Consider the following 55,951-nt stretch of genomic DNA (forward strand, 5'->3'; position numbering starts at 1 on the left):
GGAGGAGACCGGCAGGAATTCGGTGACCCCTTCGACGATGCCGAGAACGGCTGCCTGGCCGATGCCGATGGTGCTCAATGGGTCCGTCCCTGAGGCTGGTTGGGTGTGACGCTGGTCAAGCGTTGGCTGGACCACCGCGTGGGCTGGGGCTGAGACGTGCGCGGTCGGTGGCGGAGACCGGCCGTGTTCCGCGCGCGCGACGACTGTATCGTCTACAGATCAGTAGACGAACTTGGGGTGGGCTTGGTTCCGGCCCAACGAAAGGATGCCGCGGCGGTTTCGTTCACCATCCGTGGTCGCTCAGCCGGCCCACTCGGTACCCCCGGCTCTCGCATGTTTCGAGAATGCGGGGCACGGCGCCCAGGGTTGCCCGCCAGGCCCCGGGTGCGGAGGTGCAGTCGGAGTCGTGGAGCAGGATGGTGCCACCTCCGGCCAGGTCCGCGGCGACTGTGCGGTGCACGGACTCGGGCGTGGCACGGGCGGTCCAGTCCTCGCCCCAGCAGGTCCACAACACCGGGGTGAGGCCGAGTCGGCGGGCCGCGAAATGGGCTGCGGTCGACATGACGCCGTAAGGGGGTCGGAAGAGGGCCGGTTGCTCTCCGGTGATTCCGGCGATGGTGTCGCGGGCGCGCGCGAGGTCGTCCAGGGTGGCGCGCGGGCCGCGCAGCAGCAGCGGACGGTGCAGCCAGCCGTGGACGCCGATCTCGTGGCCGGCGGCACTCATCTCTCGGACGAGGCCGGGCGAGCGCTGCGCCTGTGTGCCCAGCAGGAAGAAGGTGGCGTGTACTTCGTGCTGGGCCAGGAGCCGCAGGAAGCGCGGGGTGGACCGGGGGTCGGGTCCGTCATCGAAGGTCAGGGCGACGGAGCCGGGGTTCCCCCGTCCCGACAGGCGGGGCAGGTACCGGTTGCGCAGCGGCCCGAACGTGGCGGCTACGGGCGCGGCATGGGCGAGGGTGAGCAGCGGCAGGGCGGCCAGGCCCGCTGTGCGCAGCATGCGGGAGGTCCTCACGAGTGGTGCTCCTCGGACGCGCTGTGGTGGCTGTGCGCCCGGGGGAGGTCGTCCAGGTCGAAGCCGTGACCGACGGTCCTCACCAGGCTCGGGCGGCTGGGCGTCGTCATCACCCCTGCGCCGACGGCGCATCCCCACACGGCGCATGCGACCGCCATCGTCGCGCCGAGCCGCTGCGGCGCCCGGCGGCCGCGCACGGGCGGTCGTGGCCGGGGGAGCGGCCGCTGGTGCAGCCTGGCGATTTCCGCAGCCGGTCCCCGGTCGCCGGCCTGCGCGAACAGGGCGCGGGCGGTCGCGCGCTGTTGCGGCCCGAGCGGCCCGCCGATCAGGTCGTGGAGCACGGCCTTGAGGTGTTCCGGCTGCTGGATCCACACGGCGAGTCCCGCTTCGTGCAGGGCGGCGGCGTTGGTCAGTCCGTGGCCGGGTATGCAGCGGTAGCTCGCGACCGGCAGACCTGCGGCGAACGCCTCCAGAGAGGTGAGGCCGCCCGCGTTCTGCACGAGGACGTCGGCGGCGTGCATGAGGGTGGGCATCTCGTCGGTCCAGCCGTAGGCGTGCGCGATGCCGTCGGCGCGTAGGCGGGCGACCAGCGTGTCGTTGCGCCCGCAGGCGACCACGGGCAGGACCGCACCGCAGTCGCGCAGTTCCCGGGCCACCTGTCGGACGGGGCCGACCCCCCACGATCCCGCGACCAGCAACGCGAGGGGAGTGTCCTGCGGCAGGCCGAACCTGGCGCGCGCCCGATGGCGTTCCTCGTCGGTACGGGGACGGAAGCGCGGGTCGACGACCGGCCCGCTCACCTTCACCGTCCGGGCACCGACCGCGCGGGCCTGGGCGGCGGGCACGGCATGTGCGGCCAGGTGCACGTCGACACCGTCCGCGACCCACAGGGGGTGCACCGAGAAGTCCGTCAGATAGGTCACGACGGGAACGGCCAGTCGACCCTCCCGGCGCAGATTGCCCAGTACCTGACTGGCTCCCGGGTAGGTGGAGACGATCGCGCCGGTGTCCGCGGGCAGCGCGCGGAGCACCGGCGCCTCGGCTGCACGCAGCAGCGCTCGCGCCACCGGGCCGACCCCGCCGGCGCGTTCGCTGCCGGAGTAGATCCGCTGGTAAGCCCACGGGGCGCGGACGAGCATCCGGTGGTAGCCCGCCTTGATGGGGCGCCCGAGCCCGGCGGGTAGCAGGTCCAGCAGGTCGTAGCGATCGACGGCGAAGCCATCCGCCGTCAGCCGGCGAGCCAGTTCGGCCGCGGCGCCGTCGTGACCGGCCCCCACGCTCGCGGAGAAGATCGCGACGCGGTCGGACGGTGCCGGGGCTGCCCGCCCGGCGGTTATGACCCCTGGGTGGGCGGGTCTGGGAAGCGCAGGTGCTGCGTGCGGCATGCCAAGTTCCTTCGCCATCAAAGAAGCAGCGAACCTCTACAACATGTAGTTGTTCGGGGTCGGGAGACCGGAGCATACCTCCTACAACTAGTAGGAGGTATGGCGGTAGCCTGTGCGGGATGAAGAAGCAGGGAGGCGGACTGTGAGCAAGCCCCGGGAGCCGGAAGCCCAGGACGGAACCGGCCGGCGGGCGCGCGGTGCACTCGAGAGCGACGTGCTGGCCGTCCTCTGGTCGAGCGACGAGCCACTGAGCGCCCGGCAGGTCCGGGAGCGTCTGCCCGGCGGCCTGGCCTACACCACCGTCTTGACCATCCTCTCCCGCCTCCACGAGAAGGGCATGCTCGTCCGGCACCGGGAGGGCCGGGGGTACGCGTACGCCCCGGCCCGGGACGAGGCGTCTCACACCGCGCGCCGGATGCGTACGCTGTTGGAGGCCGGGTCCGACCGTGAGGCGGTACTCATCCGCTTCGTGTCGGAACTGTCCGAGCAGGACGAAGAACTGCTGCAGCACCTGTTGTCCGGACACGACCCGCGCGCGGGTGGCGAGAGTTCCGGCGAAGGGGCATGAGCCGATGCTGATCAGCGTCTACGTTCCGCTCGTCGTCACCCTCCTGCTCGCGTGGCTCGCCCCTCGCCTGGCCCGTCGCCTGGCACCACGCCCCGCGGCCTGGGCGCTGGCCTGTGCGGCCCTCGTCTCGGCCGCCGCGGGAACGGGATCACTGGCACTGCTGGCCCTCACCGGTATCGCGCAGATCCCTTCCGTCGCGGCGGAGGGCCACTGGTCCGTGCCCGCCCTGCGCGCCGAAGACCCCGTTTACCTCACCGTCGCTTTCGCCAGCGGGCTTCTCCTGGCCCTGAGCCTCCTCTCGTGGAGCGCGGCCGCACTGCGCCAGTTCCGTCACGCCCTCCGCGCCCGACGGGAGTGCGATCGACTGCCCGGCGACACCGAGTTGGCCGTGCTGGACGACGACGCCCCCCTGGCGTTCGCGCTGGCCGGCGCCCCCGGCCGGATCGTGGTGTCCCGAGGCATGCTGCGGTGCCTCGCCGACGACGAACGCGTGGCCCTGCTGGCGCACGAGCGGGCCCATCTCCGGGCAAGGCACCACCGCTTCCAGGCCCTCTGGCAGCTCACGGCGGCCCTCAATCCACTGCTGCGGCCCCTTTCCGAGGCGGGAGCCTTCGTCCTGGAACGCTGGGCCGACGAGGAGGCGGCAGCACAGGTCGGCGACCGGACGGTGGTCGCTCGGGCGGTCGGGCGCGCTGCGCTGGCGACGAGCGGCATGCCGCGTCCCGCCGGTCTGGCGGCGACGGGCGGCGCGGTCCCCCAACGGGTACGCGCCCTGCTGGCTCCGCCTCCAACGGGACGGAACCGGCCCCTCGTGGCGGGCGCGCTGCTCCTGGCCCTGGGCTGTGCCAGCCTGGTCAACGCCGCGTCCGACAGCGATGAGCTCCTGGACAGAGCCCAGCGCGCGCAGTGCGTGGCACACGCCGGCGCGGGCCTCGCGCATCCGTGTCGCCGGGCCCATCAACCTACTGAATAGGCGGGAGGCGGGAGGCGGGAGGCGGACGGCCGGAGCTCCGGCCGCTCAGGGCCGCCGCACCCGGCCGACCGGGCCGAGGCGGCTGGGGTCTGTCGCCACGGCATTGCCGTCGAGCGCGTCCCTCGGTCGAAGAACCATAGCGGCCCGGCATGGCACCGTCGACAAACTTGTAGACGTAGCGGCGCTGTGTCATTGTGCCGCTCATGACGACAGCTCAACTCCGGCAGCACGGCCCGCACGTGCCCGCCCGGCAGACGATGAACAAGGTCCCGCAGGTCACCGCACTGTTCTGGATCATCAAGGTGCTGACCACCGGCATGGGTGAGACAGCCTCCGACTTCCTCGCCCACGTGATGGACCCGATGATCGCGGTCGCACTCGGGGCGGTGGGCTTGGTGATATCCCTGGCCGTGCAATTCCGGCTCGACCGGTACGTGGCCTGGGTCTACTGGACGACCGTCGTCATGGTCAGCGTCTTCGGCACGATGGCGGCCGACGTGCTGCACGTCGGCCTCGGCGTCCCGTACACCGAGGCCACACCCGTCTTCGTGCTGGCCCTCGCGGTGATCTTCGGGGCTTGGTACGCGACCGAACGCACGCTGTCGGTGCACAGCATCAACACCCGGCGCCGCGAGGCGTTCTACTGGGCGACCGTGCTCGCGACCTTCGCGCTCGGCACCGCCGCCGGTGACCTGACGGCCACCAACTTCGGCCTCGGCTACCTCGCCTCCGGCTTCGTCTTCACGGCGTTGATCGCCCTCCCGGCCCTGGCCCACGCCCGGCTCGGTCTGGGCGCGGTGGCTGCGTTCTGGTCCGCGTACGTCCTCACCCGCCCGTTGGGTGCCTCCTTCGCCGACTGGATGGCCGTCTCGCACTCCCGCGGCGGCCTGGACCTCGGCCTCGGTCCGGTCACCCTCGGCTGGACCCTGGTCATCCTCGCCCTCGTCGCCTACCTCGCGACCACCCGCCGCGACATCGACGCCTGACCACCGCGCTGTCCAGCACCGACTGTTCACCGTCGGCTTCCGCGACACCTCCGGCAAGTGAGGGCGGGGTTCTGTCCGGAATCCCGCCCTCACTTGTGTGCGGAGCCTCGTCAGCAGCGCGCACAGCCCACCAGGGAGCCGCGCGGCGAGCCGACCTGGACAACGCCGCCCCGGGCCCATCAGAGATGCAGCACCTCTGACTACTGACGAATGAGAGGCTCACGAGCTTCGAGCTCTGGACACGGCGTGCGCCCGTGCGGTCCGGCGGCGCCGCGCACGGCTGAGGAGGTGGCGGGCCTCGGAGCTCTGGAATCAGGGACGGTCTCCGGTTGTGATCAGCGGGTGGGCGGTGGGCTTGTCGATCCAGATGGCCACTGTGTGGATGGAGCTCGGCGGGGCGGCTCTCGACGGGACGTGTCATAGCGGCTGGCGATGCCGGGGCGGCCCTTCAGTCTGTCGACGGCGCACACAACACGGTGTGGCGGTCGCGGCAAGGGTCGGCATCGTGGTTGGTGGGCCGGCGGCCCCTCGGACCCTTCTCCTTCTCACGGAGCCCGGCGGGCGCCGGGAAGCCCAAGCACCCCCGCGAGTCGAGGAATCGTTCCTCTGATCGTCCGTCCGACTGAAGGGGCGTACCTGTTCATCGACCCTGGACAGTTGATGGAGTGGCGCGCTCCGCCGCCGGTCCGAATACCAACCACGCTGCTCCGAAAGGCACCACCGTGAATCGCATCGCTGCCCTCGTCCTGGGAACCGCCGCGCTCCTCGGCGCCCTCGCCACACCCGCCTCCGCCGCGGACGGCACCCTCTCCGTCTCCGCCACTGTCGCCGCGGTCAGCGCCACCGCCGGCAACACGGTCGTCGGCGTTCAGAACCTCCTCAGCAAGCTCACCGTCGGCCTCTAGCCGACCATGTCCGGGACCGGCCTCGGGGCCGCTCCCACACTGTGCCCTGCGGGTGACCGCCTGGCTTACGGTGCGGTCAGCGCCCCCGAGGTCGTCCGGGCGAGACCGGCGACGACAGCAGCCGGTTCGCCACAGCTGGAGGGATGACGGGCGTACGCCGGCGCGGCCCAGACCACGAGGGCCTCCGGCAAACGCCGCCACGCCGGACGCCGGTTCGTCAAGAGCAACCGGCTCAACCATATCGGCCACCTATGGGCCTTCGCCTCCCTCAGCGGTTCAACCGGCGCGGATGCCCACTACCGGCGCCGCCGGGCAGGAGAGGACTACGAGGACTGCGCGAGATGCCGGGGCCACTACCGGCTGCCAGGTGCAGCCGGGATGCGTGATCGACACGGCGGAACGACCGGGCTGACGGAGCGGGACGTGCTACCAAGCAGGAAGTGGGCCTCGTGACCGGAGCACGCTGCGACCGCCTGGTGGATGCGAACGCTGACCGGCCACGAGAGCACCGATGAGTTTCATCCGCGCGGCGAGTCGTACCAGCGTTGCCTACAGCACAGGAGGAGCAAGTGACTCAGCTACTGCGGGTCCAGAACTTCAACGTCTCAAGTGACGGGATCGGTGCCGGCGAGGAGCAGACCCTCGAAAAACCGTTCGGGCACGTCGATCCCGCGAAGCTGTTCGCCTGGGCCGGTGCCACGGCGAGCTGGCCCATGCGCACCGCTCCTGGAGGGAGCCGGGGCCTGGACGATTACCTCACGCGCGACTATGCCCACAACATCGGTGCCGAGATCATGGGCCGTAACAAGTTCGGGCCCCAGCGCGGGCCCTGGCACGACCTTGCATGGCAGGGCTGGTGGGGTGACGAGCCCCCGTTCCACACTCCGGTGTTCGTACTGACGCACCACAAGCGTCCTTCGCTCACGCTGTCCGACACCACGTTCCACTTCGTCGACGGCGACCCCGCGACTGTCTTGGAGCAGGCCCGGGCGGCGGCGCAGGGTAAGGACGTCCGGCTCGGCGGCGGCGTGACCACGATCAGGGAATTTCTTGACGCAGACCTCGTCGACACCATGCATGTGGCTGTCTCACCGATGAAGCTCGGCTCCGGACTACGACTGTGGGAATCACCCGACGAGCTGCTCGACCGGTTCCATCTGGAGGTCGTGCCCAGCCCGAGCGGGGTGAAGCACCACCTGTTCTGGAGGAAGTAACCGGTCCTCAACGCCGGCCCCGAGGCTGTTTCGCTTCCAGGGGCCGGCCCTGGGGCAGCCCGTCGAGCCGAGCCGCAGGCCGTCACCCGGCCCTGGCCAGTTGACGTGGTCGAGCTGATCAAGGCCGAAGCCGAAGCGGGGGCACCTTATGCCCGGTCTCGGGACGTCACCCCGAGACCCGCACCACGGAGGCTCAGCCCAGGACCTGGCCGCCCTCGACCAGCTTGGCGGCGTCGAACGCCTCCCAGTTCGGGGCGGTGATCTCGAAGGTGGCCTGGTCCTCGTGGACGCCCAGCTTGGGCTTGCGATGCACGTGCTCCTGGTTCCGGCTGGTGGTAAGGGTGGCGCGGTGAGCGGTCGGATACCTCGATGGTCACGGCGGCTTTCCCGCGACAGCAGGCCGCGCCTGTCCTGCGGTCTACGGGTGGATGTCGGGAACCGCCGCGTGCGGCCGGTTGGGTCCGGACGTAACCCGACGGGATTCAAGATCGTTGGCTGGGTATGAACAACACCAAGCGCGTACTTGCCGCCCTCGCCCTCGCAGGGGCCGCCCTGTCGCTCACGGGAACCGCCATGGCCAGTCAGGGTGACGGCCGGGGCGACATCGGAAGCGTCGCACGGGACGAGTCGTTCAACTTCAACTCGCAGAACTTCGGCGACTCGGTCAACAACGGGATCGGAAATGTGATCAACACGGTCGCCGATCTCCAAGGAGCCGGTGACCAAGGCCTTTTCTAGTTCCTTTCTTCGGACCCTGACCACACTCGCCCTGGTACCCAGCCGGGGCGAAGCCATGTCGCAGTGCTCCGCCGTGGGTACCGTCTGCCGGGCCGCAGCGCCCGGTACGGCTGCGGGCGGCGCGAGGGGGCCGACTCGGGCGGGCGGGTGCACCTACAGACCCGCCGCGGCCCCGTGTTCCAGGGCGCGTTTCCCGATCTAGTCGTGTCGGCGGAGCAGTTTCCCTACGGACAGGGTCCTCGATGGCGAGCCGTTCGTGAGGGGCCTGGGGACCGGCGCCCTCTGTCTACGGCGTTCGACGTGTTGCAGCGGGACGGGACGGGCCCCGCTCCGCTTGTCGCGTCCGCGGGTCAGCACCATTCGTCGGCGAGGCGGGGGACGACTTTCCGGCAGTAGTGGCAGGTGATCCCGGCATCCGTGTCCTCGGTCGAGCCGGAACAGGTGGGGCAGTCTCCGCGTTCGAGGACCGGACCACGTTCGGCTGCGCAGGCGGGGCAGAGGTGTGCGAGGGCGTCGGGTGCGGCCGGGTAGCCCGGCAGGACCTCGGCCGCCAGCCGCAGGGCCCAGCCTGCTTCAGTGATCAGGCCCTCGAAGTGGGCATTCTCCGGCTCCTTGGGCTCCAGGCAAAGGGCGAGGCAGTTCTCACGGTCGCAGGTCACGGCTTTGCGGATCATAGGGCCTCCTGATTCTCGGCGTGGTTGACCTGGTCCGTGCGGGTGCCCCGGGCGTCGGTGTTCCATGCGCTCGGGGAGCCGTGAGTGCTGGGTGTCGTGGGTGTCGCAGATTCTTCAGCGGTCGGCGACGAGAGCCTTGGCCGGCTTGCGGGGCCCTCATCCGGGCTGGGTGTGCAAGAGCGTGTCGTTCTCCCGGTACCGGTCCGTGTCGTTCGGCGGCCAGATGATGTCTCGTGCGGCACGGCTTCTCCTCAGGCTCTCGGCCTCTACACCGTGCCCAGTGGATGCCGAGCGCGGCGAGCTGGGCCGGGCCCTGCCGGTCGCGGCGTTGGCAGCACGCGAGCCGGGGGACGAGCTGCATCGTGAGGCTCTGGGGGCAGGTGCCCGGCACCGGGAACCCGGGAGCGGCCGCTCCCCCCGCGCCTGGAATCGTCCCGGGATGGTCCACCGACTCGAATGCCCGGTCACCTGGCGCACCCACCGCATTCCCAGCGCAGGCCCCCCGGCGAAGCGGAGGAGCCGACTCCCGCTGACGTCCGTGGGCTTCGAGCCCTCGGGCGAGCTGCTCGCGCACCTGTCGGGGCTCTGCGAGGGCGCGAGGGCCGAGACCGCCGCACGGGCCCTGGGCGCAGCCCAGGAAATGGTCGGCGACCACGTCCGGCACAACGTGTACTGCATCGACGTCCCCGCCAACGTACTGGACGCTTTCGACTCGTAGAGGCGCATCGCCGATGCGCTCGCCGCCGACACCACGCGCCCGTGCACGCTTGCGTCGTAAGGGAACCACTGGCGCACCTGAACCGGGCCGGGTCGTGCAGGCCGATGTGTGTCGTAGGGGTCAGGGCAGCTCGACCAGCAGCCCGTGGCCGACGATCGCGACGGAGCCGCCGACCTCCACCTTGTGCACGGCCTCCCCGCGGCCGTGTGCGCTGACGGTCATTTCGCTGGGCCGGCCCGTGAAGCGGCCCTGCCGGATCCGGGTCGGCTCTCCGTCGCCGATGCGGCCATGGCGGCGCAGGTACGCGGCGGCGCAGGCCGCGCCGCTGCCCGTGGCGGTGTCCTCCAGGAGGCCGTCGTTGGTCCAGTGCCGCCCTTCCATGGCGGTGGCGTCGAGGAGGTACGCGAACCCGGCCCCGAGCCGGGCCAGCGGAGCGTCGAGCGGGACGGCGACGCGGGCGCGCGCCAGTGCGTCCCCGCTCACGGGCAGCACCAGGTAGCGCAGGCCGGTCGACACCGTCTCCGGGGGCAGATCCGGGTCCAAGTCGTGGAGTTCGAGGGAGAACCAGGAGGCGATCTCGGCGGCCGCCGGGTCCGTACCGTACGGGCGGCCGGCGAACTCGGCGGGTCCCAGGTGCAAGGTGCTCTCGTACTGTCGTGTCCCGCTACGGCGGGTGGCGACCTCCACGGTGCGGGCCCTCAGCCGCAAGGTCCATGTGGTCTCGTCCCCCGTGGCGCCGGGGTCGTCCTCCAGGGCGCGCAGCACGCTCGCTGCGCCGATGAGGGGATGACCCGCGAAGTCGAGCTCCCCGGCGAGGTCGAAGACCCGCGCCCGGTGGGTGCGCGGCCGCGAGGGGTCCCGCGTCAGGAACACCGATTCGAAGTGCCGCAGTTCCCGGGTGATGGCCAGCATCTGGGTGGCGGTGAGGCCTTCGGCTTCGGGGAAGACGGCGAGGCTGTTCCCGCTGTAGGGGCGGCCTGTGAAGACGTCGACGTGGGTGTAGCGCACGATGTTCTCCTCAATGGGGGCAGGGGCGGTGGGCCGGGGGGAGCGGGGGAGCGGAGGTTCAGGGTTGTACGGCCGCAGGGGCGTGGCGCCGTCCCTCCGGGTCCGGCAGTTCACCTGCCGTCCGCAGCGGCGAGAAGAGGAGGGGAATCACCGCGAGGAGTTCGCCCAGCGCCCCGGCCCACAGGGCGGTCCGGGCCCCGAACTGCTCTCCCAGCAGCCCTCCGAGGAGCGCGCCCACCGGCATTGACCCCCACACCACGAAGCGGAAGGTGGCGGTCATCCGGCCCAGGAGCGGCTCGGGGCACAGCCGCTGACGGTAGGCCACCGAGGAGACCTTGAAGGTCATGAAGGCGGTCCAGCCGAGCCCCTGGAGCACGACGGCGACCGCGAACCGCCAGTCCGCCCGGTAGAAGGGCAGCGCGAGCAGCCACAGCAGGGCGCTGACCACCATCGACGCGCACATGGCGGGCCCCTGGCCGAACGCCGCGACGATCCGCCGGGTGAGCAGGCTCCCGATCAGCCCGCCGACGGCTTCCGCGGTGAACACCGCACCGCACAGCATCGGGGACAGCCCGAGGTCACCGGCGAGCAGCACCAGGATCATGGACGCGCCGATGGTTCCGCACAGGTTGGACATGGCGGCGGCGAAGGAGAGGGCACGCAGCGCACGGTTCTGGAAGACGAAGCGCAGCCCTTCGGCGATCTCGGCGCGCAGCGTCGTCACCGGCCGCGGCCCGAACGGCCCCCCGAGGGGCCCGACGCGCGAGACGAGCAGCGCCGAGACGGCAAAGCTGAGGGCGTCGGCGGCGAGGGCGACGGGCGCGGTCAGGGCCCCTACCAGTGCTCCGGCCAGGCCGGGGCCGCCGACCTGCGTGATGTTGCGGGTGGCCTCCAGCCGGACGTTGGCCTGCACCAGCCCCGGGCCGCCGACCAGCCGCGGGAGTGCGCTCTGTGCGGCCACGTCGAAGAAGACCGTGCACACCGACATCCCGAGCGCCACGGCGTAGAGCTGAAAGAGGGTCAGCGCTCCCAGCCAGGCCGTGAAGGGGATCGAGAGGAGCAGGGCGGCGCGGCCGAGGTCGCCCGCGACCAGCACGGGCCGCAGGGGCAGCCGGTCCACCCAGGCACCGGCGGGCAGGCCGATGAACAGAAAGGCCAGGTACTCGCAGACGACGAGCAGGCCGGTCTCGAAGGGTGTGGCGTCGAGGGCAGCGATCGCCACCAGGGGGAGACCGAGCAGGGTGATGGCGGAACCGGACTGGCTCACGGTGTCAGCGATCCACAGCGGGCGGAAGCCGGCGCCGATGACCGGACGGCCGCGTCGGGGGCGGACGGTGGCGCCGGAGCGGGGGTGCGTCATGAGTACGAAGATCACCGGCCATGCCCGGGGCGGCCATTGTTTTAGTCTGGGCCGAAAGGTGGCAGGCCGACGGGCGGGGTCGCGGGGTCGCGGGGTCGCGGGGTCGCGGGCTCGTGGGCTCGTGGGCTCGTGGGTCCGCGGGCGGCCGGAGGGGGCGGGGCATGGGTGAGGTTCGGTTCGGCGTACGGGACGTCGCGGGCGTCAGGTTCGCGATATCGCCGCTCTGGGAGACCGTGACCAGTTTCTCCGCCGCCTCGGACCCGGGGCGCTACGCCGTCCATCTGCCCTGGCTCCGATCGGTACGGACGCTGCGGGAGGACCGGGCCCTGGCCGCGTACACCGCACCGCTGCGGGCTCTGGCCGCCGCCGATCCGCTACGAGCGGATCTCCCGGACTTCCTCACGCCCCCGCCACGCTGCCCGCTGGCCGAATTCGAGGAGGAACTCGCGATCCTGCTGGCCGCCCCGGCCGAGGAGCCGGGAGTGGCCCTGCCGGAGCTGGCGGACGCCCTGCGCGCCTGGTGGGAGGCGGCGGTCCGGCCGTTCTGGCCGCGGATCCGAGCGGTCCTCGAGGCGGACATCGCGTATCGCACCCGGCAACTGGCCGAGGACGGCATCCAGGAGGTGCTCGCCCGCCTCCATCCCACGCTGCGCTGGACGGGGGACCGCCTGGTTTTCCCCGACCTGCCCGCCGAGTCCCTCGACCTCAACGGAACGGGGATCACCCTGGCCCCCAGCGCCTTCGCGGTCCGCTGCCGGCTGCTGACCGGCCCCGGCCCGACGCCGCCGGCCGCCGTCTACCCGTCGAGGGCGGTCGGCACCCTGTGGGAGCGGCATGGCGCGTCCGGCGAAGGGCTGGCCCGTCTGCTGGGCCGCAGCCGGGCCAGGCTGCTCGCGTTCACGAGTTCGCCCGCGACCACGACCCAGCTGGCGGCCCGTACGGGGCTCAGTCTGGGCGCGGTCTCCCAGCACCTCGCGGTGCTGCGCGAGGCCGGTCTGGTCACGAGCCACCGCTACCGGCGCGAGGTGCACTACGCCACGAGCGAGCTCGGCAACGCGCTGCTGGAACGGGCGTAGGCCTCCGCCGTGGCGGCGGTCACCGGGGCCCAGTAGCGTTCCGGGAGGGTGTCGAAGCCGGACCCCCCGACACCACGGGTGCGATGCGCCTGCGGGGTGCCGTGGCCACGCTGGCTACGCGACGCGACGCGACGCGACGGCTGCCGGACGGCGTGCCGTGGCCGCAGTCGGTCGAGTCGGCAGCGCATGCTCACGTCTGCCACGTCTGCCTCGACGGCACGGCACGGCAGTGCCGCAGGAGCGCGGTCCTGGGCTTTCAGCCGTGCCCGCCGGTCGCGGTTCGGTCGGCACCCGTGAGGAGCGTCCGCATGGTCGTGGCCATGGCGTGCCGGGCCTCATCGGGGCTCAGGCCGCAGGAGCGCCAGTGGTACCAGGCACTCCACGTGGTCACCGCGTCCAAGCCGTTGAGCAGGTCGCTGCGGGCGGGTTCGGGAAGCGGGTCGAGTTCCTGGCTGAAGATCTGGGTGAGCCGCAGCCGGGCGAAGTCCAGCATTCGCCGGACCGCCTCCTGGACCGGGGCGGACGGGTTCTCCAGTCGCAAGATGGCCAGCCGGGCCGGGGTGAGGCCCTCCAGGATGCGGGCGCGCTGCTCGGCCACGGCCGCGACCCGCACCTCCCGCGATCCGTCGGCCGGGATGGGCCGGACCTGGGCGAGCAGCTGTTCCAGGCGTCGGTTGACGGCGACCTCGGCGAGCTGCGTCATGTCCGTGAAGTGGTGGAAGACCAGCCTGCGGGAGACGCCGGCGCGCTCGGCGACCTTCTCGGCGGGGAAGTGCGCCTGGTTCTCGTCGAGCAGCGACAGCATCGCATCGGCGATCTTCTCGCGGGTCTGGCGTCCGCGTTCCGTCCGTCCGTCCGGGGTGGGCGCGGCGGCTCCGCTCTGCTTCACGTCTACTCCTTCGCCCTCTCGTTGACATGGTTGCACCACGAGTGCAAGTGTACGAGTTGCACTCATAGTGCAGTTAGTTTTGTCGGGTCCACCGGCGGGACCGCTGCCACGAAACGAAGGGCGGTTCACCGCAGATGTTCACCAGTACGGGGCATTGGTGTGCCCACAGGCCAAAGCGCGTTGTTGCGGCCTGGCTGCTGATGTTGGCAGCGGCGCTCGCCGCCGTGGGGGTGTTCGGCCGAGTCACCAGCGAGGCCGTCACCCTTCCCGGTAGCGACGGCCAGGCCGCCCGGGACATCGTCGACCGGGCGTTCCCCGGGTCGGCTTCGGGCAGGCAGCCGGTCCTGTTGCACACGTCCGCCACGGCGGCGCCGCTCACCGCCGCCGACTCCGTGGCCGCGGTCCGCAGTGCGGCCACCGCCGTGGCCGCGGTGCCGCACGTGCTCGCCGTCACCACGCCGTACGACCCGGCCGGTGCCACGGCGATGAGCGCCGACGGCCACACCGCCTACCTCGCGGTCGAACTCGACGTCAGCGGGCGGGAGGTGACCCCCGAGACGACGTCCGCCGTGCTGGCCGCGGCGGCGCCGGCGAGCGCCGCGGGAATCGAGGTGACCCCGGGAGGCTTCCTGGCCGCAGCGGTCGACAAGGGGAGCACCGGCCGTAGCGAAGCCCTCGGACTCGGCGCCGCGCTGGTGGTCCTCGTACTCACCTTCGGCAGCCTCGCCGCCGCCGGGCTCCCGCTGCTCGCAGGGATCATCGGCCTCGGCATCGCCCTGCCGGTCCTCGGCTTGGTCGGCCACCTGATGGACGTGCCCGACGCCGCCGAGACCATCGCCGCCATGATCGGTCTGGGCGTCGGCATCGACTACACGCTGTTCGGGCTCACCCGCTTCCGCGAACTGCGCGCCGCTGGGGTCGGCATCGAGGACGCGGCCGTGCGTACGACGGCCGGCTCCGGCAAGTCCGTCGCTTTCGCCGGCGGCGCCGTCATGGCCGCCCTCGCCGGCCTCGCCCTCGGCGGAGTCCCGCTGCTGTACGCCTTGGCCATCGCCCCCGCGATAGCCGTGGTGACGGCGCTCGCAGTGAACCTCACCCTCCTGCCCGCGACCCTCGTCCTGTTGGGAAGCCGTCTGACTCCCGTTCCGACCGCTCCCCTCCGGGCCGGTCGGCCGCGCGGCTGGGGGCGGATCGCCGCCTTGGTCGCGGCCAGGCCGTGGCCGATGCTGCTGTCCGGGCTGGCCCTGCTCGGGCTCCTCGCCGCCCCGGCACTCCACCTCAACCTCGGCCAACTGGACGCCGGGAGCAAGCCCGCCGGCAGCATGAGTCGTACCGCCTACGACCGGATGGCCGCGGCGTTCGGCCCCGGGGCCAACGGCGTCCTCCAGGTCGTCGACGTCCTTCCCGCGCCGGCGCAAGGAGGCGCCGGGAGCACCGACCCGCGCCTGACCCGGGTGACCGCCGCGCTGCGCGCCGCCGAAGGCGTCGCCGCCGTCACCCCGCCCGTGACGGCCGCCGACGGCCGCACCGTCCAGTGGCAGGTCACCCCGACCACCGCCCCCTCCGACCCCGACACGGCCGTACTCGTCCACCGGCTCCGCTCCGAGGTCCTCCCCGCCGCCACGGCGGGGAGCGGGCAGACCCTCCACGTGGGCGGCACCCCGGCGGCCCAGGCCGACCTCAACGCACGGATCGCGCAGCGCATGCCGCTCGTCGTCGGCTTCGTCCTGACCGTCGCCGGCCTGCTCCTGCTGCTCGCCTTCCGCTCGCCGGTCGTCGCCGTCAAGGCTGCCGTGATGAACCTGGTGTCGGTCGCCGCCGCCTACGGCGTCCTCACCGCGGTCTTCCAGGACGGCCGGGGCGCACGGCTGATCGGTCTGGAGGGCGCGGTGGCGATCCCCGGCTACGTGCCCCTGCTGATGTTCGCGGTGCTCTTCGGCCTCTCGATGGACTACGAGGTGTTCCTGCTGAGCGCGGTGCGCGAGGCCTACCTCAGGAACCGCGACAATCGTCGCGCCGTGGTGGCGGGCCTCGCCGGCACCGGGCGGATCATCAGCTCGGCGGGCATGATCATGGTGACGGTCTTCCTCAGCTACCTGCTCTCCGGCGATCCGGTCGTCAAGATGTTCGGCATCGGTCTGGCGACCGCGGTGGCCCTGGACGCGACCGTCGTCCGCGGTCTGCTGGTCCCCGCCACCATGGTCCTGCTCGGCTCCGGCAACTGGTGGCTGCCCGGCTGGCTCGACCGGCTCCTCCCGCACGTCGACATCGAAGGCGACGGCCATGAGGAGCGCATCACCGCCGAGCCGGCCGCAGCCCCCGCCAGGCCCGCGGTCGAACGCCGGTAGAAGCCCGTCGCCACTGCTGCCGGACCACGCGTTCGCCGCGCCGACGGGGCTGCGGCGCCACCGGGGTGGCCGCCCGCCGCACCGGGGGTGCACGTACGCGATCGTCCGGCGAGTTCGCCGTTCACCTCGCTCAGGAGACGCACCACGACGTGCGGCTCCGCCGGGCTGAAGCGCCCGCCCACCGCTTCGGTCGAGTCGCCGAGGGGCCGGAAGTACGCTCACGCGGCCTCGCGGCCGGCCTGGACGTCGTGGATGTGGACCAGCGGATCGGTCACCGACGGACAGCAGCGTGGGGGACGCGTCCCGTCGCCGCCCTGACCGGCCTCGCGGATGCCTCCTCCGAAATCGCCGGGCTCCTGGAAAACGGCGTACGTGCCCACCGGTTGCCTGGCCGGCAGGCCCAGGACGCGACCGTCGTACGGGCGGCCTCACCGCCCGGTGCACTGATCGGGTCAGCCGCAGGCCGCGAAGAGTTCGTCAATGGCCGAGCGGATGTCTTCATCCTGGGTGAAGCCGCGCCAGGCGCCGCTGCTGCGTAGCCGAGGGTCTTGGCGCGGTACGGCGTGCAGGAGTTGGGCGGCGGGTCGCGCGGCTGGGCCGATCCGTGCCAGGTGGCGCACTGCCGGGAGCATGACGGGCAGGTAGTTGCCCTTCGCCAGGCCCTGGATGGCGGTCATCAGTGCGGGGACGGTGGTCTCGGTGTCGCCGGTCGCGGCCCACAAGGCGTGGGCTGCCTCGGTGCGGGACCAGGGATCGGTGTCGGCGGTCATCGCTCGGAGCCGGTCCGCGAAGCGGGCAGCGTGTGGGCCGAGGTCGGAGAGCTGGCGCAGGGCAGGACGCGGGATGCTTCCCTCGACAGCGGTCCGTTCGATTGCCTCCAGGAGCGGTTCTGGCTCGCCACCGACTTTCCAGTAGGCCCATGCCGCGAGCTCCGTGTGCGTCCCCGCTGCGTCCGCCCGGGCCAGCAGCAATTCGCGGGCCTCGTTGCCCGCGGGGCCGATGCCGGCCAGGGCGAGTGCTGCGCTGTCCCAGTGCTGATCGTCCTCCATGAGACCGAGGAGCTCCGGAACCGCTGCCTTCGCCGCCGGGCCCCAGCCCGCAACCACCTGGCAGAAACGGTCGATCACCTGCTGGTCCGTGCTCGTACCGAGCTGGTAGCGGAGCGCCGGCAGCAACCGCTCGACATGGTCCGCGAGGTATCCGAGTACCTCGGGGAGGGATGGGAGGACCGCATGGTGCCAGTCGGCGGTGGCGGGGTAGTTGGCGCAGTTCGACGCGAACCCGGATCGCGCGCCGGCCACAAGCTCGATCATGCCCGGCAGGCAGCGTGCATCGTTCATCCTGGCCAGCGCCCACACAGCAGCCTCGCCGACGGTCTCCCGCTTTCGGGTCGTCCTCGCGGCGTCGTCGCCGAGCAGTGCGGCGACCTCGTCGGCGTGGGCGGCGGCAGCGGGACCAAGGCAGGCAAGCAGCTCGGCAGCCCGGAACCGGGTCTCGCAGGCAGGGTCGTTCAGGCGGGCGGCGACGCGGGTGAGAAGAGTAGAGGTGGGGGAGCGCCACTGGGCCAGCAGCCCGGCTGCCTGGGCCAGGGCGCCGGTCCTCTGCTCGTCGGCGGGATGGTCGTTCAGCAGGCCCAGGGCGAAGCGGATGCAGGGCCCGGGGAACAGGGCCGCGGTCCGGTGCTGGACACCTTGCGCTCCGGACTCCATCGCAGTGGTATGGCGCCACAACTCGACACTGGGGTCCCGGACTGCCTCCAGCAACAGCTCCAGTCGCTGTTCCGGAAGGTCCGGCTCGCTCGGTGCGAGTGCGTGCACTGCGGCCAGGCGCAGCTGTGCCTCAGGGGCACTGAGCAACCCGTGCAGGAGGTCGAGGGCTTCGGCGGCGTGCACGCCCGAGGGTTGCCGCAGCGCAGCCTGCCCGAGCGCGAGGATCACATCGAGCCGGGTCGCTGGATCCCCCTCGGCCTGCCAGCGCCGCAGCAGCGAAGGCAGGGTCAGCTCACCCGGGCTGCCGCAGACCCCGACCAGGTCAGCGGCGTCCCGCCGAACCCAGGGCTCGGGGTCCTCCAGCAGCGCCAGAACCTCGGGCAGGGCCCGCTCCCACGCCGGCCGCCAGCCGGGATCGAGGAACCGCTCGCGCACCTGCTCCGCCTCCGCGGCCAGTCTCGCCACCAGCTCCATCACAGTGCGACGACACGTCACCTCAGGTGTCGCGGCAAGACGCAGGAGGAAGGGCAGCGCAGCCGATGCGGCGGAGCAGATCCAACCACCTTGATGGAACAGCAGATTGAGCAGGTCGCACGCTGCCTCCTCGGCGTCGCCCGGGTCCGGCCCCGCGCACCGGCGGAGCAAGCCGGGTACGTCCTCGGCCGACCCGTAGTTGTGCGTCAGCGCCGTCCAGTCGACCTCGTCCAGTCCCACCCACATGCACGCGACCCTACCGCCGCACCTGATGCTGGGCGTCGGGGGTCGTTCACCGGGCAGACGGACGAGGCGGAGGTACGGCCGTCCGGGTGACGGTCCGGCGGGGGATCGCCTCCGGCGGCGGACGCCGGTCCGGGGGTGCGGTCGCGGGCGGTGGCACGGGCCGCGGGGTTGAAGGTGGCCTGTGCGGCGCTGCGGGGGCCGGTGGGGGAGGGGCCCGGGGTGCGCGGTCAGTGTGCGGCGGGGCGGGTGGCGCGCGTTCGCACAGCTGAGACGTGAGGACCTCTCCGAGACGACGGGGACCGGGCGCCGCAGTTCGCCGAAACGTCGGCCCGGGTACTGGTCCAGCTCCCACCGGATCGAGACCTTCCACTTGCCGTCGATCACCTGCATCGCCGCGGCGATCCCGCAGTGGTCCGCGCCCCGCCTCCGCGTCTGCGCCCTCCGTCCCACCTCTGCCACCTGCTCACTCACCGCGGGGTAACCACCCACTCCGAAGTGCGTACTTGAGCACCCGTCAGACCGCCACCAGGCTGAACACCATGACTGACAACGACACCACGCACCCCGCACTCACCCTGCTCGGCCTCGGCGACATGGGCACCGCCCTCGCCCGGACCTGGCTCGCCGCCGGGCATCCCCTGACCGTCTGGAACCGCACCCCAGCGAAGGCGGAGGCACTCGCCACCGAGGGCGCGGCCGTCGCCGCGAGCCCCGCCGAAGCCGTCTCCGACAGCACTTTGATCGTGCTCTGCCTGCTGGACGACGCGAGCATCACCGCGGTGCTGGACGGGGTCGACCTGACCGGGAAGGACCTGGTCAACCTCACCACAGGCACGCCCGCCGAGGGCCGGGCCCGGGCCGCCTGGGCCGACGAGCGCGGCGCCCGCTTCGTGGACGGCGGGATCATGGCCACCCCGTCGATGATCGGCGTCCCGGATGCCGGCGGCTACGTCTTCTACAGCGGCTCCCGAGCCCTCCTCGACACCCACCGCGCGACTTTGGAGGTCCCGGCCGGAGTCCGCTTCGTCGGCGAGGACCCCGGCCACGCGGCCCTGTACGACGTGGCGCTGTTGAGCGCGATGAACGGGCTCTTCGCCGGGATCTCGCACGCCTACGCGCTGATCGAGGGCGAGGACATCGCCCCGAAGGACCTGGCACCGCTGCTGTCCGAGTGGCTCGGTGCGATGGGGTTCTTCGTCGGGAACGCCGCCGAACGGCTGACCTCCCGGGACTTCACCACCGGCGTGGTGTCCAACCTGGCCATGCAGGTCGCGGCGAGCGGCACCCTGCTGCGCACCGCCGCCGACCAAGAGGTCAGCGCCGAGCTGATCGAGCCGTACCTGAAGCTGATGAAGGAGCGACTGGACGCCGACCCGGCCGCCCATGCGGGCGAGGACACGGTCGGAGTGATCACCCTGCTGCGGCGCAAAGCCGGGCACTGAGACACCCGGGCCGGCGTTACGCCGTTCGTCTTGATCACTCAGCCCGGCTGCATGGAGATCCAGCAGCACCAGTCGGGGCGGGTGATTCACCGCTCGTCGCTGTTCGCTGCTGACAGGAGGCCGGAGCGATGCCGGCAACGAGTCCGCGGAGCAGGTGCTCGCTCGTAAGGCATCGGTGAGGTCGCCGTCGACGAAACCTGCCTAGCAGGGGTCAGCGTTCGTTGCCGAAAGAGCGTCGGCCGTGGCCGTAGCCGTGGGCGCCCACCACTCGGAAACGGTAGTGGCTCCGTATCCGGGTCGCCGATGCTGGCCCCTCGCGCCATGTGCGCCCGGTGCGGGCATCGGCGCGGTGACGCGCCCGACAGCGGGGCACCATGGGGTCATGAGAACGCGTCCGGTACTCGTCTACGACGGAGATTGCGGCTTCTGCACGGCTTCGGCCCGAGCTGCACAGCGCTTCCTCCGCCCCGCCTGCGAGTTCACCGCGTGGCAGTCGACCGACCTGGACTCCCTCGGCGTCCCGCTGGAACGCGCCGAGTACGAGGCGCTGTGGGTGACACCCGACGGTGTCGTGCACGGCGGGGCCCAGGCCGTGGCGAAACTCCTGCTGCGCGCCGGCGGGGGGTGGGCGATCGTGGGTGCGGTCCTGACGCTGGCGCCGGTTCGCTGGATCGCCCATGCCGTCTACCGGGTCATCGCGAACAACCGACGACGGTTGCCGGGCGGGACGCGGGCCTGTGCAGCTCCCGCCCGGCGGCCGTCCTGATCACCGCCGGCCCGGGCGAGGCGGTGCGGTGCGGTCAGGCGGCGTGGCGGCCGTCGACGGAGAACTCGGAGCCGGTGACGCAGGCGGTCCCGTCGCCGGCGATGAAGGTGACCCGGCCGCGGCCTCTTCCGTGGAGGCCGAGGTCGGTCGCCGTTTGACCCGTGCGCCGAGGGCAGTACGCACACGCCCTTCTCTCCGGCTTGACCAGGGGTGATCGCGTGGCTGAGCCGGTGGTGTCGGCGGCTTGCCGGTCTTGTCGGTGCGCTGTCGGTGGGGGCTGACACCGTTTGAGAGGTCCTGCCGGAATACCCGTCCGGCTCGCAGTTCGAAGAGGGGATCTCTCGTGCATGACGTAGTGATCGTGGGAGCCGGTCCGGTCGGTCTGGCGCTCGCCTGCGAGCTTGGCCTCGCGGGCTGTTCCGTATTGGTGCTCGAACGGGAATCGAAGCCCGGCCTGCCGCTACGGTCGGCCCCGCTCGGGAGGCGAGGGCTGTCCGCCGCATCGGTCGAAGCGTTCTACCGGCGCGGAATGCTGGAACAGTTGCGGACGGCGTCGGGCGTCCAAGAGGTGTTCGGTGCGGCGGCCCCCGAAGCGGGCGCGCCGGCACGTCCTCGGTTCGGCGGCCACTTCGCCGGCATGATGCTCGATGCGGCCCAGGTCGATGTCGCCGCCCTGCCGTTCCGGCTTCCCGGTCCGGCACTCGAAGGGATGATGACCGACCTCGAAGCGATCGAGACGGTGCTGTCCGAGCGGGCGTCCGAGCTCGGCGTGGAAATCAGGCGCGGCGTTTCGGTCTCGGCCGTCTCCCCCGACGGCGAGAGCGTGGTCGCACGTGCCGGCGCGGACGCGTACGAGGCGCGCTGGCTCGTCGGCTGCGACGGCGGACGAAGTACGGTGCGCAGGCTCGCCGGCTTCGAATTCGTCGGTACCGAGCCGCAGTGCACCGGGTACGCCATGCAAGCCACTCTCGCCGATCCCGAGAAGCTGCGCCCCGGCTTCAATCTGACGCCGACGGGCATGTACATCAGGATGCCCGCCGACGGACACATCGCCGTAATGGACTTCGACGGTGGTGCGTTCGATCGCTCGCAGCCGCCGGCTCGCGACCATCTCCAGGCGGTTCTGCGCCGCGTGTCCGGCACCGACGTGACCCTCGACGAGGTCCACATCGCCTCGAGCTTCACCGATCGGGCGATGCAGACGACTGCCTACCGGCGGGGACGCGTCCTGCTCGCGGGCGACGCCGCCCACATCCACTCCCCCCTCGGCGGCCAAGGGCTGAACACCGGCATCGGCGACGCAGTGAACTTGGGGTGGAAGCTCGCGGCGACCGTGCACGGGTATGCGCCGGACGGGCTTCTCGACACTTACGCCGAGGAGCGCCATCCGATCGGTGCGGCGGTGCTCGACTGGACGCGTGCCCAAGTGGCGACCATGGCGCCGGACCCGTACGCGCAGGCGATCCAGGCAGTGGTCCGCGATCTCATCGGGACCCGTGACGGAGCGACCTACGTGTTCGAAAAGCTGTCGGGATCGTGGATACGGTACGACCTCGGCAGCGAGCACCCGCTGGTCGGCCGCAGCGCCCCTGATTTCCGTCTTGAGGACGGCACTCGCCTCGGCGGCCTCATGGAGGACGGGCGGGGTGTCGTGCTCGATTTCACCATCGACCGACGTCTGCACGCTTCGGCGACGGGTTGGGAGGGCCGGATACGGTACGCGGCCGGGACGGCCAGGAACGACCTCGGGGCGGCTGCCGTGCTGGTGCGGCCCGACGGTGTGGTCGCCTGGGCAGGTGATCGCGACCCTGACCGGGAGGCGTTCGAGCAGGCCGCGAGCCGTTGGTTCGGTGGTCCGGTCGCTGCCGGACCCACGGTCCGCGCCCGCCCCGAACCCGTATCCCCGCGCGCAGGTTCCGGTCGGTCGTGAGGTGCGGCCCTGAGTGCCGCGGCGTACCGGCGACGGTGCACGAGCGGTTCGACAGTGGTCGCCCCGTAATCGCCCCGTAATGCCCTTACGGTCGCGGGACGAACATGAGGCAGGCCGATGGATGCAACGAAAGCGGCCGGGGGCCGCAGTCAGCGCTCAGGTGTCGACCGGTATGACAGCCAGGACCGGCAGCACCCGTGCCTCCTTTGCCTCCCGTGCGCCAATGTCACGGCGTTCACCGTGAGTTGACCGCTCCTTGAACGGCCGGCCGGGGACGCAGGCCACCGGTCCGGCCCGTCCGTCCGGGGTGCGGCAGGAGTGATTCGGGCGACTTGTGACTCCTAACACGCCATACCTCGGTGGACATTCAGCCCAATCTGTCGTTCTTCCGGTGCTGCTGCGCGCGCTCGGTAGCGTGAGCCTCACAAGGGGTCCGGTACCGGGGGGAATTGAGTGCCGGGCGCGAACCGAACAAGCAAGGGAGCGGACGCCGATGGCGAACGTGGAAGTCTCCTTGAAGGAGGCCATGACCTCGATCGAGGGAGCGATGGGAGTCGCGCTGGTGGACTACACCAGCGGCATGGCGTTGGGCACCCTGGGCGGTGGGAAGGATCTCGATCTGACGGTCGCCGCCGCGGGGAACACCGACGTGATCCGCGCGAAGGTCCGCACCATGGAGATGCTGGGCCTGAACGACGAGATCGAGGACGTACTGATCACGCTCGGCGGCCAATACCACCTGATCCGGCTCCTCAAGGGCCGTGGGGTCAGCGGCCTGTTCCTGTACGTCGTTCTGGACAAGGCCAGGTCCAACCTGGCCATGGCCCGGCACCAGCTCAAGCGAATCGAGTCCGAGCTGGAGCTCTAGCCCCGGCATTTCGACGCCCACGCATGCCCACGAGTTGAAGAGTTCTTCAATCCGGCACATCTGAAACGAATAAAAAACGGGCATGCGTGGGCCCGCCGGCACGAATCTATGGAAGGCCGACTCGCCGGAAGCATCGCGGCCACACGTCTTGAAGCAACAGGCAGGAGCACTCCATGGGAATGCAGGTACCCCTCTACCAGGCGAAGGCCGAGTTCTTCCGCATGCTCGGACACCCCGTCCGCATCCGTGTCCTGGAGCTCCTGCAGGAAGGTCCGGTACCCGTACGTGACCTCCTCGCCGCGATCGACGTCGAGGCGTCCAACCTCTCTCAGCAATTGGCAGTCCTGCGCCGTTCCGGCATCGTCATCTCCATCCGTGACGGAGCGACCGTCAGCTACGCGCTCGCCGGCGGCGACGTGGCCGACCTCCTGCGCGCGGCCCGCCGCATCCTGACCGAACTCCTCGCCGGTCAGAGCGAACTCCTGGCCGAACTGCGGCAGGTGGAACCAGGGACCGCGGCAGCAGCCGGCCGTCGGAGCTGATCCCGAAGGCGTCGAGCGCCGGCGTCCCGCGACGCGAGTCATGTCCACAATAGACGTAGGCCGGTCGGCCGGTCGTCCCGGCCGCGGCCTACGGCAGCACGGCGGACCAGACTCGGAAGGCGCCGCCAGGAGGCGGAGAGCCGGGGCCGGCGCGTGTTGTGGACGTGCCGGGCTTCTGGATCAACGGTGGAGACCGTCCGGTTCCGGGCGGTGCCCCGGTGATGCCGCCAGCGCCCGTCGCGGCCGTCGGAGTCCTCGGCGGGCTCGACGTCCCGCCCGGCGACCAGGGCCAGGGCGCCCACGGCGTTCGCGGCTTTATCGCCGAGTCGCCGGCGGGGCAGGTGGCCCGGCAGCGGCAGCGCGTCAGTGACCAGCGCGTCGACCTGCCGGGCGCGGGCCCGTGCATCGTCCGGGCAATCCACGGCGACTGTTCCGGCACCGGGGAACTCGTGGATCACCGCCCGGACGGCGGCGATGAGCTGGGTGCCCGTGTCCCGGGTGGCGACCGCGTCATCCAGCACGGTGGAGTCCGGCGCCGGCGGTGGTCGCCCTTGCGGATCCCGGTGGCCTTCACCACCTCGCGCACGGCCTCGAAGACGCGGTTCGGGCGGGCGGAACGGGGAGGCCGACGGCGGAGGTGGCCAGCAGCGACGGATCGAACGCCATTTCGTCGAGGCCCAGTCCGCACGCGGCCTTCCACCGCAGGTCGCACCGCAGTTCCTGGACCGTCCCGAAGTCCGACAGCCCGTGCAGGGCATACAAGGGGTCGCGGCGTCCAGCTCTGCGGCGGGATGCTCGGCCGCCGCCCATTCGCCGACGGATACATGCCGGCCCGACGGTCTCGCTCACCCACTCACCCACCGTCACACGACGAGTCTGGCCCTGCCGCCCCAGCGGCAGGGCCAGAACCCGAGATCCTCACGCGCCTGCCAGCGGGTGGGTGCTCGTGTCGCCGTCACAGTCGGCCGGTGGCCACCCCCAGGGTGTCGCCGGCGCCGGCGCCGGCGTCGGCGTCGGCGTCGGCGCCGACGGTGATGGGGGTCACCGCGCCGGTCGCGGTGGCGATCGCGAACACCGTTCCCTGGGGTGTCCCGTGGCCGTAGGAGCCGACCACGTAGGCGTTCTTTCCGTCTGGGGTGACGGCCACCTCCGCGGGAAGGAAGTACCGGCCCGACCCGTTGGTCGGCAAGGCGTCGCCGAGGGGGATGGTCTTGGTGATCGCACCGGTGGCGGTGTTGATCACCGATACCTTGCCCTGCTCGGCCTTGTTGTCGACGCGGACCACGTAGGCCCGGTTGCCGTTGGGGCTGATCGCCACCCCACCGGTGCCGGCGCCGGTGATCGTGTGGACGATCTTCCGCTTCGCGAGGCTGATCACCGAGACGGTCCCGCTGTTCCCGGTCACGTAGAGGCGCTTGCCGTCGGGGGTGACCGCCAGGCCGTTGGCCGGCTCGTCGAGGCGGATCGTGGCGATGACCTGGTCGTTGGTGGCGTTGATCACGGACAGGCCGCCCTTGTCGCGAGAGCCTCTCCGGTCGTCGGCGGCGGTTCGCGCGGGGCAAGCGCCGCTGCGGCCGGGTCTGTCGCTGGGTCCGGGGCGCCGGGGACCGGCTTCTCCTCGTCGGCGCGGACGGAGGGGGGCGGCTCTTCTCCGGGATCCGGTGCGTACGGCCGTGTCGTCCATACGGCTGAACTGGCGCGAGGTGGGCTGAAGCAGTGCCCAGATCAGGGCGGCGATGCCGACGGTGGCTGCCGTGGCTTGAAAAGCCGGCGGCGCGTCATGTCGTATGTGCTCCGAACGACTGGCTCCGAAGCACGGGAACGACCGCTCCAGCGGCACCGGGCCACCACAGCGGCCGACCGTTGGCCGCGACGGCAGCAGGCAGGGTGGGGGGTGCCCGTTGCGGTTCACTTCTCGGTGAAGATGATCTCTCTGGCCGGGTGGGTCATCCGCACGGTGTTGTCGGCGGTGACCTCGACGATGTGGTGCAGGCCGCTGAAGAGCTTCTTGGTGTCCGGCAGGAGGCGGAATTCGTCCGCGCCGCCGGCCAGGTACGCCCGGAAGCGGTCCAGTGACGGATCGTCCGGGGTGAAGTCCAAGTAGTCCTTCAGCCGGCGGAACAACTTCGGTAGGAGCACCTGCCCGGTGTGGTCGTCCGTGATCGAGGCCATCCCGGTGATCGTCGCCCCGTCCATGGTCTTGTCGATGCCGGCGGCCCACAGGCCCACCCCGGCCGCCCGGGCCTGCTCCGCGGCGTCGGTGAGCACCTCACGCAGGTACGCGGGCAGGCCGGCGTAGTAGGTCGGGAAGGCCAAGCCCAGCCGGAGCAGCTCGAAGTTGACGGTCCTCTTCAGCAGATCTTCGTCGATCGTCGTCTCGTAGCCGCTGTACACGGGCGGGGTGATCTTGCCGGCGAACGCTACGCACCGGCCGTGGACGTCGCTGCCCCGGGTGAGGATCCAGCCCGGCACGCTTTTGGGTACCGTGACGACGGTCTCGTCCTCCTCGTTGCGGATGACGGATTCGAAGCCGACCAGGGTCAGCAGTTTGTCCGCGGCCTGATGGGCGAGATCGCGCGGTTGGTGCTCCTCGTGCGGCTTCTGGCCGTAGTGGGTCTCGAGCGCATCGATGGCTTCCAGCCGGATGCTGACGCGGCCGTCGGCCTTCGGCACGATCGGTTCGCAGCCGGGTACGAGCTTCCAGTCGGCCACGTTGTCCGCGACGAACGGGAGCGTGTCGCCGTCGGGCCGGGCGCGGTCCGTCATCTTGAACGAACCCTTGATCAGCAGCATGGACAAGGCGACTCCCACAGACGAAGGGGCAGGTCGGTGCGCAGCCACTACTTTACGTGATTGTCCGTCACTTTGTGTTCATGCGAGGGTGTGGGGGGTGACGGACCGTCGGGTACAAATCTCCACTGGTGCCGCTGAGCGCTCCGGCGTCCGCGGGGGCTTCGACCGTGCCCGGCACCGAGCACCCGGCGACCCGGGACGCGGTACCGAGCCAGTCACCCGTCCGCGCACCGGCCTGCCCCATGGGCGTCCCCGACTTCGGTTGAACGGTGACCTTTTGAACGGGCAACTTGCTCGCGTTGCGTTTGCCGCTGGCTACGGGCGGTCGGAGACTGGTGATATGAGCATGGCCCCGGCTCTGGAAACCGGGCTGGTCGGTGCCAACGCTTCTCCCGCTATCGCCACACCCCGTCGGCTCTTGCCGTGCGTCCACGAGGCCCGCGCGGAGGGTCGTGGCAATGCTGCGTCCCGCCGCATCGAACCCCGTGAACCTCTCGGGCGTCCCTACACGCTTGCCCGTTACTCCTCTTTCCCAGGAGGTGTCCTATGGACAGGACCTCCCGAGTCAACTGCATCATCCCCCCGCACCTTCTCAAGAGGCTTCTGGAGAGCGACGACAGAGAGGTGCGCCAGGCTGCCTTGGCCACCCTGCTGACCACCGCCCGCCTGCGGGGCGAGCGAGCGGTCCGGGCGTCCTTCGCCGGCCCGGCCGCAACCGCGACTGGCAACGGCCGCCGCACCGTCTTCGACTGCGACCAGGGGAGCTTCCTGGCGTCCGCCGTCCTGGCCAGGTCGGAGGACGGACCGGAGTCCGCGGACGAGTCCGCGAACCGGGCCTTCGACGGACTCGGCCTGACGCGCGATTTCTACCGGGAGGTATTCCAGCGTGACTCGATCGACGGCCACGGGATGCGCCTGGACGGGTACGTGCAACTGCGGCCACTCACTCCCAGGCGTCGAACCGCCATTTCTGCGGGTTTCCGTGGCAGTCCTGCTGCACGACGGGTGCGCCGTCGCGACGGCCGCCGTCGGCCACCCCGAGGCAATGCTCGCTCTCGATCAGGTAGCGGTCCCCGCTGCCGTGCAGCACCCACTCGGTGCTCGCCTCCGGGTCCGAGCAGTCCGCCTGCACGACAGCCGTATGCACGTCGAACCGGTCCCCGGCCAGGGCGAGGCACTTGTCGCTGTGTTGGGCCCGCAGCTTGACGAAGAGGAGGTGATCGGTGCGCTTGCCGACCGGCCGGTCCTCCAGCTTGCCGAGGGGCTGGTCCGCCACATCGGTGGCCCGCCAGCGCTGGTCCGTGATCCCGAGGCAGTGCCACTGGACGACGTCCGCGCCGTTGCGCAGGGAGGACCCCGCGACGCTGAGACACGTGCCGACCGGGGAGCGGACTTCGTAATACTGCACGGCGGCGTGGGCCGGCCCCGTCCCCAGGGCCAGGGGCTGGGCGACGAGAGTCGCGAGAACCGCGGCCGCGCGGCCCACGGGACGCCAAGGTATGCCGGTCATACGTCCTCGTCCTCCTCTCCGGCGAACTTCGAGCAGAACCGGTCCGGGTGGCAGGAATACGTGCGACCGGGCGCTCAGGTCGTGATGGGTTCGCCGTCGTACTTGCCCCCTATACAGGTCCACAGCCCGGTGCCGGAGTCGTACACCACCTTTCCCTTGGCCGCCACGCACGCCGGTCCGGTGGCAGCCGGTACAGCAGCCTGCGCGACGGGAACCGCGGCTCCGAGAGCAGCCAGTACGAGGGTGCTGATGAATCCGAGAAGTCGTGCACGCATGGGAGCTCCTGCAAGGACGAGCGACATCGATACATCGCAGAGCAACACAACAACTCCAGACTCCCCCTGTGTTGCGTCGAGCGCACCCCGGCGCGGGAGGATCAGGCGGCGCTCCAGGCGGCGTTCCCCGGGAACAAGCGGCAGGCTGGAGTTATGGAGAACACGCCCGAGGTGACCGTCGGTGGGCCGGATGGCCTCGGCTTGCGGAAGGTCCTCATCGACGGCAAGCCCGTCGGCAGCGTTCGGTCCCCCAGGGAGCTCCGAAGACTCCTGCGTCGTGCCGGTCTGCCGGGTGACCACGAGGTCCGTTGGCTCGGCGCGGACGCCACCGTCTGGCCCGACCGAGCGTGGCGGCGACGAGCCATCGGCGCCTTCATGGTCCTCGGCCTCCTGGTGACCGCGTGTCCGCTCTTGCGGATCGGGCTGTCGGACAGCGGCGACGCCCTGACCTACGGCGGGAGGATCGCAGGATTTACCGTCTTTGTTGCCGCCCTGGTGGAGTTGGTTGCGGCCACGGCCGCTGTCGACTACTGGCGCAAGAGGCGATGGAGTTACTCGGGAGTGACCGTTCTCGCCGGAGTGGTGCTCGCCCTCGTCTGCAGCGTTCTGTTCCTCTCCCTGCAGATAGGTGAGTGTTTCACCGGCTACACCCTGATTGGGATAGCCCTCGCGGCCTGGTCCTCGGTGGCGCTGTACAGGCTCATCAGATGCCGGGCGTGGCAGGGTCTTCACGTTCCGAAGAAAATCGCGATCGGGGTGCTCGTCTCCACCCTTCTCGCCGTCACCAACCTCGCCTACTCGCAGCTGTATGTTCCTTACGTGATGCCCCTGGTGGTACAGAGCGGGGCCGCGTTCAAGGAATCGATTCTGGCAAGTGGGGGGAAACGGATGTACATGACGGTCCATCTGTACGTGAAGAACGCGGGCCAGGTCCCTGTTTACATCCTCGACAGCATCTACTCGATCCACGGTGGCCCGGCGAGCAGCGTATCCGACGCCAAGGCTCCCCGAGGTGATCTGATCTACGATGGCGCATTCGTCACGCCGGTGGGGCGCGTGTTGAACCCGGGTGAAGAAGTCGCGCAGGATGCGGTGGTTGAGATCAATGATCCGCAGACGCGTAATTACGAAGCGATCAAAGTGCAGGCCGATGTTTATGTGATCAGGAAAGACCGCATGATCATGCCAGCTGATTATGCGCATTCCCAGACGGTAGGCGCGAAGCTCGACGAGAAGGCAGGGGATCCTCCTGATGCCGATTACAGATATCGATCTGACATCTCCAACAGCAGTGAAATATTGAACTTGACTCGGCGTCCGCAGCGTATCTCAGTCTGGAGGGTCAACAGTGGAGGATGGCCCGCCATCGTGGTGGATGTATCACCACCGGGTGACCGCATAGCCTTTGATCCCGAGTGGCCCATCAAGAATGAGAAGGCCGTTGCCCGGTACGGCCTCTCGCAGATCCGTGGCTCCACGGCGCAGATGCCCTATCGTGAGCTCCTGGACAAGGCCCGCACCAACTAGGATTTGTCCGGGCGATCACGAAGTTGTCGGCGGCAGGTTCTTCATGAGAACGATGCTGTCGTAGTTGGTGACGTCCCACCGCCAAGTGCCGATCGGCGCGTAGCCTCGCCGGAGATACCAGTCGACGAGGTCTGTTGCCTGCGAGGAGGTGTCGATGACGACCTGTGTCGATCCGAGGGCAGCAATGCGTGACTCCGCCAGAGCCAGCAGCCGTTGTCCGAGACCGGTGCCTCTTTGCGATGGCTCGACGGCCAGTTGCCAGAACGAGCCCCCACCCGCCGGCGCTGGATAACCGGCCGGAGTGGTGTGCGGCGCTGACACGGTGACGGTGCCGACCAGTACGTTTCCGTTCATTGCGACCCAGCACTCGCCCTTGCTCAGGCGGTGCTGTGTGTCCTGCGGAGATTGGTAGGAGGCGAAGAAGACCCGCCCGGCTGCAGCGTGGTCTGCATAGGCGCGGTGGAGCAGAGACGTGAGCTGCTCCACCGAATCATCGTTACCAAAACGCCTGACCTGCCCGGTCGCAGACGAGCTGGCTTCCGTCGAGTTGATGTTCATCCTGGCAGTCAAGCGCACTTCTGGGATCTGAGTGACGCCGAGTGGGAACGGCTGTGGCCGTTCTTGCCGGTCAGCAACGGCCGGTGCGGCAGGTGGCGGGATCACCGGCAGGTGATCGACGGGATCCTGCACCGGGTGCGGACCGGCGTGCAGTGGCGTGACCTGCCCGAACGGTTCGGCCCGTGGAAGACCGTCTACGAACGCCACCGTCTGGGGTCGGCCGACGGCACCTGGGAACGTCTCCTTCAGCAGGTCCAGACCGCGGCGGATGCGGCAGATGAGATCGACTGGGACATCTCGGTCGACTCCACGATCGTTCGCGCGCATCAGCATGCGGCCGGCGGCCGCACCGAACCACCGCCAGCACCCGTCGCGAAGGGGGCCGCAGGGATGGAACACCAGGTCGAGACGCTGTGGCAGAGTTTCGTTGCCCGCCTGGTGGAGGTGGTGCGGGAAGTGAGGGCCTGGGCCGCTCGCGCGGCGGGTTCACAAGCAAGCTCCACCTGAACGCGGACGGCCACTGCCGCCCGCTGTCCCTGAACGTCAGTCCAGGTCAGCGGGCGGATTGCACCCAGCCAATCGGGAAAGGTCCGCCCCGTGTGGCGTGACCTGGCCGACGCGGTGCCGACGGTCTTCGCCGACAGGCGCGCCCGATGCGGGCCGATCCGGCTTGCATCGGGCGCGCGGTGAACGCTGCACGGTCCTGGACGGGTACTGCGCGTGCTCCTCAGTGGTTATTCCGAGGCTTGTACCGGGCTGATCTCAAAGGCCCCGCACAGCCGCAGGTGGGAGGGGATCTGCACGGCCTGATAGCTGTTCGGCGGGTAGACCTTGACATAGGTCGACACCGGCCGGCAGTTCGGCACCACGGCACGGTTGTTGGTGCGGAAGACGGCGGTCACGGTCTCGCCCGGGGATACGGACACCGTATCCACCGGCTCACCGGTGCGGATCGCCGAGGTGCCGATCTGATGATGCTGGACATCCACGACGCTGACTCCGGGGTATCCGCGCAACGCACAGGTGTGGGTTGAGGTATTGGTGAACATGATCGGGTAGTAGAGCGACCCTGCGGCGCCTTCCGCCCCGCCGACTGTCAGGTGCAGGTCGGCCACGTGACAGGTGGGGGCACTTGGCAGGGCCGTTGCCTGGGTGGCACCGACCGAGACGCCGGCGGTTGCCAGCAGGGCTGCGGCGGCGATGGTCGTCGCCCGTTTTACGACGTTGCTCATGGCGCCAACTCCTCTGTTGGCGAGAGGGATTACTCGTGCGGGGCGCGCGAAAGGGGATGTGTCCAACAGTCTCGCGGACGACCGATCGAGCGGTGCACTCCGCAGCCGGACGCTGCACGCCTGATGGCACCATCCTACCGGCGCGGGGTTCTCGCGGCTTCTCGGCGCCGGTCCTGCGGAAGGGCGCGTGCCACACGGCCCACGACCTCTGTTCGGTGCCGGTGACGACCCGCACCCCTACGGCACCGGTGTGGGTGACGACCGCACACGGCGCCGTCCTGGGGGCCGGCCGAGCCCGCTCCGACGGCCCGGTGTCGGGGTGGCGAGCAGGGCTCATTCCGGTCGCTATCAGGGCCGGCTGGTCATCCGGCGAGGAGCTCTACGGCCCGGTCGATCAGGTCCTGCGGCGCCAGGACGCGGGTACACACGCCAGGACGGCGGTACACAACTGAACGGCCGGGGCGGATTCGCCGCCGCGTAAGGGACCCCGGACATGTCGATTCCCCAGCAGACGCGGACCAGCCCCGCCATGTCCCTGCTGAGCCGTTCACCCAGGGCTGCGCACGTTCGGAACACCGGCCCGGCAGGCGGTCTGCAGCTGCCCGGCTTAGCTTGGAACCGTGCTTTCAGTCGTCCAGGCGTGCGACCCCGACGGCGCTCTGAGCAGCTCTTCCTGTACCCGTTGGCCGCTGCAGATCTATCTGCGTGCACGCCCGTAGTGACGGTTGCGAACCGAGGGAAGGAGCAATCATGGGCACGTTTCCGCGTTCGGCATCCCACTGGCCGCGACGCTTCGCGCTGAGTGCGACTGCACTGGCCGCGATCGGCCTCGCGGCCTCGCCGGCCGGCGCTGCGCCGGCCGGCGTGGGCACCCCGGCCGGGTCGATCCACGTCGGTCTGGACAAGGCGCCGCAAGGTCCCTATTTGTTCCAGTACACCTACCGGGGGCACCTCAAGATCGGCGGAGGGAACTTCACCCTCGGCGGCAAGGTCTACATAGCCGTCAAGTACAACTCCGGGCAGCTCAGGTACAACGGGAACGTGATCGCGAAGACGAATGCAGGCGTTCCCGGCGGGGCCGCCTATCTGGAGACGAACATCGCCGCTCCCTGCGCCCCCGGCAACAACGGCTACGCCCAGGCGTACGACTACAACACCAGCACCTGGTCGCCGAAGCTACCGGTGGCGATCTGTGTGCGGTTCGACTGAGCTCGGTGCACGCCGGTGTTCAGAAGGTGATGGTCCGTCCCTGACGTTCCGCTTGTCGCGCGGTGTAGGCGACGCCGTGGACCTTCATGCCGTCCGGGTCGAGAAGGGTGATCGTGCCGCCTTGGTTGCCGAGGCGGAATCCGTTGCCGATCTGGACGGTGAGGGTGGTGCCGGCTTCGAGCCTGCCCGCGGGCAGCGGGAGGGTGTGCTGGTCGCGGTCGGTGAGTTGCCACCCGTGCAGGTCGACGGGGCCGGGTGAGGCGTTGAGCACGGTCACGGCTTCAGCTGCGGAGCCGGAGGGGTTGACCAGGGCGGCCATGATCCGCAAGGGTTCGTCGCGGTCCCCGGAGCGCGGTGGTGCGGTGTCGATGGGATGGCCAGTGCTGTCGTCGGTGTGCCAGGCCTGGGACTGGAAGGCCAGGAAGATCGCGACCCAGCGGTTTTCGGCGGGCAGGTGCACGAACAAGGCGCCGTCCTGCCAGACGCCGTTGTCGGAGCGGAAGCGGCCGCTGTTGCCCTGGTTCATGTGGATGTCGTGTACGCCGTTGCCGGGCCGGAACCCGAACACCTTGTCGGCGATGTTGGCCTCGGGGCCGAACCGTTGCCCGAAGACGTAGAGGCCGGCGGTGCGGTCGGCGATGGCGCGCTGCACGTAGTGGTCGAGCAGGTCGGCCAGGTCGTTGTCCGCGCCCTCGATATCGGGTGGGAGTTCTCGCATCGAGGCAGGGTTGAACAGGTTGCCGCGGATGAAGTCCAGGGCGGCTTTGCCCGGCTGGGACGCCAGGGCCGTCCACCCGCTGCCGGCCGGCGGGAGCAGCTCGGTCACGGGGTGGCGCAGGTCGTCGTCGACCAGGTAGAGCAGCTCCGAGGGCGCCTGTTGCGACTCGACGTTGACGGCGGCCCGGTAGCGGGTGCCGGCGTTGTCGGTGAGGTGGATCTGGTAGTGAGGGGTATCGCTGGATCCCTCCCGGCGCCGGTCTACGGCGCGGGCGGCCAGGACACCGTAGCCTTTTAGCGGCATGGGTCATCCTCTGGATTCCGGTGGGAGCGGCACGGCCGGGTGTGGGCGTGCCGATGGAGCGGAGTGGGTGCGGGCCGTCGAGGACGTCGGCCCGGCCGGTCGGTGTCGGTGGATCGTGGACCTCGTGCATTGCGAGGAAGTCGTGGGCGAAGCCGGTGGAAGTGCCGGCCAGGCCCTTGGCCGGGTACGGGGCCTGGTCCTCGGACCCGAAGCGGCCGCCGGGCCGGTGATGGTTCGCCAGCTTCCAGCTTCCAGCTGCCGGTGACAGCCATGTCCCACCCTCGTAGCGCGCCGGGGCAGCCCTGCCGGCCGCCGACCCTCCTCGCCGTTATCCCCCGAACACGCCCCGACGGCACTCCGCATCACCCGATGTTCACCCGCCTTGCCCTGCGCAGCAGCTCACGCTGCGCACAGCGGCAGCCCCGGGTTGGGCTCGGGCCCCGGCCGGCGCCGCTCGGGACGGGCGACCTGGTCGCCCGCGGCCCTTGTGCCAGAGCTGCCGCGCGCTGCTGACCAGCGTAGATTTGATGGTGCGCCCGGCTGGAGGGAGACGATCCCATGGACACGGCCATCCGCATCGAGGTGCTGCCTGCGCGACTGGGCGACTGCTTGCTCGTGGAGTGCGGGCGCGGCAACCGGCCGCCTTGGCGCATGCTCGTCGACGGCGGTCCCCCGGGCACCTGGCCCCGGCTCGAAACGAGGTTGAGCCGGCTGGAGCCGGACGAGCGACACATCGACGTCGCGGTGGTGACCCACATCGACAGCGACCACATAGGCGGCATGCTCCCGTTCCTGCGGAGCGAATACGCCGAGGACGTCGGCGACTACTGGTTCAACGGCCCTCCGCACCTGCCCTCAGGGGGCAGCGTGGAGGGAAGCGTCGCCGAGGGGCAGAGCCTGGTGGCGGCGCTGCTCGGGGAGTCCGTCGGCCCCGTACTACCGTGGAACCGGGCATTCGGCGGCGGCCCCATCGACACGGGGGGCGAGTCCGGGTTCATCGAGGTACCGGTCCCGGACGGGCCGCGGGTCACCGTGCTCTCACCGACCTACGAACGCCTGGCGGCACTGCGGCGCGAGTGGTCCGAAGCCATCGACCAGGCCAGGCGCGGCTGGCGGGGCGGCGTGGGGCCCGACATCCTGGAACCCCTCGGCGATCTGGCCGACGTTGCCGCTCGCAAGACGGCCGACGACACGACGGCTCCGAACGGGAGCAGCATCGCGCTGCTGGTCGAGCACCGCGGTGCCCGCGCCGTACTCGGGGCGGACGCGTTCGGGCCCGTGCTCGGGGCCGGCCTGCACGGGGTGGCCGCCCACCGCGGTCTGCCGGCCCTGGAGGTGGACGCTTTCAAACTCCCGCACCATGCCAGCCGGCGGAACGTGACCGAGGCCTTGCTCGAAGCCGCCCCCGCCCGGCACTACCTCGTGTCCACCAACGGCGACACCTACCACCACCCCGACGACGAGGCCCTGGCCCGCGTCATCCTGACCGCACCGGACGGCCCGACGCTGTGGTTCAACTACCGCACGCAGCGCACGGCCCGGTGGGAGGATCCGGAGCTGTACGAGCGATACGGCTACGCCACGAGTTTCCCCGAGGCGCCAGAGACGGGCACGGTCCTCGAACTACCGGCGACGGCGTGATCAGCACGAAGGACGCTTGCCGCCATGCCGTCGAGGAGCGGATCGACCGCCTCAACGGCACTTCAGTGGTGCAGATGGTAAGCGAAAGCTCGTCCCGCCATCTCGGCACGCACCGGGCCCCGCCTTTACCCGGACCGGCAGCGATCCTTCTGCCTGCCTCGATGCGCACGGCTTCTGCTGGAACGGAGAATTCGCGCTGCCCACGCCGGAGGCCGTCGACTGGGGCATCTTCCACTTCCGTACGGTGCCGACGGAAACGAGACTGAAGGCCGGCGACACCTGTACGCCCTCGATCCCATGGGCGGTGAACCGATCTGCATCGAGTTGTTGTTCCGGCCCTACCCCCGACAGGGCGCCCCATTGAGAGGCCGGCCAAACGGAAATGTGGGCGCGGTCGGCGGCACGGGCGGTTGTCCTCCGGACAGCCACTTCAGTGGCTGTCAGGAGCTCCGGCGGATCAAATCCCGATGCGTACCGCTGGTTTGTCTTCGTATGCTCGTGCGAGCTCATAGAGGGGGGAAGGTGGGGACAGTGAAGCTTGCCGAGGCACTGGCGGAACGTGCGGATGCGACACGCCGTGTGGAACAGCTGCGAGCGCGCGTCGTCAGCAGTGCGCGGTACCAGGAGGGCGAGACTCCGGCCGAGGACGCGGCTCAGCTGTTGGCTGAGGCCGGTGAGGTGCTGGACGCGCTGGAATCGTTGATCCGGCGGATCAACCGCACCAATGTCACAGTGGAGATGGGACCGGACGGCACGCTCACCGACGCGCTCGCACGCCGGGACGTCCTGCGGTTGCGTCACTCCGTGGTCACTGCGGCAGCGGATGCGGCTGCTGGTAAGGGCGAGCGGGGATACGGCCGGCAGCTTCGGTCCGAGTTGATGACGCTTTCCGCGCTTCCGGTCGCGGAACTGCGCGGCCAGGCGGATGCCCTCGCCCGGGAGATCCGGGAGGTCGACGTGCAGATCCAGCGTACGAATTGGGAGGTCGATCTGCTGGACTGAGTAGTCCAGCAAGCTGGGACGATGTGGAGCAGGTAGCCGTTTCGGAGGCGTGCACAGACCGAGGGCTGGCGGTTTTCCAGCTCCCTCCTGGCGCGTGAAGAGCAACGTGGGGTTCGACTCCCCGGCAACAGTGCAGCTCAGCACGGCTTACAGGTAAAGGTGCACATCGCACAGCACATCACCACGTGCAGATCCGAGGCGGCGAGGGCGGGTTCGGGGCTTTCCATGTCGCAGCACCATGGAGTACAGCGAATTCCAGCGGTTACAGATGGCGATTTCGGTTACCGAGGTTTTCGGGGCGTCGTCGGGCAGTACGGTTCGTGATCACTGCGGCATGCCGGTGGGATGAGGTATCTGCGGGTGAGTGTGCGGTCGGTGAACGCCGGGCCCTGGCCCGGGTTCGGGCGGTGATCCGCCGTCGGCTGCGAGTGGGCCTGTCGGTCGCGGCCTCCTGGTCTGGGCACCGATTCGGTTCGACGGTCCGATCGCGGTGGTCTGGCACAACCTGAACACTCACCCACCCACTCACCCGGCTGGCGGGCTGAAGCGGTGTGCGGCCGAGCCCACCGACCTGACCACCGAACCAGCGTCGCCACCCTGAACATCAGTAACTGCCTCGATGCCTCACGATCAGAGGCGCCAGATCGCGAAGACCGCCGCGCAGAAGCCGACGGCACACATCGGCACCGGCCAGGTCCGTTCCGCGGAGTGCGACCAGCGGGCCCGTTTCGAGGATCTTCATGGGTGACGTCCTGCCTTGACGGTTCGGTGACTGCAGAGAAACGGGGGTGGTGCGCAGTCCGTGCGCACCACCCCTGCCGGGGTTCCGGGCCAAGTCCCCCGGACTGCTCCCGTGAAGGGGCCACACGCGGCAGGGCGAAGGTGAGCACCAGCTCGGCTGTGATGAAGCCAGTGCAGTGACCAGCGTAGTTCCCAGAGGTTCTTCCGGAACCGGATGTCCGGGGTACCGCTGCGGTGAGGGGTGCCGAGAGTACGACACGGTGGTGAAGAACGTGGTCGGCACGGGTGCGAGGCCGTAAGAGTCGACGTTGTGGGGTAGGGCCACGGTGTGACCAGATCTGCAGAGGAGGCGGATGCCTCGTCCTGGACACCACCGGTTACCGCCCGGAGCTGCCCTTCCTTACGGGGCTGTCCGGCGCGCTCGACGAGTCCGGGCGCGCCCGCCATCGCGGCGGAGCCTCACGCACCCGGCTTGGCCTTCGCGGGGCTTGAGTCAGCGCGGTCTGCCCTCGAACTCGGTGTGCGGCGTCGGCAGGGAGACCGCGCGTGCCGTCCGCCTCCTGGCTGGTCGCCTGGCCCGCGCTTGAGACGCTCCTGCCGCTCTGGTTCGACATGTGTCAACATAGACGTATGCCGAATGCGAAGGTTCTGCCGCTCCTGGAAGCCGACCAGGCCGTCGCCGCGTGCTGCCCGCCGCTGACCGAGCGCCCCTTGTCCGCGGACGAAGCCGAGGTCGCGGCGAAGATGTTCAAGGCCCTGGGGGACCCGGTCCGCCTGCGCCTGTTCTCCGCTGTGGCCTCCCACCAGGGCGGGGAGGCGTGCGTGTGCGACATCTCCGACGTCGGCGTTTCTCAGCCGACCGTCTCCCATCACCTGAAGAAGCTGAAGGAGGCGGGACTGCTGTCCTCCGAGCGACGGGGAACCTGGGTGTTCTACCGCGTCGAGCCCTCGGTACTCGCCGCCATGGGCCGGCTGCTGAGCCGGTCTGCGGTCTGACGGCGCTGGCCGGAGCGCCCCGTGGACGAACAAGAGCGCCCCGGCAACCGGTCAGGGGACCAGCGTGGCGCCGTAGTCGGCTTCGGCGATCGCGGCGATGATCTGCTCGGCGGGTAGGGCACGGGTCGGGTCGACCACGTCCGTTCCCTGGGCACGTCAGTGCTGCTTGCGGTGACCCCGGCCAGTTCCTCCACCTCGTCGTCGATGAGCAGACCGCAGCTGTTGCAGTGCATGCCGGTGACGGCTAACGTCATGCGGATCGTGCTCACCGGACGGTCTCCTTGGAGGCTACGGGCTGCGCCGGGGCGGTTTCGAAGCGGATCTGGCCGCCGTACATGCCCCACGCCGCAGGTGAAGGGCAGGCTGCCGGGCTTCGGGGGCCCAGGTCGATGGCCGACATAGTGATCACGATGGGCTGCGGCGATGCCTGCCCCGTCGTGCGCCGCCGCCGGTACCTCGACCGGGACCGTCGCCCGCCGACCTCGACGGAGCGCCGATCGCCGCCGTCCCCGTGGCGCCATCGACGCCTAGATCAGCGGGATGGTCACCCAACTCGCGCCCTGAAGCCCCCACAACCCCACCGCAGTCGTCTCCCCCAAGGAAGAAACGATGTCCTCCGCTCCTGCCGCCGCCTCCGTCCTGTTCGTCTGCATCCACAACGCGGGCCGCTCCCAGATGGCGGCCGGGTTCCTGCGCCACCTCGCCGGCGACCGCGTCGAGGTCCGCTCCGCCGGTTCCGTGCCCGGCGAGCAGATCAACCCCTCCGCCGTTGCCGCCATGGCCGAGCTGGGCATCGACATCTCCGACCAGAAGCCGAAGCTCCTCACTCCCGAGGCCGCCCAGGCGTCCGACTACATCATCACCATGGGCTGCGGCGACGCCTGCCCCTACTTCCCCGGCAAGACCTACCTCGACTGGCAGCTCGAGGACCCGGCGGGCCAGGGCGTCGAGGCCGTACGTCCCATCCGCGACGAGATCAAGCGCCTCATCGAGGGCCTGATCGCAGAGATCGACGCCGAGTCGAAGGCCTGAGGCGACGACGCGAAGTGACCGTGAGGACCTCGACGGACGACGTAGGCAACGTCATCGGCACGGGCTCCGGCCCTGCCGGATACATCGCCGCCCCCCACCCGCCCGCGAGACGCTCAGGCCGCAATTTGACAGTCCTCACTTGGTGCGCGCCGGTCCCGGCCAGCTGATCCGGAGCATCGGCGGCGAGGATGGCAAGCAGCGGCGCGATCCGGCGCTGCCAGTGATCGCTACCGAGGCTCATGCAAGCAGGGTCGCACTGACCCACTTCCGTGACTACCCGTTGGCCCGGGCACGGCCGTGAGGACCTGCACGGGCAGACCGAGCCGGGCGTCGACACGCCTTGTCGCGTTCGATGGGCTTGCCATTGCCCATGGTGCAGTCGCCGTGGTGCTCCCGAAGATCTCCGGGGGATTCACCTGCCGCCGTCGGTACGGGCCGCCGGAACGCGTGGGTGGCGGAGCCTGACCCTCCCGCCGCCTTACGGCGCGAGGGCGTCTGACTCTGGGTGAGGGGCGGGTGGCTTTGACCGTGGTCACTCGGTTCCACAGGACACGACGGCGTAGTCGGCGTGTCCGTTCTTGCCGTTGGCGAAGTGGTCGCCGCCGGGGCCGCCTGCGCCTCCCCAGTCGGTGTTCTTGTCGAGGGGGCCGGGCAGGCCGCTGCCGGGGGAGCGCTGGCCGGCGGGGCCGGCGGTGAAGTTGTGGGCGTTGCCGGCGCGCGGGCCGACCACGCTCTGGCTCTGGGAGCGGATTGTGCCGGGGGAGTTGCACACGCCTCCGCCGCCACCTGCGCCGTGCCCGCCGATGGTGGCGGGACTGTCGCCGTAGCCGACGGCGCCGCCGAGGCCGGCGTGGTCGAAGGGGCCTCCGCGGCCTCCGGCTCCGCTGCCGCCGCCCCCGCCGGGTCGGGCGCCGGCACCCTGCTGGAAGCCGCCTCCGCCCTCGGCGAGGCCGAGCACGCTTGCGTCGGAGGTGAGGGCGGCCGAGTTCCCGCCTCCGCCGCTCCCTCCGGCGCATCCGCCGTCGTTCTGGTTGCCCGGACTGCCGGTGTTGCCGCCCCCGAAGCCGCCCGCACCGCCGCGGCTTCCTTCGAGGCGCCCCTGGTGCCCCTTGGGGCCTCCCCCTCCGCCGCCTGCGACTCGGACGCGGATCGTCGAGCCCGGTGCCATGCCCGTCACCGTGCTCACACCGCCGCCCCCGCCGCCTGCACCACTGCGCCGTAGCCGGCAGCGGGCCAGCCTCCACCGCTGCCGCCACCCCCGCCACCGATCAGGAAGACCTTGAACGTGGTCACATTGGCGGGCAGCTTGAGAGTGTAAAGGCCCAGTTGGGCGTAGATCTCGCTCGTCGCGGCGTGCGCCGGTGTGGCGCTGAGCCCCGGGGCCAGCAAGATGGCCGCGTTGCCCGTCCCGGCGGCCTTCCGCCCCTGCCGCCGTGCCATGGTGCCTCCCTTGAATCAGTCCCGTGGCCTTCAGGATCGCTTCGGCCGCAAGACGAACTACGGAAACGGCGCGCTGATCCACGCGAAGGAGAGACTGGTGACGTCGGTGGGTGGGGCTGCAGGTGGCGAGGAGGGGGAGTGGCCGCTCGCTGCCTCGCCCGTACGGGTGAGACCCGGTCTCAACTCGGGGCAACCACAGCCCTCCGGGTAGCCGTCCCTCTAGCGTGCGGCTCCGGAAGGCATGCTGGCCACGATCCAGATGCGCGAGCACGAAAGAAGGCGGAGGCGTGCTGACATCTCTGACCCGAATTCCGCTGGACGGCGGAGGCAGCATTCTGGTCGAACAGCAGGCGGAGTGGGATGCGCCCGTGAAGGCCAGCCGCATGGGCGGCGCCGTACGGGAATTGCCGATGACCCTGGAAGGGGCCCTCGAACCGGTCACGGAGGCGGTCCGCGCCACGCTCGCCCAGCTGCGCAAGGCTCATCCCGACCAGATCGCCGTCGAGTTCGGCGTCGACCTGGCATTCGAAGCCGGGGCTGTGATCACCAAGAGCCAGGCCAGCTGCCACCTGAGGGTGTCCGTTTCCTGGAAGAGCGACAGATCCGATCACCCCCACGCGGATACGGGTGCGGGCTCTCGGTGACGTGACCAGCGCGGAGAAGAAACCAGCTCGGTCCACCCGGCCCGCCAGTCTCCGGCAGCTGCGGGCAATGACCTTCGTCAGTCCGTGCCGAGGCACCATGACCGACTCAGGCCCGGAACGACAACAGATCCTCCGCCCCGGGCAAGAGCCGTCAGACCCTGCCTAGTCGTCCAAGGCACCCGGAGCCAGAGCCGGCGCCGGAAACGCGGAGCGGGCCTCGGCCCCCGACCACCAGACGCCGACGGCGAAGACGGCAGTGGCCTCCAAGAGGGCGGCGCGACCGAGCCCGCCGCAGGCCAGCGGAGTACAGCCCATGGAAGTGATGAGCTCCGCGACCCGCGCGGCGGCGTCCGAGTGGTCGGTGCAGAACGGCACTGCCAGAGGGGTCCCTTCGAAGGCCGGCTGGTCCAGCGTCCAGATACTCTCGTGACACACCCCGAACGCCTTCACCACGTGGGCGCCGGGGGCGGCGTCCGCGAGGAGCCGGGCGACCGAGGTGGAGCCGCCCGTGGTCAGGGCCGGGCCGTCCGGACCCGGCGCCATCGGTACGGTGCAGTCGATCAGGGTCCGCCCGGCGAGCTGGTGGGCCAGCTCCTTGCCCAACTGCGGCGCGGCGTCCGCCGGGACGGCGGCCAGTACCACCTCCCCGTGGACCGCAGCCTCTGCGAGGCTGCCGTGCCCGGAGGCGCCAATGAGCCGGGCCGTGCGGGAAGCGGACTCGGCGTCCCGACCGCCCACCCGAACGTCGTGGCCGGCCCGTACCCAGGCCGTGCCGAGGGCCGTGGCCATTGCCCCGGTACCAAGAATTCCGATGCGCATGTGCTTGCTCCCGTCGTCCGTGTCGCGAGATGTGCGAGGTGTGACGGAAAGGACGTTAGGCACGCCGATGCACACCACATGGTGTGCATCCGGCCGGGCAGGATGAATGCATGGTCGACGCGGCGGTAGAGGCAGTAGAACAGGACCTGGGCCAGGACATGGGCGGTGGTGAGTACGCCGCGGACTGCAAGGCGAGGGTGGCCTTCGAAGTACTGTCCAACCGCTGGGACAGCGTGATCGTGTACATCCTCGGCGAGAGCGGACCCATGAGGCCGCGCGCGCTGATCACCCGCATCGGCGGCATCAGCCCCAAGGTGCTCAACGAAGCCCTGCGCCGCCTCGAGTACAACGGTCTGGTCGCTCGCCAGGCATACGCCGAGGCGCCACCGCGCGTCGACTACTCCCTCACCGAGGCGGGTGTCGCGCTGCTGGGCCCGATCCGTGCGATGGGCGCATGGGCGGGACGCTACGCAGAAGCGGTCTTGGCCGCCCAGACCAGCTTCGGATCCCGGGAAGACCGGCCGGACAGGTCGAGTACGTCATGAACTGCTGCAACCGCTGGTGATCGACACCGGGCCGGTCGGCCATCGGCTGCATCGACTTGCGCCGGCCGTCCAGTAACAGGCTGACCCACACGCTGCCGCCTCGGCGCCCCCGCATCCGATCCGCCGCGCACCCGGCCGCGCGGCAGAAACCGGCGCGTAGCAATCCGCCAAGTCGACCACGCGCCCGAACGCAAGTCAGTGCCCGGCAGCGATTGGCTAGTCTGACCAGCGAGGATCTGCCGACAACCGAGAGGAAATCCATGAACCACACGCTCAACGGAGACAACGTCGAGATCACCGACGCACTCCGCGCGTTCGTCGGCGAGAAGCTGGCCAAGCTCGACGTCCAGGGCACCGATACCAGCAGCGCCCGCGTGACCCTCACAATCGACGGCACGAAGCAGAGCGCCTCGGGCACCCTCCAGGTGGACGGCCAGGACCTTACCGCGATCACCGCGACAGCCTCTGACATGCACACTGCCATCGACCAACTCGTCAACAAGCTCTCCGCCCAGCTCAAGAGGCACAAGCAGAGGCAGTACGGACGTCCCCAGTAGTCACGACCGCGCCCACGCCGCGGCGATCTGATCGGAACCGCCGAGGGCCGCCGGATCGATACGACCCAGCTCGCCGCCCTCGCCTCAGCAGAGGAAGGCGCCGGCTCTGGCCGGCCCTCTTTTTCGGCCGCTCAGTACGCGGCCCCCGCTCCTGCAGCGGGATGCGGTAGCTGCCGGCCCGGACAGCGCCGGCCCCCGAACGGACCAGAGGCATGCTGCATGACGGCGACGGGCGGCCCGGGGCGCTGGCCCGTGCCAGGTAGCGCGGGCGACCGTCTCCGATGGCTCGGAGCGGCTTGCGCGCGCAGGGCGTGGCCGTGGCAGATCAGGGCGGAGGGTTCGAGCTGCTGGTCCTCGGCGCGGTGCGCCCGCCGCGCCAGGCTGTGGCTGCCTTCGAGGGTGATTCCTCTTCCTGCCCCCTCAGCCGTTCGTGGGGACTCAGTTGGATCGCTGTGCAGGTGACTGTGGTCTTGCCGTCTGCCGTCTTCACTACGTACTTGGTGCCAGTGAGGCCGCCGAGGTCGAACCTTCCCGACTGGTCGATGGGGACCGAGCCAGAGGTGGAGCCGGAGTAGGCGACCGTCGTGCCGGCGGGGAATCCTTCGTCCCACACGTGATACCTGCCGTCCGAGTCCGCCTCGATGTTGCACTTCGCGGCTGTGGGGGCCGTGGTGGTCGAGGCGTGGGCGGCGGTGGGGCCCACGGCGAGAGCGGGGCCAACAAGAGCGTGAGTGCTGCAAGACGACGTGTCTGGTTCATCGTCCAACCTGCCTTGGACCCTGATGGTGCGGCCGGTGAGGCGTGACGGCTCCGAAACCCGTGGCAGCGGCCGAGCCGCTACTCCGTACTGGTGGTGGCCCTACCGCCACGTTTGTCAGGAAGTGGGCAGAGCCGCCGTGATCTCGGCGGCAATCCGGGCCACCTCTCCGTCGCGGCGCGCGACCAGCCGACGGCGTCGGAACGTTCGAGGGCGGTACGACCAGGTCGAGCCGCGACGAGCGGTAGCAGTCGAGCGCGGCCTGCTTGCTCGCTGCGTCGTTGCCGAGGATGACGTGGAGCTCGTGCCCGCAGTGACGGGCGGTCATGCCCTTTGGGCCCGGGAGCCCGCAAGGACGAGCCGGACGACGGCCGGATCGGCGGTCGGGTCCGCGATGGACGCGGCGAACTCCGGCGTCACGTCAGGTCCTTGCGCATGAGCGTGCACATCGTCTCGTACCGCTGGAGCGAGCCGTCCTCGGCCTCCACATCCCAGGAGTCGAGCTCGCGGCCGAAGGCCCGGTAGCCCAGGCGTTCGTAGAGGGCGCGGGCGCGCGGGTTGCTCTCCTCGACGCCGAGTTCGGCGCGGGTCAGGTCGCGGGCGCTGATCCGCCGCTCGGCAGAGCGGATCAGCAGCGTGCCGATCCCGCAGGACTGCAGGGCCGGGTGGACGCTGAGTTGCCAAAGAGTGCCGACGCAGGGTTTGACCGTGTAGTCGATGCCACCGACCGCCACCGGGAGCCCGGCCGGCGTGCACACCGCCAGGTAGTCGATCTCGCCCGCCTCGGCGCGGCGGATCTGGTGGACGAGCCCGCGCACGTGCTTGCAGGACCCGGCCCAGCCACAGGACGGCAGATCCGCCTCGGTGAGGCCGCGCACCGACAGATGTAGCCTGATCTCGGTCATCGCCGCATCCCTTCGACTGACAACAGCGGCCATCTCCCATCTCAGCCTCCGGTCCCCGTGCTGTCCAAGGGGTTTCGGGTCGGCCCCGACGTCAGACGGAAGGACTCCCGCTCGCGACTGGGGCCAGGCAGCGGCGGGGTTCGGCCGGATGATTCGCCGCGGGGCGATCGCCACGGGGCCACGGTCTCCCGGATGTCGGGGCCCAGGGCGACTCCGTGCAGGGGGGACTGCTGGCCGTCGTACGGGTCGGGCGGGTCGTGCGAGGCGCGCCGCGGCTGGCCCACTGGGGACTACGGGAGGGTCCTTAGGGCTGCCGTGAAGGCGAGGAAGTGTTCGGCCATGCGCTCGTATGCGTTGCCGATGTATGTCGGCCGGGGTGCCCTGCCGTCGCAGTGCCATGATCTACGGTTTCCTATTGCACCGGCACTGATCAGTTCGACAACGGGGATGTAGGACATGCGCAAAATAGCCACCCTCACCATCAGCCTGCTCGCGGCGGCCGCGTTGCTGACGGGGTGCGGCAGCGAGAAGAAGGACGCGGGGCCGTCCAACGTGGGCGCCGCCTCGCCGAGCGTCCCGGCGAGCGGCGGGGCGAGGGACTCGTCCTCCGGAAAGAAGGGCGTTCCGCATCAGGTGGTCTTCGAGGTGGGCGGCACAGGCGCGGCCAAGGTCCTGTGGATCGGGAACACCAACCATTTCGAGCAGGTGACGCTGCCCTGGACGAAGACGGAGTCCATGCAACTGGAGGGCGCCGAGCTCAAGGTGGGCGTCACGGTGTCGGTGGTTCCCGGCTCGATCAAGGACTCGGACGGGATGCTGAAGGCCGCCCCATGCGCCATCAAGGTCGACGGCAAGCAAGTCGCCGACAATCAGGGCGGCAAGTCGGCCGAGCCCTGCAAGTACAAGCTCAACGACTGACAACTACGTCGGACCAATGATCTTGGGTTGTTTCGTGGAGTCAGGGTTGGAGCGAGGAAGGGGTCGAAGGCGTGGTTTGCTCCAGGCCCGGGGCCGCGCCCGTTACCGCTGCGCCACGCCGCTCGTACGCGTGACTGACCGGTGGGCCGGGCCCGGCCCGCACGCGGTTGGACTGGCCGGTGACGGGCCGCCGACTCATCGGCCTCCAGTCGGCCGGCGTCGACCTGAACACCTTCCCGCCGCAGCTGAGCCGCATGACCGCCGCCGTCAACCAGGCCATCGTGGCGAACATCGCGCGGACGAAGGCGGAATGCACCGACCGGTGGGCCGGCCTTCTGCGCACCACGATGCCCGAGGGCCTGGTACGCGACGCGATCCTCGCCTCCCCGGCTTAACCGGACATCACGGCGGCCCCTCCTGCCGCTGACGCCGACAGGGCGTACCGGCTCCGGCCGTGTACGTCAACGCCTGCGACCCGGCCGACGCGGGCACCAGCACGATCGTCGACCCCGAAGGCATCGTCCGACAGCAAGCCGGCCCAGCGAGGCGAGGAGATCCTCGTCGACGTCCTCGCCCTCGATACCGTCACCCGGGTACGCCGCTACCGTTCGGCCGGGATCAACCGCCCGTGGAGCCAGCTCGCCCGATACGGGACCGGATCGAACTCCCGATGTACGGCGGCGGCGGGTTCCGCACACCGGACTGGATGAAGGGCGATCCCGCGTAGCCCCGACCTGAACCGTGGCACACGTCAGTCGGCGCGGGCGCGCCTCCCGCCCTGAGGAACCCGCGCATTTCCCGGCGGCGCGGCGTTGCACCCCGCTAACGTGACGTAACTCACTTCCGTTGGGGGGCAGGCGGTCGGCAGCGGCCGCCGGGGCGTGGTTCCACGTGGCCGAGCCCTGCCGTGCGGCGGTATGTCCGGTGGATGGCAGGCTTCGCCGCCTGGCGCCCTGACGCGCAGAGGAGCAGCGTGCAACGGCCGCTTCCCCAGGGGATCGAATACCTCATCGAGCAGTTCGACACGTTCGCGGGAGACCGGGGTGCGAGCCGTCGGTTACCCGTGATGCTGCTGAAACGGGATCCCGCTTCCCCCGGGGCCACACAGGCAGCCACCGGGCGCACGGTCATCTTGGGCTACCGGGGGCGTCTCTGCGAGGAGGACCTCGACCGTGCGGTCGACCTCGTCCCCCATGCCCTGATCCTGGACAGTGACATCACCCCGCGGGACGCCGTTCCCGGCGAGGTACCCGGTGGAGTGATCGAGCAGCATGTCGACCTGCTGGACTCCATCGTCGAGCAGCTGGAGAGCGCGATGCCCCCGGGCGCCGGAGAACTGCGGCTGCCGCGGTTCTACACCTGCCGCGCAGCTCTGAACGTGTCGGTCGGCGCCGGGTCCACGGCAGCCAAACGGCGCCGGCTGCGCGACGAGCTCTACCTTCAGCTCCTGCTCCGGCGCCCGCTCCTGGGCACACTGGCGCGCCTGGCCGGTGCCACCGGGGGCAACTTCCTCGTCAACATCTGGCTCTCCCTCTTCGAGCTCTTGGTCGTCGGACTGCCCCGCCGCGTCTACGGCCTGTGGCTCAGCAGACCCCGCAGCCTGCGCTGGGTCGGCTCGCGGCGGCCCAAGGGTGCGAACTTCCTGCGGATGGCGCTGACCATCACCCCGTCCGGCACCTCCCGGCACAACCACGCCCTGATCCAGCGGATGCTGCTCATGGCCCTGCTGAACGACCTGTCCAGGGCGGCCGCGCCGTCCCGGCTCTCGGTCTACCGGGCCCGCCGGCGCTGGCCCTTCGTCCTCCTCCTCCCCGAGGTCGGCGAGGAGGGCACGCCCGTACGCCAACTGCTCGACACCTACGCGGACATCGTCCGCACCGAGCCGCCAGCGCCCCTGATGGTCCTCGGAGCCCTGACGGGTGAGCCGCCTTCCTACGCGCAGACCGTGCCGGCCGACCCGCGCAGCGTGACCGGTCTCGCCGACCGCGTGCACAGGCTGTACACCCGCGGCTCCTCATCGGCCGTGTACGTCGTCCCGCTGTCCGCTGACGACGATGACGGGCCGGCCGATCGCTGGCTGGAGACCAACCCGAAAGTCACCGTACGGGCGAACGGCCGAGGGGACTACGTACGGGCCGTGGCGGCCCCCGTCGTGGTGCTCGCCCTCATCGCCGGAGGCCTGTACTTCTTCGAGCACGACACCGGAGCTGCCCCGTCGTGCCACAAGGTCAGCACAGGAGAGATCGTCGGAGTCACCGACGGACAGGAGTGCCATTTGGGCATCCCGGGTCGGGACGACGAACTGCTCGCCCTGGAGGCGGTAGCGGCACAGCAGAACCACAGTGCCGTGACCAGCGGGCGCCCTTACCGGACTGTGGTGTTCTTCGCCCCGCTCACGGCCGAGCCCGGCGACTCCACCCCGGTGAGCATCCAGAGCCTCCGCGGCGCGCTCGCAGCCCAGAACGAGGTCAACGGACGCGAGGGCGACGTCGTCCAGATACGTCTGCTGATCGCCAACGCGGGGAAGTACTTCGCGTACGGATCTCAGAACGGCGCCGCACCCGATGTCGCGAAGGAGATCGTCGATCGCAAGGACCGGGACAAGATCGCTGCCGTGGTGGGCATCACCCAGAGCCGCCCGTCCTCGTTCGCCGCAGTGGGGGAGATCTCGGCCGCGAGCATTCCGGTGATCGGCAATTCCGTCACGGGCAGCAGGATGGTGGACGAGCGGGCCCCCTCCTACTACTTCCAGGTGTCTCCCTCGAACGACCGCATCGCCGAGGTGATGGCCGAGTTCGCCGCGTACTCCGAGCAGATCGGCGAGGTGACGACGATCAAGGACGGTGGCAGGACGGCGGTGGTGGTCTACGACCCGGACGACGAGTTCTTCAGCTCCGACCTCCAGCGCAAGTTCGCCGAGCACTACAAGGGCGGCAAGATGGTCACCGTCCCCTACTACGAGAACCGCAACGGACAGATCGTCTCGGAAGTGGCGCGGGACATCTGCGCTGAAGTCCGGGCCTCCGGCGGATACATCCTGTACGCGGGCCGCTCGGGCGAGATGCCGGAGCTCTTCGACGCCCTCCAGGGGAGTGCGGACTGCCGGAAGGCCGACGGGAAACAGGTTGCCGTCTTCGCCGAGAGCACGGCCGCGACGTACATGCAGGACCCCGCAGACATGCTCAAGAAGCACTCCGTCCTGAAGCCCTTCTACGTGATGCTCAACAACTCCACGGGCACGGAAAGCCCCGACAGCCCGTACTCCGAATTCACCGTCCGCTTCCGGACCGTCTTCAAGGACGGTTCGGTGCCTGAGGGAAACGCGGCAGGGGCGTACGACGCCCTTCGGGTGGCGTCCGAAGTGATCAACTCGGTCTATGCGCAGTACAAGACACCGCAGAACAGCAGCGCCCCGTTCCAGCCGACAGACGTGTACGCGCGGCTCTCGAACCCCGGCGTCCAGAACTTCTCGGGCGCCTCGGGCCTCCTGTCGCTGGACAGCCGCCACAAGTACCCGCCGAACAAAGCGGTCTACGTCCTGGAGTCGCACATGGACAAGAGCGTGACGACTTGGATGGCGTGCGGTCTGCTGCCCGACCAGCCACCAGGCATGAACAACCCCGCCACCTGGGGCCGCCCCGGCAAGACACGGCCTTGTCCCTAGTGCTCTGACCGATATGGTTCGCCGGGTTGAGACGGAGGGCCGTGTTGTTCGTAGAGATTGTCTTCGTTGGTTTGCCGATCGACCGTGATGAGGTCGAGGAGGCGCTGGAGGCCGAGTTCGGCCTCCAAGGTGAGGTCACGGGCGCGGGCAGCGGCATGGGTCGTTGCCATCTCGACCTGGAGATCGCGGAGGGCTTGCAGCGGGACGAAGCATTGATGCGGCTCCGCGGCGTCTTGGCCGAGCTCGGGGTCGCTGAGTTTGCGAAGCTCAACGTCAGCAACTGATCAGGCCACCGCCGGTCGGCCGCCCCAGCGCAGGCCCTTCTCGCTGCGGATGCGGGTGCGTTCGCGGCGTTGGGCGGCCAGGACGTCGGGATGGCGGGCGTTGGCGTTGCGCCAGCGCAGATAGGCATGCAGCGCGCGAGTCTGGACCGGGTGGTTCGGATGGTTCGAGTTCGCGAGGGTGAACTGCCGCAGCGGCCCGAAGTGCGCTTCGATCGGGTTGGCCCAGGAGGCGTTCGTCGGGGTGAAGCAGAGGTGGACGTTGTTGTTGCGGGCCCAGCGGCGGATCTTCTTGCCGTTGTGGGCGGACAGGTTGTCCAGGATCACGTAGACCAGGGCGCCGTCCGGGCGGGTAGCCCGGATCGATCGGAGCGCGGCGAGCGTGTTCATGGTGCCCTTGCGTCGGCGGTTGACGCCCCACAAGGTGTCATCGCCTATCGAGTAGCAGCCGTGGAAGTAGGTGACGCCGTGGGTGCGGTGGTAGGTAGCCGGCAGCCGGTCGGGCCGGCCTTGTTCGGCCCAGCCGCTGCCGGCGGTCGGGCGTATGCCGAGCGGGCCGAACTCGTCGAACGCGAACGTGCGGTCGGGGAAGCGGTCCAGGACGTGCTCGATCTGGTCGAGCTTGGCGTCCCGCTCCGCGTCGGTGGACTCCTTCCAGGTTTTGGTCCGTTGGAAGGTGACGCCACGTCGGGCGAGCAGGCAGCGCAGTGCCTCGCGGCCGATGCGGATCACTCGGCCGTGGACCACGCCCGGACGTCCGGGCCGGCGGACCGGTCGGTGGCGGTGGCGGCCATCCTGTACAGCGCACGGCCGCGCTGTCGTCGGAGCCCGGGAGCATCTTGCTGTACAGGGGACTGGGCGGGGCAGCACCTCAACCTCACGATCAAGCCGGCCAGCCGCCGCAAGGACGCATCCGGCTTCGTCATGCGGCCCCGCCGCTGGTCGTCGAGAGGTCACCGGCGTGGACAATGCAGGCCAGCCGACACGCGAGGGACTACGAACGTCATCATCCGGGCTGCCATCACACTCATGACCGGGCGTCCGGCCCGGAAGGCGTCACCCCGAGCTGGCCGAGGAAGCCAGTGACGGCCGACGGTTGCCCACCTACTCGATCGGGGCCCTGCGACTCTCGCCGCCGCTGAACAGCAGCTGGCCCTCGCTTCGCTGCCAGGGTGGCCGCCCCGCGCACTCGGCGCGCCCAGAGCTTCAGCGCCATGCGGCCGGGTGGTTTGACCGGTGCACCCTTCGATCGGGCCGTATACCCCCCTATCTTCAAAGAGTAGTCGCTCGATTACTGTCAGTGAAAGGAGATGTGGATGCGTCCGACGTCCATGGGCCGACTTGCGGCCCTCGCCTCGACGGCCCTTCTGTTGGCCGGTGGGGTGAGTGCCGGATCAGCTCAGGCGCAGTCCGCTGCTCAGAGGTGGTATCCCGGTGGGCTCATCACCTACTCGATCGAGTTCTCCAACCCCCAGGAGAAGGACGACAACGACCTGCCCGAGCCTTACGGGCGGGTCTTCGTGAAGGATTTCGGCCCGCGGCAGACCACTCTGTGGGAGCACCCTGACCTGGACATCAACACCCCCACCGTGCCGCGCTACCCCGAGGCCGGTGCCACGCACAGGTTCGCGGACCACCTGATCAGCGAGGTGTGCGCCTACGTGGGTGAGGACGACACCGGCATCAACGCCGACGACGTCCTCGCCGAAGGCTGCGAGCCCTTCCACGGCCCCGGGGCGTACACCATCCCCGGTCCGGACGGAGAGGTGACCGTCACCGTCTACCACATCGGCTGATCCCCTCAGTGGGTGGACGCCCTGCCCCCTCTGGGGGCAGGGCGTCCACCCACTGAGGGACGCGCGCCATGACGGTATCCGCACCGACGGGACCCATCACTGAGTTCAGGAACACGCAGTCGGCTTGAGTTTCAACTTCTGCCCGGTTCGCCAGCCGCGCGGAGCTGTTCCCTGCAACTACCAGGCCTCTCCGGCGTGGTCAGGGCCGGGTACCAGCGGTGTCAGTGGCGGCTGCCAGGATGACGCCCATGACGATCAAGGACGTAGCCCGGCACGAAGTGAGTGAGCCGCGGATCGAACAGGCGCTGGAGAACATCCGGCGGCGGACCCGCCATCGCTGGCACACGATGCAATACGACTGCTACTCCGATGGGGAGCTGCAGGGAATGCGCGACGAACTGCTGGACCACATGGCCGCCCGCACGGTTGCGGACACCGAGCCGGGCACCGCCCCGTCACACCTCATCCTGCGCACCGCGGCCGAGTGCGCCCTGGGACTCCTGAGTCTCGGCTGCTTCCCCAACGGCGACCAAGAGATCACTTTCACCCTCATTGACGAGAAGCTCAGCAGCGAAGACATAGACTTCGAGGCTGTGGTGGAGCGGGCGGCAACCGCGAGGACCTGGCTGGACGCGTTCGCTTTGTCTGTGATCAGCGGCATGGTCTGGGAACAGGACCTGGTCATCGGGCTGCTGCTGCGCGGCGCCTATGCGTCTGCCATCCGTAGCGGTGTGCCGCACTCGAGGCTGGAATCGAAGTCGGACCCGGGCGAGCTGGCGGAGATGGACGCCTTGTGCGGCTACCTCACCCAGGCCGAAGGGCACCTGCCCCGGCACTGGCCGTCGGTAACGCTGTGCAAGCCGAGTGCGGTCGAGCGCACCGATGCAAAGCGGCAGCTGGACACCCTCGATGCGCTGACGCCAGATCAGCGCCTCCTGCAGGTGCTGTTGGAGGACGACCAGTTGGCCTTCGAACAGGCCTTGGAGCAGCGTCTTGTCCAGCACCGGGAGGGTGCACCCTCGGACGCGGCGCCCCGCAGCCTCCTGCCGCACAAGACCGTGGCTCTGGCCGCCCTGGCCGTCCAAACACACGGCTGGGACTTGCGCGTCCAGTCCGCCTACCTGCCGCAGGCCATGCTGAGTGCCCCTCAAGGCACGCCGTCGGCCAGTGGCTGAACCTGTGCCCTCACCACTGTCTCGGGTGCTGCCTCAGCATGAGTCTTCACGGCCGAACGATTGGCTCGCCTCGTCCACGTGGTGGTCCTCGCAGGCTCTGCCCGATCCGGGCGGATGACAAGAGGTTCCGGAACAGCAAGACACCAGCAGGCCGTCCCACTGATCTTCCGGCTCGTTCTCCTCCTGGCTGCTCCAGCTGACCGGGCCCAGACCGGCGCCGCCGCAGTTGGCCGCAACCCGAGCTCGCCCCGCTGGTAGTTGCCGGTGAAACCGTACTCCTGGGCCGGCCGCTCGTGGAACCGTGGCCTTCGTCAGTACCTCGGCCGGAAGCACCGAATCGATCAGCGGCTCGAACTCGTCGATCACCCTCGCCCGCGACCGCCACTCGGCGACCGCCACTCGGCGACCGCCACTCGGCGACCGCCGCGGAGGCGTCGCCGGCCCCGGGACCGACAGGTACTTGTGGACCGTCTTGCGGTCCAAGCCGGTCGCCCTGGAGACCTGCGACAGGCTCATCGCCCCGGACACCAGCAGTGCGAGTTTTAGACATGTAAAGTCCGCACTGGACGATGAGGGCCGTTTCGCTCCATCGAGTGACACGACTTGCGCCTCCCGGGCTTCGCGGTGGTGGTCGCCGATCGTTGCGTGAACGGGCCGGCGTCTGCTTCGGCGCGACTGTGGTGAGGAGTGGCAGCCATGGAGTTCCTCGTCGACATGGTGACCAGCGTTCCGGAGGGCACGTCCGAGGAGGCGGTCGCGGAGATCCGGGTCCGGGAGGCGGCTCGGGCAGGCGAATTGGTCGCGCAGGGGCACCTGCTGCGGTTGTGGCGGCCGCCCTTGGCACCTGGCGAGTGGCGCACGTGGGGGCTGTTTCGGGCGGAGGATGCGCAGCAGCTGGAGCAGCTGCTCGCCTCGATGCCGCTGCGGGTGTGGCGGCACGACACGGTGACTCAGCTGTCCCCGCATCCGAGCGACCCGGGTCTCCAGCTCCTGTCCGGCCGAGCGACACCGCCGGCAAGCGGGCGCCCTCGGCGATCAGAAGGAGCCTCGATGAACAGCGCGGCACACAGCGAGGCGGTCCTGCGGGACGTGCTCGACCGCTGGAAAGCGGCCGTAGACGCACACGAACCCGAGCGGGCCGCCTCCCTCTTCACTGAGGACGCGATCTTCCAGGGACTGCACCCCTACGCCGTTGGACGGCAGGGCGTCGCCGAGTACTACGATTCCCAGCCCTTCGGAATGGCGGCCGCCTATCGGATTCTCGAAACGAGGCGGATCGCCGACGACGCGGTGCTGGGCTACCTGTCCGTCGACTTCTCGTTCACTGACCGGCCCACTCTCAGCGTCCTGCTCAGCACGCTGCTGAAGCGCGCGACCGACGGCTGGTACATCAGCCACTACCAGGTCTCCCGCCTCGACTGAGCTGCCGCAGTCACGGCCGAAGCCGAGGCTGCCGAAAGCACTCCGTACGAGCACGAGACGGGTGTTCCCGGACGTCGGGATCGGCGTTCATCGCCGCCACGGCAAGCCCGCGACCGTCAACGTCACCGTCCTGTCGAACAGCTACTCCTCTCCCGCGAGCCCGGCGGCCGAGTTCGCCTGCCTGGAGTAATACCGGCGCCGATCGGCTCGGGCACCAACCAGGAATGTCGCACGTCTACAGATGTGACCCTGGCAGTCCCCGAGCAGGAAGACCGCGTCATGACCCAGCAGATCCTTGAGCGTGCCGCCGGTTACGAGCACCGGTTCAACACGCTCTTCGAGGAGTACTTCGACCGGGTGGGTGCTCAGCTCGATGTACCGTCCTTCAGTCGATTCACTCCGGAGTGTGTGCAGTTGCTGAGGGAGTTGTCCCTGCGCGGCGGGAAACGGATGCGGGTCGTGTTGCTGCATGAGGCCGCACGTCTGGTGACCGAGGAGCCGGTTGATGGACTGCGGGCCGCCGCGCTGAGCATCGAGCTGTTGCAGACCCACGGTCTCGTGCACGACGACCTCATCGACGACAGTCCCACCCGTCGCGGCGCCCCCTCCACCTACTACGCCTACCGCGAGCGGTTCCCCGACCATCCGCAGGCGGCCCTTGGTCTGACCGTGCTCGCGGGCGACTTCGCCCTCGCCCTGTCGCTGCGGGTGCTGCTGGATGAGGCGAAGATCCCCGTGGCGGTGCGGCAAGCCATGATCGAGGTGCAGACCCGGGCGGCAGCCGACACGTTCGTCGGCCAGATCGTCGACCTGGAACGCGACTTCGCGGCCGCCCCTGACGCGGACGTCCTGCACTGCGTGGCCGACTACAAGTCCGCCCGCTACTCGATTCTCGCGCCCATGCAGCTCGGCCTCCTGGCCGCGGGCCAGGACCCGGCCCGCTTCGACGAGGAGCTGCGGGAGTATGCCCGCCTGGTGGGGGTCTGCGGGCAGATGCGCGACGACTACCTGGACCTGTTCGGGGACGCGGCAGTGATGGGCAAGCCGATCGGAACCGACCTGCGCGACGGCAAGCGCAGCTACACCGTCAACGCGCTGCTGGCGGCCGCCGACGGTCCTGAGCGCCACCTGCTGGAAACCGCGTTCGGGGACCCGGCGTGTGCACCGGAGACCATCGCCACTGTCAGGGAGATCGGCGAGCGCCGCGGAGTGCCGGGCAAGATGCAGGCAGACATGCGCCACTACGCCCGGCAAGCATCCGCTGTGACCGCCGGATGGCGCTCGCGGTGGCGGGAGGAGGCCGTCACCTTCTTCGAACTGCTGCCGCAGTGGAGCATCGACCGAACCAGGTGAACGGGCGACCGCACCATGGCGTGACGCGCCCGGCCGGTACCCTCCCTCGCTGACCTCCGGGAGATCATGGTCGCTGACCCATCGAGGAAGACGCAGGGGAGGGGAATCATGGTGGCGTTCCACGCATCCGCGCTGGACGGAATCGCCCGCAATCCGGCGCTGCCGACACCGCTGCTGCTGCGCTTGCTGGCCTTCGACGGCGGCGGTGATGGTCCGCCCCGTCACGCCGTCCAGCGCGCCGGACTTCCCGAGCCGGCCGTCGCAGTGATCCTGGCCCACCCGAACCCGCGCGCCCGGATCGACTTCGCGA

General features: G+C 69.9%; 52 protein-coding genes and 3 pseudogenes (1 of these 55 cut by a window edge). 35 read left to right on the forward strand and 20 right to left on the reverse strand.

The window, feature by feature from the left end:
* Positions 1 to 283 precede the first annotated feature (283 nt).
* Entirely contained in the window at positions 284 to 994 is a 711-nt protein-coding gene (locus tag ACZ4M3_RS33515) for a polysaccharide deacetylase family protein (protein ID WP_467739306.1), read from the reverse strand.
* A gap of 11 nt (positions 995 to 1,005) precedes the next feature.
* Positions 1,006 to 2,286: an MGDG synthase family glycosyltransferase gene (locus ACZ4M3_RS33520; RefSeq protein ID WP_467739146.1), complete on the reverse strand. Its 1,281-nt coding sequence runs from the start codon at positions 2,284 to 2,286 to the stop codon at positions 1,006 to 1,008.
* A 250-nt stretch (positions 2,287 to 2,536) separates the two neighbouring features.
* On the opposite strand from ACZ4M3_RS33520, the gene ACZ4M3_RS33525 reads away from it, so the two are divergent.
* The 6 genes from ACZ4M3_RS33525 (at position 2,537) to ACZ4M3_RS33550 (ending at position 7,778) form a co-directional block, all read left to right on the forward strand.
* Positions 2,537 to 2,962, forward strand: coding sequence for a BlaI/MecI/CopY family transcriptional regulator (locus tag ACZ4M3_RS33525; protein WP_467739148.1), 426 nt, complete (start codon positions 2,537 to 2,539; stop codon positions 2,960 to 2,962).
* Positions 2,963 to 2,966: 4 nt separating this feature from the next.
* Complete coding sequence (locus ACZ4M3_RS33530; protein ID WP_467739150.1) at positions 2,967 to 3,935, forward strand: M56 family metallopeptidase; 969 nt, start codon at positions 2,967 to 2,969, stop codon at positions 3,933 to 3,935.
* Between the two features lie 203 nt (positions 3,936 to 4,138).
* Complete coding sequence (locus tag ACZ4M3_RS33535) at positions 4,139 to 4,921, forward strand: COG4705 family protein (RefSeq protein WP_467739152.1); 783 nt, start codon at positions 4,139 to 4,141, stop codon at positions 4,919 to 4,921.
* A gap of 722 nt (positions 4,922 to 5,643) precedes the next feature.
* The gene (locus ACZ4M3_RS33540) at positions 5,644 to 5,826 is read left to right on the forward strand and encodes a hypothetical protein (protein WP_467739154.1); all 183 of its coding nucleotides are present in this window, start codon (positions 5,644 to 5,646) and stop codon (positions 5,824 to 5,826) included.
* A 569-nt stretch (positions 5,827 to 6,395) separates the two neighbouring features.
* Positions 6,396 to 7,040, forward strand: a complete 645-nt coding sequence (locus ACZ4M3_RS33545; RefSeq protein WP_467739156.1) for a dihydrofolate reductase family protein — start codon at positions 6,396 to 6,398, stop codon at positions 7,038 to 7,040.
* A 501-nt stretch (positions 7,041 to 7,541) separates the two neighbouring features.
* Entirely contained in the window at positions 7,542 to 7,778 is a 237-nt protein-coding gene (locus ACZ4M3_RS33550; RefSeq protein WP_467739158.1) for a hypothetical protein, read from the forward strand.
* 350 nt (positions 7,779 to 8,128) lie between these two features.
* Here the strand turns inward: ACZ4M3_RS33550 and ACZ4M3_RS33555 are convergent, their stop codons facing one another.
* Entirely contained in the window at positions 8,129 to 8,452 is a 324-nt protein-coding gene (locus tag ACZ4M3_RS33555; RefSeq protein ID WP_467739160.1) for a hypothetical protein, read from the reverse strand.
* A 538-nt stretch (positions 8,453 to 8,990) separates the two neighbouring features.
* On the opposite strand from ACZ4M3_RS33555, the gene ACZ4M3_RS33560 reads away from it, so the two are divergent.
* Positions 8,991 to 9,170: a hypothetical protein gene (locus ACZ4M3_RS33560; RefSeq protein ID WP_467739162.1), complete on the forward strand. Its 180-nt coding sequence runs from the start codon at positions 8,991 to 8,993 to the stop codon at positions 9,168 to 9,170.
* Positions 9,171 to 9,290: 120 nt separating this feature from the next.
* Here ACZ4M3_RS33560 and ACZ4M3_RS33565 read toward each other — a convergent pair whose 3' ends face one another.
* Both ACZ4M3_RS33565 and ACZ4M3_RS33570 read right to left on the reverse strand, forming a co-directional pair.
* Entirely contained in the window at positions 9,291 to 10,178 is an 888-nt protein-coding gene (locus ACZ4M3_RS33565) for a PhzF family phenazine biosynthesis protein (protein WP_467739164.1), read from the reverse strand.
* Positions 10,179 to 10,236: 58 nt separating this feature from the next.
* On the reverse strand, positions 10,237 to 11,538 hold the full coding sequence (locus ACZ4M3_RS33570) for an MFS transporter (protein ID WP_467739165.1): 1,302 nt from the start codon (positions 11,536 to 11,538) through the stop codon (positions 10,237 to 10,239).
* 161 nt (positions 11,539 to 11,699) lie between these two features.
* Here ACZ4M3_RS33570 and ACZ4M3_RS33575 point away from each other — a divergent pair, with 161 nt between their 5' ends.
* Positions 11,700 to 12,614: an ArsR/SmtB family transcription factor gene (locus tag ACZ4M3_RS33575; RefSeq protein ID WP_467739167.1), complete on the forward strand. Its 915-nt coding sequence runs from the start codon at positions 11,700 to 11,702 to the stop codon at positions 12,612 to 12,614.
* Positions 12,615 to 12,870: 256 nt separating this feature from the next.
* Here ACZ4M3_RS33575 and ACZ4M3_RS33580 read toward each other — a convergent pair whose 3' ends face one another.
* Positions 12,871 to 13,503, reverse strand: coding sequence for a TetR/AcrR family transcriptional regulator (locus tag ACZ4M3_RS33580; protein WP_467739169.1), 633 nt, complete (start codon positions 13,501 to 13,503; stop codon positions 12,871 to 12,873).
* Positions 13,504 to 13,703: 200 nt separating this feature from the next.
* On the opposite strand from ACZ4M3_RS33580, the gene ACZ4M3_RS33585 reads away from it, so the two are divergent.
* Positions 13,704 to 15,851: an MMPL family transporter gene (locus ACZ4M3_RS33585; RefSeq protein WP_467739170.1), complete on the forward strand. Its 2,148-nt coding sequence runs from the start codon at positions 13,704 to 13,706 to the stop codon at positions 15,849 to 15,851.
* 452 nt (positions 15,852 to 16,303) lie between these two features.
* On the opposite strand, the gene ACZ4M3_RS33590 is transcribed toward ACZ4M3_RS33585, so the two are convergent.
* Entirely contained in the window at positions 16,304 to 18,280 is a 1,977-nt protein-coding gene (locus ACZ4M3_RS33590; protein ID WP_467739172.1) for a hypothetical protein, read from the reverse strand.
* 539 nt (positions 18,281 to 18,819) lie between these two features.
* On the opposite strand from ACZ4M3_RS33590, the gene ACZ4M3_RS33595 reads away from it, so the two are divergent.
* From ACZ4M3_RS33595 to ACZ4M3_RS33615, 5 genes are all read left to right on the forward strand, one after another.
* Positions 18,820 to 19,722, forward strand: a complete 903-nt coding sequence (locus ACZ4M3_RS33595) for an NAD(P)-dependent oxidoreductase (protein WP_467739174.1) — start codon at positions 18,820 to 18,822, stop codon at positions 19,720 to 19,722.
* 382 nt (positions 19,723 to 20,104) lie between these two features.
* Positions 20,105 to 20,488, forward strand: coding sequence for a thiol-disulfide oxidoreductase DCC family protein (locus ACZ4M3_RS33600; protein ID WP_467739176.1), 384 nt, complete (start codon positions 20,105 to 20,107; stop codon positions 20,486 to 20,488).
* 343 nt (positions 20,489 to 20,831) lie between these two features.
* Positions 20,832 to 22,418: an FAD-dependent oxidoreductase gene (locus tag ACZ4M3_RS33605; RefSeq protein ID WP_467739178.1), complete on the forward strand. Its 1,587-nt coding sequence runs from the start codon at positions 20,832 to 20,834 to the stop codon at positions 22,416 to 22,418.
* A 493-nt stretch (positions 22,419 to 22,911) separates the two neighbouring features.
* Positions 22,912 to 23,286: a hypothetical protein gene (locus tag ACZ4M3_RS33610; RefSeq protein ID WP_467739180.1), complete on the forward strand. Its 375-nt coding sequence runs from the start codon at positions 22,912 to 22,914 to the stop codon at positions 23,284 to 23,286.
* 179 nt (positions 23,287 to 23,465) lie between these two features.
* Positions 23,466 to 23,828 (forward strand): ArsR/SmtB family transcription factor, encoded by a 363-nt coding sequence (locus ACZ4M3_RS33615; RefSeq protein ID WP_467739308.1) that lies wholly within the window; start codon positions 23,466 to 23,468, stop codon positions 23,826 to 23,828.
* A gap of 38 nt (positions 23,829 to 23,866) precedes the next feature.
* On the opposite strand, the gene ACZ4M3_RS33620 is transcribed toward ACZ4M3_RS33615, so the two are convergent.
* The 5 genes from ACZ4M3_RS33620 to ACZ4M3_RS33640 form a co-directional block, all read right to left on the reverse strand.
* Positions 23,867 to 24,349 carry a hypothetical protein gene (locus ACZ4M3_RS33620; protein ID WP_467739182.1) on the reverse strand — a complete coding sequence of 161 codons (483 nt, stop codon included), beginning with the start codon at positions 24,347 to 24,349 and terminating at the stop codon, positions 23,867 to 23,869.
* A gap of 434 nt (positions 24,350 to 24,783) precedes the next feature.
* Positions 24,784 to 25,329: a YncE family protein gene (locus ACZ4M3_RS33625; RefSeq protein WP_467739184.1), complete on the reverse strand. Its 546-nt coding sequence runs from the start codon at positions 25,327 to 25,329 to the stop codon at positions 24,784 to 24,786.
* Between the two features lie 407 nt (positions 25,330 to 25,736).
* A complete protein-coding gene (locus ACZ4M3_RS33630) occupies positions 25,737 to 26,621 on the reverse strand; it encodes a thermonuclease family protein (protein ID WP_467739186.1) in 885 nt (294 codons plus the stop codon).
* A 943-nt stretch (positions 26,622 to 27,564) separates the two neighbouring features.
* A complete protein-coding gene (locus ACZ4M3_RS33635; protein WP_467739188.1) occupies positions 27,565 to 28,131 on the reverse strand; it encodes an RICIN domain-containing protein in 567 nt (188 codons plus the stop codon).
* A 74-nt stretch (positions 28,132 to 28,205) separates the two neighbouring features.
* Positions 28,206 to 28,406: a hypothetical protein gene (locus ACZ4M3_RS33640; RefSeq protein WP_467739190.1), complete on the reverse strand. Its 201-nt coding sequence runs from the start codon at positions 28,404 to 28,406 to the stop codon at positions 28,206 to 28,208.
* Between the two features lie 153 nt (positions 28,407 to 28,559).
* Here ACZ4M3_RS33640 and ACZ4M3_RS33645 point away from each other — a divergent pair, with 153 nt between their 5' ends.
* Entirely contained in the window at positions 28,560 to 29,933 is a 1,374-nt protein-coding gene (locus tag ACZ4M3_RS33645) for a hypothetical protein (RefSeq protein WP_467739192.1), read from the forward strand.
* Positions 29,934 to 29,948: 15 nt separating this feature from the next.
* Here ACZ4M3_RS33645 and ACZ4M3_RS33650 read toward each other — a convergent pair whose 3' ends face one another.
* Positions 29,949 to 30,491: a GNAT family N-acetyltransferase gene (locus ACZ4M3_RS33650; protein WP_467739194.1), complete on the reverse strand. Its 543-nt coding sequence runs from the start codon at positions 30,489 to 30,491 to the stop codon at positions 29,949 to 29,951.
* Positions 30,492 to 30,518: 27 nt separating this feature from the next.
* Here ACZ4M3_RS33650 and ACZ4M3_RS33655 point away from each other — a divergent pair.
* Positions 30,519 to 31,072 (forward strand): annotated as a pseudogene (locus tag ACZ4M3_RS33655) (IS5 family transposase); the annotation flags it as partial.
* 153 nt (positions 31,073 to 31,225) lie between these two features.
* Here ACZ4M3_RS33655 and ACZ4M3_RS33660 read toward each other — a convergent pair.
* The gene (locus tag ACZ4M3_RS33660) at positions 31,226 to 31,723 is read right to left on the reverse strand and encodes a DUF4232 domain-containing protein (RefSeq protein WP_467739196.1); all 498 of its coding nucleotides are present in this window, start codon (positions 31,721 to 31,723) and stop codon (positions 31,226 to 31,228) included.
* Between the two features lie 750 nt (positions 31,724 to 32,473).
* On the opposite strand from ACZ4M3_RS33660, the gene ACZ4M3_RS33665 reads away from it, so the two are divergent.
* Positions 32,474 to 32,932: a hypothetical protein gene (locus tag ACZ4M3_RS33665; protein WP_467739198.1), complete on the forward strand. Its 459-nt coding sequence runs from the start codon at positions 32,474 to 32,476 to the stop codon at positions 32,930 to 32,932.
* Positions 32,933 to 32,951: 19 nt separating this feature from the next.
* Here the strand turns inward: ACZ4M3_RS33665 and ACZ4M3_RS33670 are convergent, their stop codons facing one another.
* Positions 32,952 to 33,953: a DUF2278 family protein gene (locus tag ACZ4M3_RS33670; protein ID WP_467739200.1), complete on the reverse strand. Its 1,002-nt coding sequence runs from the start codon at positions 33,951 to 33,953 to the stop codon at positions 32,952 to 32,954.
* A gap of 558 nt (positions 33,954 to 34,511) precedes the next feature.
* Here ACZ4M3_RS33670 and ACZ4M3_RS33675 point away from each other — a divergent pair.
* The 4 genes from ACZ4M3_RS33675 (at position 34,512) to ACZ4M3_RS33690 (ending at position 39,365) form a co-directional block, all read left to right on the forward strand.
* A complete protein-coding gene (locus ACZ4M3_RS33675) occupies positions 34,512 to 35,594 on the forward strand; it encodes an MBL fold metallo-hydrolase (protein WP_467739201.1) in 1,083 nt (360 codons plus the stop codon).
* A 531-nt stretch (positions 35,595 to 36,125) separates the two neighbouring features.
* Positions 36,126 to 36,596 (forward strand): DIP1984 family protein, encoded by a 471-nt coding sequence (locus ACZ4M3_RS33680; protein ID WP_467739203.1) that lies wholly within the window; start codon positions 36,126 to 36,128, stop codon positions 36,594 to 36,596.
* Positions 36,597 to 37,967: 1,371 nt separating this feature from the next.
* Positions 37,968 to 38,333 (forward strand): ArsR/SmtB family transcription factor, encoded by a 366-nt coding sequence (locus ACZ4M3_RS33685; RefSeq protein WP_467739205.1) that lies wholly within the window; start codon positions 37,968 to 37,970, stop codon positions 38,331 to 38,333.
* A 609-nt stretch (positions 38,334 to 38,942) separates the two neighbouring features.
* Positions 38,943 to 39,365, forward strand: coding sequence for an arsenate reductase ArsC (locus tag ACZ4M3_RS33690; protein ID WP_467739207.1), 423 nt, complete (start codon positions 38,943 to 38,945; stop codon positions 39,363 to 39,365).
* Between the two features lie 532 nt (positions 39,366 to 39,897).
* Here ACZ4M3_RS33690 and ACZ4M3_RS33695 read toward each other — a convergent pair.
* Entirely contained in the window at positions 39,898 to 40,533 is a 636-nt protein-coding gene (locus ACZ4M3_RS33695) for a hypothetical protein (protein ID WP_467739209.1), read from the reverse strand.
* Between the two features lie 14 nt (positions 40,534 to 40,547).
* Positions 40,548 to 40,805, reverse strand: a complete 258-nt coding sequence (locus tag ACZ4M3_RS33700; RefSeq protein ID WP_467739211.1) for a hypothetical protein — start codon at positions 40,803 to 40,805, stop codon at positions 40,548 to 40,550.
* A 287-nt stretch (positions 40,806 to 41,092) separates the two neighbouring features.
* Between ACZ4M3_RS33700 and ACZ4M3_RS33705 the strand changes: the two genes are divergently transcribed.
* Complete coding sequence (locus ACZ4M3_RS33705; protein ID WP_467739213.1) at positions 41,093 to 41,449, forward strand: CU044_2847 family protein; 357 nt, start codon at positions 41,093 to 41,095, stop codon at positions 41,447 to 41,449.
* Between the two features lie 162 nt (positions 41,450 to 41,611).
* On the opposite strand, the gene ACZ4M3_RS33710 is transcribed toward ACZ4M3_RS33705, so the two are convergent.
* Entirely contained in the window at positions 41,612 to 42,268 is a 657-nt protein-coding gene (locus ACZ4M3_RS33710; RefSeq protein ID WP_467739215.1) for an NADPH-dependent F420 reductase, read from the reverse strand.
* Between the two features lie 110 nt (positions 42,269 to 42,378).
* On the opposite strand from ACZ4M3_RS33710, the gene ACZ4M3_RS33715 reads away from it, so the two are divergent.
* Positions 42,379 to 42,813 carry a winged helix-turn-helix transcriptional regulator gene (locus tag ACZ4M3_RS33715; protein ID WP_467739217.1) on the forward strand — a complete coding sequence of 145 codons (435 nt, stop codon included), beginning with the start codon at positions 42,379 to 42,381 and terminating at the stop codon, positions 42,811 to 42,813.
* 260 nt (positions 42,814 to 43,073) lie between these two features.
* Positions 43,074 to 43,370 carry a ribosome hibernation-promoting factor, HPF/YfiA family gene (gene hpf / locus ACZ4M3_RS33720; protein WP_467739219.1) on the forward strand — a complete coding sequence of 99 codons (297 nt, stop codon included), beginning with the start codon at positions 43,074 to 43,076 and terminating at the stop codon, positions 43,368 to 43,370.
* 1,173 nt (positions 43,371 to 44,543) lie between these two features.
* Here the strand turns inward: hpf and ACZ4M3_RS33725 are convergent.
* On the reverse strand, positions 44,544 to 45,032 hold the full coding sequence (locus ACZ4M3_RS33725; RefSeq protein ID WP_467739221.1) for a GNAT family N-acetyltransferase: 489 nt from the start codon (positions 45,030 to 45,032) through the stop codon (positions 44,544 to 44,546).
* A 456-nt stretch (positions 45,033 to 45,488) separates the two neighbouring features.
* Here ACZ4M3_RS33725 and ACZ4M3_RS33730 point away from each other — a divergent pair, with 456 nt between their 5' ends.
* From ACZ4M3_RS33730 to ACZ4M3_RS33745, 4 genes are all read left to right on the forward strand, one after another.
* Positions 45,489 to 45,950, forward strand: a complete 462-nt coding sequence (locus ACZ4M3_RS33730) for a hypothetical protein (RefSeq protein ID WP_467739223.1) — start codon at positions 45,489 to 45,491, stop codon at positions 45,948 to 45,950.
* A gap of 179 nt (positions 45,951 to 46,129) precedes the next feature.
* Positions 46,130 to 46,345 carry a hypothetical protein gene (locus ACZ4M3_RS33735; RefSeq protein ID WP_467739225.1) on the forward strand — a complete coding sequence of 72 codons (216 nt, stop codon included), beginning with the start codon at positions 46,130 to 46,132 and terminating at the stop codon, positions 46,343 to 46,345.
* A gap of 578 nt (positions 46,346 to 46,923) precedes the next feature.
* Positions 46,924 to 49,614 carry an ABC transporter substrate-binding protein gene (locus ACZ4M3_RS33740; RefSeq protein WP_467739227.1) on the forward strand — a complete coding sequence of 897 codons (2,691 nt, stop codon included), beginning with the start codon at positions 46,924 to 46,926 and terminating at the stop codon, positions 49,612 to 49,614.
* A 41-nt stretch (positions 49,615 to 49,655) separates the two neighbouring features.
* A complete protein-coding gene (locus ACZ4M3_RS33745) occupies positions 49,656 to 49,898 on the forward strand; it encodes a hypothetical protein (protein WP_467739229.1) in 243 nt (80 codons plus the stop codon).
* Here ACZ4M3_RS33745 and ACZ4M3_RS33750 read toward each other — a convergent pair.
* Positions 49,899 to 50,639 (reverse strand): annotated as a pseudogene (locus tag ACZ4M3_RS33750) (IS630 family transposase); the annotation flags it as partial.
* A 572-nt stretch (positions 50,640 to 51,211) separates the two neighbouring features.
* On the opposite strand from ACZ4M3_RS33750, the gene ACZ4M3_RS33755 reads away from it, so the two are divergent.
* The 7 genes and pseudogenes from ACZ4M3_RS33755 to ACZ4M3_RS33785 all read left to right on the forward strand — a co-directional run.
* Positions 51,212 to 51,691 (forward strand): hypothetical protein, encoded by a 480-nt coding sequence (locus ACZ4M3_RS33755; protein WP_467739231.1) that lies wholly within the window; start codon positions 51,212 to 51,214, stop codon positions 51,689 to 51,691.
* A 248-nt stretch (positions 51,692 to 51,939) separates the two neighbouring features.
* On the forward strand, positions 51,940 to 52,866 hold the full coding sequence (locus tag ACZ4M3_RS33760) for an immunity 49 family protein (protein ID WP_467739233.1): 927 nt from the start codon (positions 51,940 to 51,942) through the stop codon (positions 52,864 to 52,866).
* Between the two features lie 696 nt (positions 52,867 to 53,562).
* Positions 53,563 to 53,829, forward strand: a pseudogene (locus ACZ4M3_RS33765) (muconolactone Delta-isomerase family protein); the annotation flags it as partial.
* 87 nt (positions 53,830 to 53,916) lie between these two features.
* Positions 53,917 to 54,288 (forward strand): YybH family protein, encoded by a 372-nt coding sequence (locus tag ACZ4M3_RS33770; protein ID WP_467739310.1) that lies wholly within the window; start codon positions 53,917 to 53,919, stop codon positions 54,286 to 54,288.
* A 61-nt stretch (positions 54,289 to 54,349) separates the two neighbouring features.
* Positions 54,350 to 54,478 carry a hypothetical protein gene (locus ACZ4M3_RS33775; RefSeq protein WP_467739235.1) on the forward strand — a complete coding sequence of 43 codons (129 nt, stop codon included), beginning with the start codon at positions 54,350 to 54,352 and terminating at the stop codon, positions 54,476 to 54,478.
* Between the two features lie 89 nt (positions 54,479 to 54,567).
* Positions 54,568 to 55,641, forward strand: coding sequence for a polyprenyl synthetase family protein (locus tag ACZ4M3_RS33780; RefSeq protein ID WP_467739237.1), 1,074 nt, complete (start codon positions 54,568 to 54,570; stop codon positions 55,639 to 55,641).
* Positions 55,642 to 55,749: 108 nt separating this feature from the next.
* A protein-coding gene (locus ACZ4M3_RS33785) for a Mucin-2 (RefSeq protein WP_467739239.1) crosses the window boundary here: on the forward strand, positions 55,750 to 55,951 show its start. It continues 1,190 nt past the right edge of the window; the window shows 202 of its 1,392 coding nt (coding positions 1–202); its start codon is at positions 55,750 to 55,752; the stop codon falls past the right edge of the window.

This window comes from Streptomyces sp. NPDC026522 (assembly GCF_055567555.1).

Bases quoted from the DNA above. Each gene is read 5' to 3' on its own strand.
- ACZ4M3_RS33515 (WP_467739306.1), bottom strand. From the start codon at position 994: ATGCTGCGCACAGCGGGCCTGGCCGCCCTGCCGCTGCTCACCCTCGCC.
- ACZ4M3_RS33530 (WP_467739150.1), top strand. From the start codon at position 2,967: ATGCTGATCAGCGTCTACGTTCCGCTCGTCGTCACCCTCCTGCTCGCG.
- ACZ4M3_RS33535 (WP_467739152.1), top strand. From the start codon at position 4,139: ATGACGACAGCTCAACTCCGGCAGCACGGCCCGCACGTGCCCGCCCGG.
- ACZ4M3_RS33550 (WP_467739158.1), top strand. From the start codon at position 7,542: ATGAACAACACCAAGCGCGTACTTGCCGCCCTCGCCCTCGCAGGGGCC.
- ACZ4M3_RS33555 (WP_467739160.1), bottom strand. From the start codon at position 8,452: ATGATCCGCAAAGCCGTGACCTGCGACCGTGAGAACTGCCTCGCCCTT.
- ACZ4M3_RS33570 (WP_467739165.1), bottom strand. From the start codon at position 11,538: ATGACGCACCCCCGCTCCGGCGCCACCGTCCGCCCCCGACGCGGCCGT.
- ACZ4M3_RS33575 (WP_467739167.1), top strand. From the start codon at position 11,700: ATGGGTGAGGTTCGGTTCGGCGTACGGGACGTCGCGGGCGTCAGGTTC.
- ACZ4M3_RS33585 (WP_467739170.1), top strand. From the start codon at position 13,704: ATGTTGGCAGCGGCGCTCGCCGCCGTGGGGGTGTTCGGCCGAGTCACC.
- ACZ4M3_RS33590 (WP_467739172.1), bottom strand. From the start codon at position 18,280: ATGTGGGTGGGACTGGACGAGGTCGACTGGACGGCGCTGACGCACAAC.
- ACZ4M3_RS33595 (WP_467739174.1), top strand. From the start codon at position 18,820: ATGACTGACAACGACACCACGCACCCCGCACTCACCCTGCTCGGCCTC.
- ACZ4M3_RS33600 (WP_467739176.1), top strand. From the start codon at position 20,105: ATGAGAACGCGTCCGGTACTCGTCTACGACGGAGATTGCGGCTTCTGC.
- ACZ4M3_RS33610 (WP_467739180.1), top strand. From the start codon at position 22,912: ATGGCGAACGTGGAAGTCTCCTTGAAGGAGGCCATGACCTCGATCGAG.
- ACZ4M3_RS33615 (WP_467739308.1), top strand. From the start codon at position 23,466: ATGCAGGTACCCCTCTACCAGGCGAAGGCCGAGTTCTTCCGCATGCTC.
- ACZ4M3_RS33630 (WP_467739186.1), bottom strand. From the start codon at position 26,621: ATGCTGCTGATCAAGGGTTCGTTCAAGATGACGGACCGCGCCCGGCCC.
- ACZ4M3_RS33635 (WP_467739188.1), bottom strand. From the start codon at position 28,131: ATGACCGGCATACCTTGGCGTCCCGTGGGCCGCGCGGCCGCGGTTCTC.
- ACZ4M3_RS33640 (WP_467739190.1), bottom strand. From the start codon at position 28,406: ATGCGTGCACGACTTCTCGGATTCATCAGCACCCTCGTACTGGCTGCT.
- ACZ4M3_RS33645 (WP_467739192.1), top strand. From the start codon at position 28,560: ATGGAGAACACGCCCGAGGTGACCGTCGGTGGGCCGGATGGCCTCGGC.
- ACZ4M3_RS33650 (WP_467739194.1), bottom strand. From the start codon at position 30,491: ATGAACATCAACTCGACGGAAGCCAGCTCGTCTGCGACCGGGCAGGTC.
- ACZ4M3_RS33660 (WP_467739196.1), bottom strand. From the start codon at position 31,723: ATGAGCAACGTCGTAAAACGGGCGACGACCATCGCCGCCGCAGCCCTG.
- ACZ4M3_RS33665 (WP_467739198.1), top strand. From the start codon at position 32,474: ATGGGCACGTTTCCGCGTTCGGCATCCCACTGGCCGCGACGCTTCGCG.
- ACZ4M3_RS33670 (WP_467739200.1), bottom strand. From the start codon at position 33,953: ATGCCGCTAAAAGGCTACGGTGTCCTGGCCGCCCGCGCCGTAGACCGG.
- ACZ4M3_RS33675 (WP_467739201.1), top strand. From the start codon at position 34,512: ATGGACACGGCCATCCGCATCGAGGTGCTGCCTGCGCGACTGGGCGAC.
- ACZ4M3_RS33685 (WP_467739205.1), top strand. From the start codon at position 37,968: ATGCCGAATGCGAAGGTTCTGCCGCTCCTGGAAGCCGACCAGGCCGTC.
- ACZ4M3_RS33690 (WP_467739207.1), top strand. From the start codon at position 38,943: ATGTCCTCCGCTCCTGCCGCCGCCTCCGTCCTGTTCGTCTGCATCCAC.
- ACZ4M3_RS33695 (WP_467739209.1), bottom strand. From the start codon at position 40,533: ATGGCACCGGGCTCGACGATCCGCGTCCGAGTCGCAGGCGGCGGAGGG.
- ACZ4M3_RS33700 (WP_467739211.1), bottom strand. From the start codon at position 40,805: ATGGCACGGCGGCAGGGGCGGAAGGCCGCCGGGACGGGCAACGCGGCC.
- ACZ4M3_RS33710 (WP_467739215.1), bottom strand. From the start codon at position 42,268: ATGCGCATCGGAATTCTTGGTACCGGGGCAATGGCCACGGCCCTCGGC.
- ACZ4M3_RS33715 (WP_467739217.1), top strand. From the start codon at position 42,379: ATGGTCGACGCGGCGGTAGAGGCAGTAGAACAGGACCTGGGCCAGGAC.
- hpf (WP_467739219.1), top strand. From the start codon at position 43,074: ATGAACCACACGCTCAACGGAGACAACGTCGAGATCACCGACGCACTC.
- ACZ4M3_RS33725 (WP_467739221.1), bottom strand. From the start codon at position 45,032: ATGACCGAGATCAGGCTACATCTGTCGGTGCGCGGCCTCACCGAGGCG.
- ACZ4M3_RS33730 (WP_467739223.1), top strand. From the start codon at position 45,489: ATGCGCAAAATAGCCACCCTCACCATCAGCCTGCTCGCGGCGGCCGCG.
- ACZ4M3_RS33755 (WP_467739231.1), top strand. From the start codon at position 51,212: ATGCGTCCGACGTCCATGGGCCGACTTGCGGCCCTCGCCTCGACGGCC.
- ACZ4M3_RS33760 (WP_467739233.1), top strand. From the start codon at position 51,940: ATGACGATCAAGGACGTAGCCCGGCACGAAGTGAGTGAGCCGCGGATC.
- ACZ4M3_RS33770 (WP_467739310.1), top strand. From the start codon at position 53,917: ATGAACAGCGCGGCACACAGCGAGGCGGTCCTGCGGGACGTGCTCGAC.
- ACZ4M3_RS33780 (WP_467739237.1), top strand. From the start codon at position 54,568: ATGACCCAGCAGATCCTTGAGCGTGCCGCCGGTTACGAGCACCGGTTC.